Annotated in this window: 50 protein-coding genes; 33 read left to right on the top strand and 17 right to left on the bottom strand. The window is 65.7% G+C overall.

Annotated features, from left to right (window positions below):
* The first annotated feature begins 14 nt into the window (after positions 1-14).
* The 4 genes from HG262_RS24185 (at position 15) to clsB (ending at position 4,857) form a co-directional block, all read left to right on the top strand.
* A complete protein-coding gene (locus tag HG262_RS24185) occupies positions 15-686 on the top strand; it encodes a DUF502 domain-containing protein (RefSeq protein WP_211187750.1) in 672 nt (223 codons plus the stop codon).
* Between the two features lie 40 nt (positions 687-726).
* Complete coding sequence (aspS, locus tag HG262_RS24180) at positions 727-2,514, top strand: aspartate--tRNA ligase (protein ID WP_169273434.1); 1,788 nt, start codon at positions 727-729, stop codon at positions 2,512-2,514.
* 268 nt (positions 2,515-2,782) lie between these two features.
* Positions 2,783-3,649 carry an endonuclease/exonuclease/phosphatase family protein gene (locus HG262_RS24175; RefSeq protein ID WP_169273433.1) on the top strand — a complete coding sequence of 289 codons (867 nt, stop codon included), beginning with the start codon at positions 2,783-2,785 and terminating at the stop codon, positions 3,647-3,649.
* Positions 3,646-4,857: a cardiolipin synthase ClsB gene (clsB, locus tag HG262_RS24170; protein WP_169273432.1), complete on the top strand. Its 1,212-nt coding sequence runs from the start codon at positions 3,646-3,648 to the stop codon at positions 4,855-4,857. Before HG262_RS24175 ends, clsB begins: the two co-directional genes overlap by 4 nt.
* 22 nt (positions 4,858-4,879) lie before the next feature.
* On the opposite strand, the gene HG262_RS24165 is transcribed toward clsB, so the two are convergent.
* From HG262_RS24165 to HG262_RS24155, 3 genes are all read right to left on the bottom strand, one after another.
* Positions 4,880-5,749 (bottom strand): DMT family transporter, encoded by an 870-nt coding sequence (locus tag HG262_RS24165; RefSeq protein WP_169273431.1) that lies wholly within the window; start codon positions 5,747-5,749, stop codon positions 4,880-4,882.
* A gap of 68 nt (positions 5,750-5,817) precedes the next feature.
* A complete protein-coding gene (locus HG262_RS24160; protein ID WP_169273430.1) occupies positions 5,818-7,170 on the bottom strand; it encodes an MFS transporter in 1,353 nt (450 codons plus the stop codon).
* Positions 7,171-7,269: 99 nt separating this feature from the next.
* Entirely contained in the window at positions 7,270-7,839 is a 570-nt protein-coding gene (locus tag HG262_RS24155; RefSeq protein ID WP_169273429.1) for a carbon monoxide dehydrogenase subunit G, read from the bottom strand.
* Positions 7,840-8,304: 465 nt separating this feature from the next.
* Here HG262_RS24155 and HG262_RS24150 point away from each other — a divergent pair, with 465 nt between their 5' ends.
* The 10 genes from HG262_RS24150 to HG262_RS24105 all read left to right on the top strand — a co-directional run bounded on the left by HG262_RS24150 (position 8,305) and on the right by HG262_RS24105 (position 19,532).
* On the top strand, positions 8,305-9,552 hold the full coding sequence (locus tag HG262_RS24150; RefSeq protein WP_169273428.1) for a glycosyltransferase family 4 protein: 1,248 nt from the start codon (positions 8,305-8,307) through the stop codon (positions 9,550-9,552).
* Between the two features lie 2 nt (positions 9,553-9,554).
* Positions 9,555-10,415: an SDR family oxidoreductase gene (locus tag HG262_RS24145; protein ID WP_169273427.1), complete on the top strand. Its 861-nt coding sequence runs from the start codon at positions 9,555-9,557 to the stop codon at positions 10,413-10,415.
* Positions 10,416-10,436: 21 nt separating this feature from the next.
* The gene (locus HG262_RS24140; protein WP_169273426.1) at positions 10,437-11,447 is read left to right on the top strand and encodes a polysaccharide biosynthesis protein; all 1,011 of its coding nucleotides are present in this window, start codon (positions 10,437-10,439) and stop codon (positions 11,445-11,447) included.
* Positions 11,440-12,567, top strand: coding sequence for a UDP-N-acetylglucosamine 2-epimerase (non-hydrolyzing) (gene wecB / locus HG262_RS24135; protein ID WP_169273425.1), 1,128 nt, complete (start codon positions 11,440-11,442; stop codon positions 12,565-12,567). The genes HG262_RS24140 and wecB overlap by 8 nt, the downstream gene beginning before the upstream one ends.
* Before the next feature lie 52 nt (positions 12,568-12,619).
* Positions 12,620-13,495 (top strand): NAD-dependent epimerase/dehydratase family protein, encoded by an 876-nt coding sequence (locus HG262_RS24130; RefSeq protein WP_169273424.1) that lies wholly within the window; start codon positions 12,620-12,622, stop codon positions 13,493-13,495.
* 54 nt (positions 13,496-13,549) lie between these two features.
* Positions 13,550-14,575 carry a glycosyltransferase family 4 protein gene (locus HG262_RS24125; RefSeq protein WP_169273423.1) on the top strand — a complete coding sequence of 342 codons (1,026 nt, stop codon included), beginning with the start codon at positions 13,550-13,552 and terminating at the stop codon, positions 14,573-14,575.
* A 63-nt stretch (positions 14,576-14,638) separates the two neighbouring features.
* Positions 14,639-15,223: a NeuD/PglB/VioB family sugar acetyltransferase gene (locus HG262_RS24120; RefSeq protein ID WP_169273422.1), complete on the top strand. Its 585-nt coding sequence runs from the start codon at positions 14,639-14,641 to the stop codon at positions 15,221-15,223.
* A gap of 17 nt (positions 15,224-15,240) precedes the next feature.
* Positions 15,241-17,076: a nucleoside-diphosphate sugar epimerase/dehydratase gene (locus HG262_RS24115; protein ID WP_169273421.1), complete on the top strand. Its 1,836-nt coding sequence runs from the start codon at positions 15,241-15,243 to the stop codon at positions 17,074-17,076.
* A 115-nt stretch (positions 17,077-17,191) separates the two neighbouring features.
* A complete protein-coding gene (waaC, locus tag HG262_RS24110; RefSeq protein WP_169273420.1) occupies positions 17,192-18,229 on the top strand; it encodes a lipopolysaccharide heptosyltransferase I in 1,038 nt (345 codons plus the stop codon).
* Between the two features lies 1 nt (position 18,230).
* Positions 18,231-19,532, top strand: coding sequence for a 3-deoxy-D-manno-octulosonic acid transferase (locus tag HG262_RS24105; RefSeq protein WP_169273419.1), 1,302 nt, complete (start codon positions 18,231-18,233; stop codon positions 19,530-19,532).
* 39 nt (positions 19,533-19,571) lie between these two features.
* On the opposite strand, the gene HG262_RS24100 is transcribed toward HG262_RS24105, so the two are convergent.
* Genes HG262_RS24100 through HG262_RS24090 form a run of 3 tightly spaced genes read right to left on the bottom strand, consistent with a single transcriptional unit; the run spans position 19,572 to position 21,403 of the window.
* A complete protein-coding gene (locus HG262_RS24100; protein WP_169273418.1) occupies positions 19,572-19,736 on the bottom strand; it encodes a hypothetical protein in 165 nt (54 codons plus the stop codon).
* A 12-nt stretch (positions 19,737-19,748) separates the two neighbouring features.
* The gene (locus tag HG262_RS24095) at positions 19,749-20,555 is read right to left on the bottom strand and encodes a type III pantothenate kinase (RefSeq protein ID WP_169273417.1); all 807 of its coding nucleotides are present in this window, start codon (positions 20,553-20,555) and stop codon (positions 19,749-19,751) included.
* Entirely contained in the window at positions 20,552-21,403 is an 852-nt protein-coding gene (locus tag HG262_RS24090) for a biotin--[acetyl-CoA-carboxylase] ligase (protein ID WP_169273416.1), read from the bottom strand. The genes HG262_RS24095 and HG262_RS24090 overlap by 4 nt, the downstream gene beginning before the upstream one ends.
* Before the next feature lie 95 nt (positions 21,404-21,498).
* On the opposite strand from HG262_RS24090, the gene HG262_RS24085 reads away from it, so the two are divergent.
* The 10 genes from HG262_RS24085 to HG262_RS24040 all read left to right on the top strand — a co-directional run bounded on the left by HG262_RS24085 (position 21,499) and on the right by HG262_RS24040 (position 29,885).
* On the top strand, positions 21,499-22,629 hold the full coding sequence (locus tag HG262_RS24085) for an ABC transporter permease (protein ID WP_169273440.1): 1,131 nt from the start codon (positions 21,499-21,501) through the stop codon (positions 22,627-22,629).
* Positions 22,629-23,468, top strand: a complete 840-nt coding sequence (locus tag HG262_RS24080; RefSeq protein ID WP_169273415.1) for an ATP-binding cassette domain-containing protein — start codon at positions 22,629-22,631, stop codon at positions 23,466-23,468. Before HG262_RS24085 ends, HG262_RS24080 begins: the two co-directional genes overlap by 1 nt.
* Positions 23,455-24,411 (top strand): MlaD family protein, encoded by a 957-nt coding sequence (locus HG262_RS24075; RefSeq protein ID WP_211187745.1) that lies wholly within the window; start codon positions 23,455-23,457, stop codon positions 24,409-24,411. Before HG262_RS24080 ends, HG262_RS24075 begins: the two co-directional genes overlap by 14 nt.
* Positions 24,408-25,028, top strand: coding sequence for an ABC-type transport auxiliary lipoprotein family protein (locus HG262_RS24070; protein WP_169273414.1), 621 nt, complete (start codon positions 24,408-24,410; stop codon positions 25,026-25,028). Before HG262_RS24075 ends, HG262_RS24070 begins: the two co-directional genes overlap by 4 nt.
* 33 nt (positions 25,029-25,061) lie before the next feature.
* A complete protein-coding gene (locus HG262_RS24065) occupies positions 25,062-25,715 on the top strand; it encodes an alpha/beta hydrolase (protein ID WP_169273413.1) in 654 nt (217 codons plus the stop codon).
* Between the two features lie 152 nt (positions 25,716-25,867).
* A complete protein-coding gene (locus HG262_RS24060) occupies positions 25,868-27,130 on the top strand; it encodes a D-alanyl-D-alanine carboxypeptidase family protein (protein WP_169273412.1) in 1,263 nt (420 codons plus the stop codon).
* 137 nt (positions 27,131-27,267) lie between these two features.
* A complete protein-coding gene (locus HG262_RS24055; protein ID WP_169273411.1) occupies positions 27,268-28,134 on the top strand; it encodes a D-amino acid aminotransferase in 867 nt (288 codons plus the stop codon).
* 112 nt (positions 28,135-28,246) lie between these two features.
* A complete protein-coding gene (locus HG262_RS24050) occupies positions 28,247-28,519 on the top strand; it encodes a YbeD family protein (protein WP_105555796.1) in 273 nt (90 codons plus the stop codon).
* Between the two features lie 11 nt (positions 28,520-28,530).
* Entirely contained in the window at positions 28,531-29,169 is a 639-nt protein-coding gene (gene lipB, locus HG262_RS24045) for a lipoyl(octanoyl) transferase LipB (protein WP_169273410.1), read from the top strand.
* Entirely contained in the window at positions 29,166-29,885 is a 720-nt protein-coding gene (locus tag HG262_RS24040; protein WP_169273409.1) for a tetratricopeptide repeat protein, read from the top strand. The genes lipB and HG262_RS24040 overlap by 4 nt, the downstream gene beginning before the upstream one ends.
* 90 nt (positions 29,886-29,975) lie before the next feature.
* Here the strand turns inward: HG262_RS24040 and HG262_RS24035 are convergent, their stop codons facing one another.
* The gene (locus tag HG262_RS24035; RefSeq protein ID WP_169273408.1) at positions 29,976-30,788 is read right to left on the bottom strand and encodes a substrate-binding domain-containing protein; all 813 of its coding nucleotides are present in this window, start codon (positions 30,786-30,788) and stop codon (positions 29,976-29,978) included.
* 159 nt (positions 30,789-30,947) lie between these two features.
* Between HG262_RS24035 and lipA the strand changes: the two genes are divergently transcribed.
* Entirely contained in the window at positions 30,948-31,952 is a 1,005-nt protein-coding gene (gene lipA / locus HG262_RS24030; protein ID WP_169273407.1) for a lipoyl synthase, read from the top strand.
* A 1-nt stretch (position 31,953) separates the two neighbouring features.
* On the opposite strand, the gene rfbC is transcribed toward lipA, so the two are convergent.
* The 5 genes from rfbC to HG262_RS24005 are packed head-to-tail and all read right to left on the bottom strand — an operon-like array spanning position 31,954 to position 35,936.
* Positions 31,954-32,496 (bottom strand): dTDP-4-dehydrorhamnose 3,5-epimerase, encoded by a 543-nt coding sequence (rfbC, locus tag HG262_RS24025; protein ID WP_169273406.1) that lies wholly within the window; start codon positions 32,494-32,496, stop codon positions 31,954-31,956.
* The gene (gene rfbA / locus HG262_RS24020) at positions 32,496-33,377 is read right to left on the bottom strand and encodes a glucose-1-phosphate thymidylyltransferase RfbA (protein WP_169273405.1); all 882 of its coding nucleotides are present in this window, start codon (positions 33,375-33,377) and stop codon (positions 32,496-32,498) included. The genes rfbC and rfbA overlap by 1 nt, the downstream gene beginning before the upstream one ends.
* Positions 33,374-34,270: a dTDP-4-dehydrorhamnose reductase gene (gene rfbD, locus HG262_RS24015; protein WP_169273404.1), complete on the bottom strand. Its 897-nt coding sequence runs from the start codon at positions 34,268-34,270 to the stop codon at positions 33,374-33,376. Before rfbD ends, rfbA begins: the two co-directional genes overlap by 4 nt.
* Before the next feature lie 10 nt (positions 34,271-34,280).
* Positions 34,281-35,330 (bottom strand): dTDP-glucose 4,6-dehydratase, encoded by a 1,050-nt coding sequence (gene rfbB / locus HG262_RS24010; RefSeq protein WP_169273403.1) that lies wholly within the window; start codon positions 35,328-35,330, stop codon positions 34,281-34,283.
* Between the two features lie 51 nt (positions 35,331-35,381).
* Positions 35,382-35,936, bottom strand: a complete 555-nt coding sequence (locus HG262_RS24005) for a cob(I)yrinic acid a,c-diamide adenosyltransferase (protein WP_169273402.1) — start codon at positions 35,934-35,936, stop codon at positions 35,382-35,384.
* Between the two features lie 216 nt (positions 35,937-36,152).
* Between HG262_RS24005 and HG262_RS24000 the strand changes: the two genes are divergently transcribed.
* The 3 genes from HG262_RS24000 (at position 36,153) to HG262_RS23990 (ending at position 37,459) form a co-directional block, all read left to right on the top strand.
* A complete protein-coding gene (locus tag HG262_RS24000; protein WP_169273401.1) occupies positions 36,153-36,461 on the top strand; it encodes a copper-binding protein in 309 nt (102 codons plus the stop codon).
* A gap of 132 nt (positions 36,462-36,593) precedes the next feature.
* A complete protein-coding gene (locus tag HG262_RS23995) occupies positions 36,594-37,004 on the top strand; it encodes a hypothetical protein (protein WP_169273400.1) in 411 nt (136 codons plus the stop codon).
* The gene (locus tag HG262_RS23990; protein ID WP_348984422.1) at positions 37,001-37,459 is read left to right on the top strand and encodes a DUF2846 domain-containing protein; all 459 of its coding nucleotides are present in this window, start codon (positions 37,001-37,003) and stop codon (positions 37,457-37,459) included. Before HG262_RS23995 ends, HG262_RS23990 begins: the two co-directional genes overlap by 4 nt.
* Positions 37,460-37,520: 61 nt before the next feature.
* Here the strand turns inward: HG262_RS23990 and hslU are convergent, their stop codons facing one another.
* The 5 genes from hslU to HG262_RS23965 all read right to left on the bottom strand — a co-directional run bounded on the left by hslU (position 37,521) and on the right by HG262_RS23965 (position 42,161).
* Positions 37,521-38,855: an ATP-dependent protease ATPase subunit HslU gene (gene hslU / locus HG262_RS23985; protein WP_169273399.1), complete on the bottom strand. Its 1,335-nt coding sequence runs from the start codon at positions 38,853-38,855 to the stop codon at positions 37,521-37,523.
* Between the two features lie 73 nt (positions 38,856-38,928).
* Positions 38,929-39,468: an ATP-dependent protease subunit HslV gene (hslV, locus tag HG262_RS23980; RefSeq protein WP_006216412.1), complete on the bottom strand. Its 540-nt coding sequence runs from the start codon at positions 39,466-39,468 to the stop codon at positions 38,929-38,931.
* 154 nt (positions 39,469-39,622) lie between these two features.
* Positions 39,623-40,087, bottom strand: a complete 465-nt coding sequence (gene dksA / locus HG262_RS23975) for an RNA polymerase-binding protein DksA (RefSeq protein WP_006216410.1) — start codon at positions 40,085-40,087, stop codon at positions 39,623-39,625.
* Positions 40,088-40,213: 126 nt separating this feature from the next.
* On the bottom strand, positions 40,214-41,335 hold the full coding sequence (locus HG262_RS23970) for a GTP-binding protein (RefSeq protein WP_169273398.1): 1,122 nt from the start codon (positions 41,333-41,335) through the stop codon (positions 40,214-40,216).
* Positions 41,336-41,657: 322 nt separating this feature from the next.
* Positions 41,658-42,161, bottom strand: a complete 504-nt coding sequence (locus HG262_RS23965; RefSeq protein ID WP_006224833.1) for a Fur family transcriptional regulator — start codon at positions 42,159-42,161, stop codon at positions 41,658-41,660.
* 340 nt (positions 42,162-42,501) lie between these two features.
* Here HG262_RS23965 and HG262_RS23960 point away from each other — a divergent pair, with 340 nt between their 5' ends.
* The 5 genes from HG262_RS23960 to HG262_RS23940 all read left to right on the top strand — a co-directional run.
* On the top strand, positions 42,502-43,224 hold the full coding sequence (locus HG262_RS23960) for an ABC transporter ATP-binding protein (RefSeq protein ID WP_169273438.1): 723 nt from the start codon (positions 42,502-42,504) through the stop codon (positions 43,222-43,224).
* On the top strand, positions 43,221-44,087 hold the full coding sequence (locus HG262_RS23955) for a metal ABC transporter permease (protein ID WP_169273397.1): 867 nt from the start codon (positions 43,221-43,223) through the stop codon (positions 44,085-44,087). The genes HG262_RS23960 and HG262_RS23955 overlap by 4 nt, the downstream gene beginning before the upstream one ends.
* 19 nt (positions 44,088-44,106) lie before the next feature.
* Positions 44,107-45,099, top strand: a complete 993-nt coding sequence (locus HG262_RS23950) for a metal ABC transporter substrate-binding protein (RefSeq protein WP_211187744.1) — start codon at positions 44,107-44,109, stop codon at positions 45,097-45,099.
* Between the two features lie 50 nt (positions 45,100-45,149).
* On the top strand, positions 45,150-45,743 hold the full coding sequence (locus HG262_RS23945) for a DUF1007 family protein (protein WP_248293481.1): 594 nt from the start codon (positions 45,150-45,152) through the stop codon (positions 45,741-45,743).
* 32 nt (positions 45,744-45,775) lie between these two features.
* Positions 45,776-46,730, top strand: a 955-nt coding sequence (locus HG262_RS23940; RefSeq protein ID WP_248293480.1) for a nickel/cobalt transporter, incomplete at its 3' end; no start/stop codon positions are given.

Here is a 46,730-nt window from a genome sequence, read left to right as displayed (position 1 = left end):
CTAGCGCACACGCCATGCGGATGCGCCTCATCAAAAAGTACTTCATCACCGGCCTGTTGATCTGGGTTCCCCTGGTCATCACGGTGTGGGTGCTGGGTCTGCTGGTCGCCACCCTCGAAGGGTTCGTGCCTGGCTTCCTGTCGTCTGAATCGCTATTCGGCATCGACATCCCCGGCTTCCGCTTCGTCCTGGTCATCGTGGTGGTGCTGATGACGGGCGTGTTTGCGGCAAACCTGATCGGCCGTACCATGGTGGACCAGTGGGAAAACCTGCTGGGCCGCATTCCGCTGGTGCGCTCGATCTACAACTCGGTCAAGCAGGTCAGCGATACGGTGCTTGCCCCGAACGGCCAGGCGTTCCGCCGCGCGGTGCTCGTGCAATATCCGCGGGCGGGCTCCTGGACCATTGCGTTTGTCACCGGCACGCCCAGCGGTGAAGTGGCCAGCCTGTTGCCCGGCGACCACATCAGCGTGTATGTGCCGACGACGCCGAACCCCACGTCCGGCTTCTTCCTGATGGTGCCTCGCGCTGACGCGATCGACCTTCAGATGAGTGTGGACGCGGCATTGAAGTACATCGTTTCCATGGGCGTTGTCGCCCCGGCCCAGGCGTCCGCGCCCGGGGACCGGCCGGCCCCGCTCTCTCCGGTGCATGGCGTGCAAGACGCGCCTCGCGCCGATTCGTAACCCTTACGCTCAAACTAAGCACACAACGGAGTCATCCCGCATGCGTACCTGCTACACCGGCCAGGTTTGCCGTGACCATCTCGGCCAGACTGTCACCCTGTACGGCTGGGTGAACCGCCGCCGCGACCACGGCGGGGTCATCTTCATCGACTTGCGCGACCGCGCGGGCCTGGCCCAGATCGTGTTCGATCCGGACAACGCCGCCTTCGCCACCGCCGAGCGCCTGCGCAACGAATTCTGCGTCCGCGTCACCGGCCTGGTGCGCGAGCGTCCGGCCGGCACCGCCAACAGCGAGCTGGCTTCGGGCGAAATCGAAGTGCTCTGCAAGGAAGTCGAGATCCTGAACGCGTCGGTCACGCCACCGTTCCAGCTGGACGACGACAACCTGTCGGAAACGACCCGCCTGACGCACCGCGTGCTGGACCTGCGCCGGCCGCAGATGCAGCGCAACCTGATGCTGCGCTACCGCGTGTCGATCGAAACGCGCAAGTTCCTGGACCAGTTGGGCTTCATCGACATCGAAACCCCGATGCTGGCCAAGAGCACGCCCGAAGGCGCGCGCGACTACCTGGTGCCCTCGCGCGTGAACGCCGGCCACTTCTTCGCGCTGCCGCAGTCGCCGCAGCTGTTCAAGCAGATGCTGATGGTGTCGGGCTTCGACCGCTACTACCAGATCACCAAGTGCTTCCGCGATGAAGACCTGCGCGCCGACCGCCAGCCGGAATTCACCCAGATCGACTGCGAAACCTCGTTCCTGAACGAGTTCGAGATCCGTGAAATCTTCGAAAACCTGATCCGCCACGTGTTCAAGGTGGTGCAGGGCGTCGACCTGGCCCAGCCGTTCCCGATCATGCCGTGGACGGAAGCGATGCGCCGCTACGGTTCGGACAAGCCGGACCTGCGCGTGAAGCTCGAATTCACCGACATCACCGACGTGATGCGCGATGTGGACTTCAAGGTGTTCGCCGCCGCCGCCACGGCGCCCGGCAGCCGCGTGGTCGCCCTGCGCGTGCCCGGTGGCGCGGAAATGTCGCGTAGCGAAATCGACGGCTATACGCAGTTCGTCGGCATCTACGGCGCCAAGGGCCTGGCCTACATCAAGGTCAACGAAGTGGCCAAGGGCCGCGACGGCCTGCAATCGCCCATCGTCAAGAACCTGCACGACGCCGCGCTGGCCGAACTGGTCAAGCGCACCGGCGCGCAAGACGGCGACATCATTTTCTTCGGCGCGGATCGCGAGAAGGTCGTCAACGACGCCATCGGCGCGCTGCGCGTGAAGATCGGCCACAGCGAATTCGGCAAGAAGACCGGCCTGTTCGAAGCCGGTTGGCAGCCGCTGTGGGTGGTCGACTTCCCGATGTTCGAATACGACGAGGAAGACGGCCGCTACACCGCCGCCCACCACCCGTTCACCAGCCCGAAGGATGGTCACGAAGACTTCCTGGAAACCGATCCCAGCAAGGCATTCGCCAAGGCCTACGACATGGTGCTGAACGGTTGGGAAATCGGCGGCGGCTCGGTCCGTATCCACCGCGAAGAAGTGCAGAGCAAGGTGTTCCGCGCGCTGAAGATCGGCGCCGAGGAAGCCCGTGAGAAGTTCGGCTACCTGCTGGACGCGCTGCAGTACGGCGCGCCTCCGCATGGCGGCATCGCCTTCGGCCTGGACCGCATCGTCACGATGATGACCGGCGCCGAATCGATCCGCGACGTGATCGCCTTCCCGAAGACGCAGCGCGCGCAGGATCTGCTGACGCAAGCGCCGTCGGAAGTCGATGAAAAGCAACTGCGCGAATTGCACATCCGGTTGCGTAACGTCGAAACTAAGTGAGTCCCCCCCCCGAGGCGCCGGGGGCGCCTCCCCCCCAGGGGGGCGCCTCGCGGGACCGGCGGAGCCGGATCCTCGGCGGCCCGGCTCGGCAGGGTATTTGCTTGCGGGTGTTGAGTTCTTGAGTGCCAACCTTTGCGGTGGGTGTTTTGTTGCGGCAAGGGTTTGCTGAATTGGAGTAATCTGGCAAACGCCGCTTTCCGGCGGTGCTTGCCAGGGTTGTTTGGGCCTGGCTCGTGGTTCCTCTGCTTTCAAAGGCGCCATCGCTTTTATGTCGCTCATCCGTGTCGTCAGCTACAACATTCACAAGGGCCGTTCGGCGTTAGGCCGGCGCGATTCCCTGAATGAACTGCGCTTAGGGCTCTACGGCCTGCGCCCCGACCTGGTCTTCCTGCAGGAAGTCCAAGGCCGCAACGAGCAGAAATCCCTGCTCGACGCCCAACACGAATCCCTTGCTGCCGCCTTGCGGCTGGATGTGGCCTATGGCCGCAACGCCATCCGTCATGCGACGGACCACGGCAACGCGCTGCTGTCGCGCTATCCCATTCTTGACCACGAAAACCTGGACATCTCCGACCATCGGCTGGAGCAACGCGGCCTGCTGCATGCGCGCGTCGAACTCGACGGCCGGGCGGTGCATTGCTTCGTGGTGCACTTGGGCCTGTTCGCCGGCAGCCGCACCCGCCAGGTCCTGGCGTTGACCGAACGTATCCGGCGCATGGTGCCGGATGGCGAGCCTATCCTGATCGCGGGCGACTTCAACGACTGGAACGACCGCCTGGCGCCGCTGTTCGTGCAGCAGTTGGGGCTGTATGAAGTGTTCTCGCATGCGCCGCGCAGCCATGGCGGCGAACTGCCGCGCCTGCGCGACTCGGTCAAACGGCTGAGCAATGCGCTCAGGGGGCTGCCCAACAGCGGCCTGTCCGTCATGGAGCGCAACAATCAACTGGGCATGGAAGGCAGCTCACGCCTGCTGCTGCCGCCGCCCCGGACCTTTCCGGCCGTGTTCCCCTGGTTCCGCCTGGACCGCATTTACCAGCGCGGCTTTGCCGTGCGCAGCGCACGCGTGCTGCGCGGCCGCGAATGGGCGCGGCTATCCGATCACTCTCCGTTGCTGGCCGAACTGGAACTTCCGTGAAGGTCGAGCAGGTCAAGCTGGAATGGACCGACGGCAACAGCATTCGCCTGTTGCAGAACGGCGCCGACTTTTTTCCCGCGCTATGCGCGGCCATCGATGCCGCCCAGTTCAGCGTGCATCTGGAAACCTATATCTTCATGCTGGACCGCACCGGGCTGCGGGTGCTGGAATGCCTGGCCGCGGCGGCCCGGCGTGGGGTAAAGGTGCGTGTCGTGCTGGATGGTTTCGGCAGCGCGATGCACGTCGACGCGGTACGCGCAAGGCTGCTTGAAGCCGGCGCGCAATGCCGCATATTCCGGCCCGAGCCGCGCTGGTTTGCGCGCTTTATCCCCTCGCGCAGCCGCTTGCGGCGGCTGCACCGCAAGGTGACGGTGGTGGATGGGCGCGTTGCGTTCATCGGCGGCATCAACGTCATCGACGACTACGACGACCTGGACCCCACGGACGGCATTTCGGCGCCGCGCTTCGATTTTGCCGTGCAGGTGGAAGGCCCGCTGGTCACCGATGCGGCCTATGCGCAGGACCTGTTGTGGGTGCGCCTGAACTGGGCGCGCCTGCGACGCCATCCGCGCGACTGGAGCCGCATGCGGCTGACCAAGCCGCACCATGCGCCGGTGGCCCCGTGCGGCACGCTGCGCGCGGCGCTGGTGCTGCGCGACAACGTGCGCTACCGGCAGACGTTTGAACGCGCCTACCTGTACGGCATCACGCAGGCGCGCCGCGACATCCTCATCGCCAACGCGTACTTCTTTCCGGGTCGCCAGTTCCGCCGCGCGCTGGCAAAAGCCGCCGCGCGCGGCGTGCGGGTACGGCTGCTGCTGCAAGGCAAGGTCGAATACCGCATGCAGTACCACGCCACCCGGTCGCTGTACGACCAGTTGCTGCGCGACGGCATCGAGATCTATGAGTACATGCCCAGCTACCTGCACGCCAAGGTCGCGGTGATCGACAACGTGGCCACGGTGGGCTCGTCCAACCTGGATCCCTTCAGTCTGCTGCTGGCGCGCGAGGCCAATGTGGTCGTGGACGACCAGCCGTTCGCGTGGGACTTGCAGGAGCGCCTGGAAACGGCCATCCGCGAGGGCGGCCGCTTCATCCGTCCGCTGGAATACCAGCGCCGGGGATGGGTACGGCGCTGGGTGGACGCGGCGTCCTATACGTTGCTGCGCATCGGTGTGGCGCTGACGGGCACGTCGGATAAGTACTAAGCGCGCGGCTCTGGCGCGACGTTCACACGCGCCGCTTGATCAGCCCCAGCGCTAGCGCGGTGCCCACCAGAATGATGGCGGCGCCCACCGCGATGGACGGCGTGATGCGCTCGTCCAGGAACCACGCACCCCACACCACGCCGAAGATAGGCACCAGGAAGGTTACGCTGACGGCGCCGGTAGGGCCGACGTTGGCGATCAGGCGGAAGAAGATGATGTAGGCCGCGCCAGTGCACACGACGGCCAGCAGGATGGTGGAGATCCACGCCGCCATCGAGGCGGGTGTTTCCGGCCAGGCGGAGATCGCCAGGGGCAGCAGCACGAGCGACGCGGCGATCATGCTGCCGGTGGCGCTGGCCAGGGCGTCCACGCCGGTGAGAAAGCGTTTGGTCCAGTTTGCGGCGATGCCGTAGAAGATGGGGGCCGACACGGCGGCCAGCACCGCCGGCCCCGTGCCGCCGGCCTGGAAGTTCAGCTTGTCCCACACCAGCACGATGATGCCCAGGAACCCGATCATCAGGCCCAGCGAACGCATCCATGGCAGCCTGTCCTTCAGCCACAGCCACCCGACGACCGCGCCCCATACGGGAGTGACCGCGTTGGCCACCGAAAGGAAGCCGGCGCCCAGGGATTGGGCCGCGTAGGCATACAGCAGGAAGGGGATGGCGGCGTTCAGGGTGCCGACCACCAGCAGCGCCTTCCAGTGCCGGGCGATCACCGGCAGCTTGCCGCGCCACAGGGCGGCCGGCAGCAGGAACAGCGCGGCCAGGCCGACGCGAAGCTCGATCAGTGCGATCGGGCCGAAATCGCCGACCGCGACACGCATGAACAGGAAGGAGCCGCCCCAGACCGCCGCAAGCAGCAGCAGGTCCAGCAGATTGCGTTGACGCATGGTTTGTCTCGGGTTCGCCTTGGGGGGCGCTCTTGGGTGATGCCTGGGGTATGACCCTGGGGTGAAGCCTATTTCCGGGCGGTGACCAGATTCTTCATCTTGACCCGATACGCCAGTAGCGCACAGGCCAGCGACAGCACAATACACAGGACCAGACCGGCCCGCACTCCGTTTAGTACCGTGCTGTGTGAAATGATGATGCCAACCACCGCCGTGCCCAGCGCGCTGCCGATGGCGCGCGTGGTCTGCACCAGCGCCGAGGCCACGCCGACGTCTCGGCGCTCGCTCAGCATCTGCATGAAAAGCGTCAGGTTGGGCAGCAGGAAGCCCAGCGCGCAGCCGTTGACGAAGAACGCGGCAAGAATCCACCAGGCCGATGTGCCCGGGGAAATCAGCAGCACCATCAGCGTGCCGGCCGCCAGCAGCAGGGCGCCGAACACCATCAGGCGCTGCGGTTCGGTCTGCTTGGGGAACAGCCGTCCGTTGACGATGCTGCCGACCGAGATCGCCGCGACCAGCGGGGTCAGCAGCAGGCCGGCCTCGCTGGGCGTGTAGCCCAGCACCTGCTGCAGCAGCAGCGGGCTGTAGAAGATCAGCACGAACATCACCGCGCCGACCATCATGGCGGCCAGGTTCAGCAGGCGGGAATCGAGGCCTGCCAGGACGCGTAGCGGAAAGATGGGCGATTTCACGCGGCGTTCGGTGGGGATCAAGATGGCGATGGCGGCCACGCCGACGAGCGCCAACATGCCCCCCAGGAGCGGACGCGCGTGCTCGCCGCTGGCAAAGGCCAGTTCCAGCGCCGCCAGCGGCGCGCCCACGGCCAGCACCAGGAGGATGGCGCCCACCCAGTCAATCTTGCGGCTGCCGTCATGGATGGGGCGGATACGCGGGAAATAGCGCGCCAGCAGGAAAAAGGCGCCGGCCGCCGCGATGGGCGAGATGAAGAACGCCGCGCGCCAGCCGAGTGCCTGCGTGGCCGCGCCGCCCAGGACGGGGCCGATGCCGCTGGCCATGGCGAAGGCGGCGGACACCAGCGCCATCCATCGCACGCGCTGCTTGGCGTCGGGGAACAAGTCGGCGGGCGCCGCGAAGGCGGTCGCGATCATCATGCCGCCGCCCACCCCCTGCAGGGTGCGGAACACGATCAGCTGCGTCATGGACTGCGCCAGGCCACAGGCGATGGACCCCAGCGCGATGATCAGGACCGAGACCAGCATCAGGGGCTTGCGCCCGAACATGTCGCCCAGCCGGCCAAAGATCAGGATGGAGGCCGCGGTGGCCAGCAGGTAGCCGGTACCGACCCAGGCGTAGAGGGCCATGCCGTTCAGCGCTTCGGCCACGCGGGGCAGCGTGGTGCTGATGATGGTGGAATCCAGCGCCGCCAGCACCACCGTCGCCGATACGCCTGCCATCGCCATCAGGAGGTCCCTGCGGGAGCGGGCGGGGTCGGCGGCTGGCGGGGTCGGTGATGGCGGCGGATTCATGCCGCCTAGGATATCACCGGCCCACTAGGGTTTTCACTTGTAGAACGAGTGGTATCCCCAGAACACCGCGACCACCAGCAGCACCAGTACCCATGACCAGCGCGAATTGGACAGTCCGCGGGGTTCGGGTTCGGGAGGCGGGGGCGGCGGCGCCAGGCGGGGTTGCTTGGCCATGTGGTCGATAAAGGCCGCGAAGAACTTCTGGATGATCTTGTCGCCCGCTTTCAACAGCAGGCCTTCGCCGCATTCGGCCAACTTGCCCCCCGCCATGCCGGCCACGGTGTAGGCCACGCGGGTGCCCTGGTCTTTGGTGCTGAGGTTGACCTGGGCGGTGCCGATGGCCAGGCAGGCAGCGCGGCCCTTGCCTTCGAACACCAGGGTGCAGCTATCGGGGGCGTTGACATCGGAGAGCAGGATCTCGCCTTCGTAGTCGGTGTCGATCCCGGCGATGTTGGCCCGCAACGTGACGGCATACTCGGTGGGGCTGCGCATCGCGACTTCCACGCAGCCCGGTATGCATTTTTGCAACACTCTCGGGTCGGTCAACGCATCCCAGGTCTGGTGCTGCGTCGAAGGAATCCATTGGGCATCGGCAATGCGCATGGCAGTCTCCTTGTGGGTCTTTGGCCTATTGTGGACCTAAGCGGCCCCAAGGGAAAGCCTGGCGCCCAGGCGCCAGGGCGGGCGCGCCGCCGGACTGGCCGTGACCGGTGTGACGGGCAGTCGCCGGAGTTATCTATTTGGAACAGCGCGGACGCGGATTGCCCAGTGGAATCAGTATATTGAATCGCATTTACTTTCACGGATTCTTGTAGCGTGGATCAGAGGACTGGGGGATAATATGCGCCGACCGAAGAAAGGCTGCCCCGCATTTGATTATTGCGTTTCGCGCAACGGAACTTTTTATTATCTTTCCCTACTTTTTGGCACGTATGGAAAATGATCGTGAAAATATAAATGGTGCATGGCGGGTTGGGCATGTCGCCGTATTCTCCGCAACGGAATTCCAGGCGGCCAGGTTGCTGGTGGAGGGTATCGCCGTTCCATGAATAAATTATAGGGTTATTGATGAAAATTCTCGTGGTCACGCAATATTTTTGGCCCGAATCTTTTGTTGTTGTTAATGACCTGATCCATGAATTGGCAGAGCAAGGCCACGAAGTCCATGTATTGACGGGTAAGCCGAATTATCCCGACGGGAAAATATTCCCGGGGTATTCGTCCGGTGGCTATCAGCGCGAAATGTACGGCGACAAGATTACCGTCAGCCGGGTGCCGCTGCGGGCGCGCGGCAGTGGCGGCGGAAAGAACATGGTCTTGAATTATCTGTCGTTTCTTTTCAATGCCATCTGGCATTCCGGAAAGGTGGTCAAAGGCGAGAAATACGATGTGATTTTCGCGGTGGCATTGTCGCCCATCACCGCGGTGATCCCGGCGGTTTTCCTGAAGCGGCGGTTGAAAGCGCCCCTGGTGGTGTGGGTCCAGGACTTGTGGCCCGAAAGCCTGAGCGCGACCGGATTCATCAAGAACAAGCATGTGCTTGGCGCGGTCGGCGCGATGGTCCGATGGATTTATTCATCGTGCGACCGTATTCTGGTGCAATCGAGAGGGTTTTTTGCGCCGATATCGCGTTTCGCTGATCCCGCGAAGCTTGAATATTATCCAAATTCATACCGGGAACCAGAAGCTGCGCCAGAGGATGAATCCCGCATTCCTCCGGAAATACTGCGCATGATGGATAGCAATTTCTGTGTTTTGTTCGCCGGCAATATCGGCACGGCGCAAGCCGTCGAGACGATTGTGGAAGCCGCCCGGAAACTGGTACACCTTCCTGACTGCAAGCTGGTGATGGTGGGCAGCGGAAGCATGCTCGGCTGGGTCGAGAATCAGAAGAAATTGCACAATCTCGACAATCTTGTTCTGGCCGGACGCTACCCCGCCAGCGAGATGCCGAATTTCTTCCGCAGGGCCCAGGCCTTGCTGGTCTCGTTGAAGCGTGAAGAGATTTTCGGGTACACGGTTCCGAGTAAAATTCAGGCCTATTTCGCCGCCGGCCGCCCGATCATCGCCGCCTTGGACGGCGAGGGGGCCCAGGTGGTCCGCGAAGCGGGGGCGGGACTCGTGTGCGACGCGGAAGACGTGCCCGGGCTTTGCGGATGCATCGAGCAGTTGTATCGCATGGATGCGGGTGCCCGACAGGAGCTGGCCGTTGCGGGGCGCCGCTATTACCTGGAGCACTTCGAAATGCGGAAACAGGCTACGGAACTGTCGCGCCTTTTGGCGGCGGCGACTGAAATTTATAATGCGAGGCACTGAGTATGAAAGTTCTGATCCTGGGCGCCAGCGGCATGCTGGGCAGCGCGACCTTCCGCGAGTTCTCCTCCGACGCCCGCTACGAGGCCTGGGGGACGTTGCGCAGCGGCGCGTTGCGCGAGCGGTTTTCGCCTGAATCCCGCGCGCGCCTGATCACCGGCGTCGACGCGACCGACCAGGACGCCCTGGTGTCGCTGCTTGCGCGCGTCCGCCCCGACGCGGTCATCAACTGCGTGGGCGTGATCAAACAAGCATCCACGGCGAAAGATCCGCTGGTAACCTTGCCGCTCAATTCGCTGCTGCCGCATCGGTTGGCGCACTTGTGCGGCCTCGTGGGCGCCCGTCTGGTGCATATCAGCACCGACTGCGTGTTTTCCGGCAAGAAGGGCATGTACGTCGAGTCCGACGTGTCGGATGCGGAAGACCTGTACGGCAAATCGAAGTACATGGGGGAACTGCACGATTTCCCGCATGCGATCACCTTGCGCACGTCGATCATCGGCCACGAATTGGGCACGAATCTGGCCCTGGTGGATTGGTTCCTGTCGCAGACGGGACCGGTCAAGGGCTTTACCAAGGCTATTTTTTCCGGGCTGCCGACCGTTGAGCTGGCTCGCGTGATCAAGGACCTGGTGCTGCCCAAGCCGGAGCCCAGCGGCCTTTACCATGTGTCGGTGGACCCCATCGACAAGTTCCGCCTGCTGTCCCTGGTGGCCAAGGTCTACGGCAAACAGATCGATATCGAGCCGGACGACAAGCTGCATATCGACCGCTCTCTCGATTCCTCCCGTTTCCGTGCGGCCTTCAATTATCAACCGCCGTCTTGGGATCGTTTGATCGCCACGATGTACGAAACGCGCGCGTAACCCTGACTACTGTGGTGAATTATGTTTGAAAATAAAGTCCTGATGATTACCGGTGGTACGGGTTCCTTCGGCCACACGGTGTTGAAACGTTTCCTGGATACGGATGTCCGAGAAATCCGGGTATTCAGCCGCGACGAGAAAAAGCAAGAAGACATGCGCATCGAACTTGCCAACGACAAGGTCAAGTTCTATATCGGCGATGTGCGCGATTACAGCAGCGTGTCGCAAGCCATGATCGGCGTTGATTATGTGTTCCATGCGGCGGCATTGAAGCAAGTGCCGTCCTGCGAGTTCTATCCGATGGAGGCGGTTAAAACCAACGTCCTCGGAACGGAAAACGTGCTGAACGCCGCCATCGCGAACCACGTCAAGCGCGTGATCGTGCTGAGCACGGACAAGGCGGTTTATCCGATCAACGCCATGGGCATTTCGAAAGCCATGGCAGAAAAGCTGGTGGTCGCGAAATCCCGCGCCATTCCCGAAGGCGGCCCGGTGGTCTGTTCGACCCGTTACGGCAACGTGATGGCGTCGCGCGGCTCGGTGATTCCGCTGTTCGTCCAGCAGATCAAGGCCGGCGAGTCGCTCACCATCACCGACCCGAGCATGACGCGCTTTCTCATGTCGCTCGAAGACTCCGTTGACCTGGTCCTGCACGCGTTCGAACATGCCGAGCAGGGCGACATCTTTGTGCAGAAGGCGCCTGCCTCGACGGTCGGCGACCTGGCGGAAGCCTTGAAGAATATTTTCAAGAGCGCCGCGCCGGTCAAGGTGATCGGCACGCGCCACGGTGAAAAGCTGTACGAATCCCTGATTTCCCGCGAGGAAATGGCGAAGGCCGTGGACATGGGGCGGTATTACCGGATCCCGATGGACAACCGCGACCTGAACTACAAGAAGTATTTCGTCGAGGGCGAAAAGGAAGTGTCCGAACTGGACGACTACACGTCGCACAACACGACGCGGCTGGACGTTCCTGGCGTTGAGAAGATTTTGCTCGGCCTTGCGTATCTGCAGGAGCAATTGAATGACTAAAGTCATGACGCTGGTCGGCACTCGCCCTGAGCTCATCAAGATGAGCCGGGTGATTGCGGAACTGGACAAGCAGGTCGATCACGTCCTGGTGCATTCCGGCCAGAACTACGACTACGAGCTGAACCAGGTCTTTTTCGACGAGCTGGGCATCCGCAAGCCCGACCATTTCCTGGGCGTGGCGGCCGATACGCCCGCCAAGACAATCGCTGAGGTCATCGCCAAGTCCGACGAGATTTTCGCGCAGGAAAAGCCCGACGCGCTGTTGCTGTACGGGGACACGAATACCTGCCTGGCGGTGATTTCCGCCAAGCGCCGGAAGATCCCCGTTTTCCATATGGAAGCGGGCAACCGGTGTTTCGACCAGCGGGTGCCGGAAGAGCTGAACCGCAAGGTCCTGGACCATCTGAGCGACATCAACCTGGTGCTGACCGAGCATGCGCGCCGGTACTTGATCGCCGAAGGCGTGCGGCCCGAGACCATCATCAAGACCGGCTCGCACATGGAAGAGGTGATTGCGCACTACAAGCCGCAGATCGACGCCTCGACGGTGCTGGAGCGCGAAGGCCTGACCCCGCGTGAGTACTTCCTGGTGAGCATCCACCGTGAAGAAAACGTGGATTCGGTCCAGAACCTGCACGATCTGCTGGATACGCTGTTCGCCGTCGCGGAGTCGTATTCCATGCCGGTCGTCGTCTCCACGCATCCGCGCACGCGCGCCAGGCTGGAGGCCTTGGGCCGTTCCATTGAGCATCCGCTGGTGCGTTTCGTGAAGCCGTTCGGGTTCCTGGACTACATGAAGCTCCAGATGGGCGCCAAGTGTGTCCTGTCCGACAGCGGTACGATCACCGAGGAAGCATCCCTGCTGAATCTCTCCGCAGTGACCGTGCGCACGGCGCACGAACGTCCGGAAGGCATGGACGAAGGCACCTTGATCATGAGCGGGTTGAAGGCGGAGGGGGTGCTTGAGGCCATCCGCGTCGTCACCGCCCAGAACGAGGAATCGGCCCGCGTGAAGACGGTGGATGACTACCGCGGCGGAGCGGTGTCGGTCAAGATCGTCCGGATCGTCTTGAGTTATGTGCCGTACGTGAACCGCACCGTCTGGTCGGTCACCCCGTAGAAAGCGCACCGGCCGCCACGCGCGACGTTGGCTGTGGTTGAGAAGACAGGCTATGAGTCATACAGACAGAGTAACGGTGGGCGTGCTGGGCGCAACCTCGCCAGTCGGGCGCCAGGTGCTGGCCCAGTTGGCGGGCGCCGGGCATTCCGTGGTGGCGTTTTCGCGGCGGCCGCAGCAAAGCGACGACGCGCGGGTGCGTTGGGCCACGCTGCCGGGCACCGTGGAAGACGGCGGCCAGCCGATCCCCCACTGGATCGCCCTGTGCGGCATCTGGAACCTGCCGGAGCATTTCGACCTGATGCTCAGGCATGGCGTGCGCCGCGTGGTCTGCCTGTCTTCCACCAGCCGCTTTACGAAAACGACGTCTTCGAATCCACAGGAGGAGGAGATCGTCCGCCGCCTCGTGGAAGGCGAGCGCCAGATCGCTGAATGGGCGCAGGCGCATGGCGTGGAATGGACGATCCTGCGGCCGACGTTGATTTATGGCCGGGGTACCGACCGCAATCTTGCCGAGATCGTCAAATTGATCCGCAAGCTGGGGCGGTTCCCCCTGTTCGGCCGCTCGGAAGGCCTGCGGCAACCCGTCTATGTGGACGATGTTGCCAAGGCGGCGGTTCTGTCAGTATTTTCCGCTGATGCCGGGTGCAAGAGCTACAACATTTCGGGCGCCGAAGTGCTGACCTACCGCGAAATGGTTTCGCGGATTTTCAAGGCGATGGGACGCGAGCCCCGATTCCTGAGCGTGCCGATCTGGTTGTTCAATGTTGCCTTGTTCTTTCTGCGCCTTATCCCGCGCTACCGCAAATGGAACGCGGACATGGTCCAGCGGATGAACCGCGACATGGTGTTCGACCATGACGACGCCCGTCGCGATTTTGCGTATGACCCGCAGCGGTTCGTGCTGCGCGAGATCGACGTCAGTGCCTGATCCGGCAGCGCGCTGTCCGATCTTTTCGATAAACCGTATTTTTTGATGCACCCAATGATTGCACCGTGGTGGCTGTTCGGCCTTGTCCTTGCGCTTGCGTGGCTCCTGACTGGCGCATTGCGCCGGTACGCGTTGGCGCGCAATGTGATTGATGTGCCCAATGCGCGCAGTTCGCACAAGACGCCCACGCCGCGAGGCGGCGGGATCTCTTTCGTCGTGGCCTTCGTGGCGGGCATGCTCGTGATGGGGGCGGGCGGCTTTGTCGCCTGGCCCGTCGTATGCGGGGTGGCCGTGGCGGGCGCGTGGATCGCCCTGATCGGGTTTTTGGACGATCACGGTCATATCCAGGCGCGTTGGCGGTTGCTGGCGCATTTCATCGGCGCCGCGTGGGGCCTGTACTGGATGGGCGGAGCGCCGGCGCTGTCGATAGCCGGCCTGCCGCTGGCGGCGGGATGGCTGCTGAATATTGCCGCGGCCTTTTATCTGGTGTGGCTGCTGAACCTGTACAACTTCATGGATGGCATCGACGGCCTTGCCAGCGTCGAGGCGATCTGCGTGACGGTCGGCGCAAGCGTGCTTTACGTCCTGACGGGCGCGGGCGACGCCAGCCTTGCGCCGATGCTGCTGGCGGCTGCCGTTTTCGGTTTCCTGATCTGGAATTTCCCCCCCGCGAAGATTTTCATGGGCGACGGGGGAAGCGGCTTCCTGGGGCTGACGCTCGGCATCCTGTCGCTGAAGGCGGGGTGGCAGGCTCCCGAACTGTTCTGGGCATGGACCATTCTGCTTGGCGTGTTCATCGTGGATGCGACCGTGACCTTGCTGCGGCGGTTGATCCGCGGCGAGAAGGTCTACGAGGCGCATCGTACGCATGCCTATCAATATGCATCGCGCCAATGGGGCAGCCACGTGCGCGTGACCTTGACCGTGCTGGCGATAAACGTGGTGTGGCTGTTCCCCATGGCCTGTCTGGTGGCGCTGGGCAAGATCGACGGCTCGGTGGGAACGGTGGTGGCGTATGCGCCGCTGGTTTTCGCGGCCCTGCGCTTGAAAGCGGGCGTTCGGGAGCCTGCAAGCGCCTGATGGTCGCTCAAGGGGGGAATCGGGAAATTTGACTGGGCCGGATCAATGGCTCTTCTGGATGTTATGGAAACTAAACGCAATCTTGTCATCGTGGGTGCAGGCGGGCACGGACGCGCCGTCGCGGAAGCTGCGGAGCTGGACGGTTCCTGGTCGGAAATCGTCTTTGTCGATGACAACTACCCCGGACAATCCACCTCAGGCCCCTGGAAGATCGTCGGCCATCCCAGTCAGCTGGGCTCGTTGGCGACGCCCGGCGACGCCGTCATCGTGGCGATCGGCAACCAGGCGGCGCGCGAGCGCCTGATGCTTGCGCAGGAAGCGCTGGGCCTGCCCTTTGCCACCGTCATCCACCCCAAGGCCTACGTGAGCCCGTACGCAACCGTTGGCGCAGGCTGTGCCATCATGGCCGGTGCCATTGTCGGCACGGCCGCGCGGTTGGGGCGTGGCGTCATCGTCAACGCCAACGCCACGGTGGACCATGATGCGGTGGTCGGGGATTTTTCCCATTTGGGCGTGGGAGTGCAACTTGCGGGAGGCGTCGTTGTCGCAGAGCGGGTGTGGCTGCAGGCGGGCACGTGCGCCGGGTATCGCGTGCGCGTTCCGCCAGACACGATTGTTGAGCCCGGGACGAGCCTGGTCGCAGACTAATTCACACCATTCGATCCATGATCATTCCAACTCGATTCCGCACCGTCCTGGTTTTCCTGTTCGACCTGGGGGCGATTATTGTCGCTTGGCTCGGCGCGTTCCTCCTGCGCTTCAATTTTGAATGGCCCGCCGGCTGGGAGCGCACGATCTGGATGGCGCTGCTGGTTTTGCTGCCCGTGCAGGCGGTCGCCTGTCGTGCTGCGGGCCTGTACCGGGGGATGTGGATTTTCGCCAGCATTTCAGACCTTAAGCGGGTGCTGAAGGTCGTGCTCGCCTCGGCGGTCGCGTTGCTGGTCTTCGCATTCCTGGTGCGCAATGAAGCCGCGCTGCCGCGCTCGATCCTGCTGCTGTACCCCCTGCTGTTGCTGCTGGCGATGGGGGGCGGGCGCGCCGCCTGGCGCATGTGGAAAGAATATCGCCTGTACGGCCGGGTCAGCGGTCACGGGACGCCGGTCGTCGTGGTGGGCGCCGGCACGGCGGGCGCGATGCTGGTGCGCGAACTGAGTCGAAGCACGGAATGGCATGTCGTCGCGCTGGTCGACGACAATCCCGCCAAATGGGGACTGGAGCTGTCGGGATGCCGGGTGGTGGGCGGCACCGACAGGCTGGGCGAAGTCCTGGCGGAATTCGACGCGTCACGGGTCATCCTGGCCATTCCGTCGGCGAAGGCGTCCTCGGTGCGGCGTGTCATGGAAATTGCCACCAACGCGGGCGCTGCGCTGTTCACGGTGCCGGGCCTGAGCGAACTGATGAGCGGCCGGGTGGCGATCAACATGATGCGTCCGGTGAACATCGAAGACCTGCTCGGCCGCGAAGCGGTGCGGATCAACAACCTGAATGTCCAGGAGATGATCGCGGGCAAGCCCATCCTGGTGACCGGGGCGGGCGGATCCATCGGCAGCGAGCTGTGCCGGCAACTGGCGCGCTTCGGACCCAGCTGTCTGATCCTCTTCGAGGCAAGCGAGTTTGCGCTGTACACCATCGAGCAGTGGTTTACCGAGCACCATCCTGGCGTCCGCATCATCCCGCTGGCGGGTGACGTGAAAGACGCCGCGCGCCTGGAAGAGATATTTGAAACGTGGAAGCCGGAGGTCGTGTTTCACGCGGCCGCCTATAAGCACGTGCCCCTGATGGAAGTCGGCAATGCCTGGCAAGCCGTGCGCAATAACGTGCTGGGCACGCTCAATGTCGCGGAATGCGCACGGCGTTTCGGCGCCAAGCGCTTCGTGCTGATTTCGACCGACAAGGCCGTCAACCCCACGAATGTGATGGGCGCGACCAAGCGCATGGCGGAAATGATCTGTGAAGTGCTGCATTGCCGCGGCGGCAAGACCTGTTTCCAGATGGTGCGGTTCGGGAACGTCCTGGGCAGCACTGGCAGCGTCATTCCGAAATTCCAGGCGCAGATCGCCCGCGGGGGGCCGATTACCGTGACCCACCCTGACATCACGCGCTATTTCATGTCGATCCCCGAGGCCGCGCAGCTGGTCCTTCAGGCGGCATCGATGGGGCAAGGCGGCGAAGTCTTTGTCCTGGACATGGGGGAACCCGTGCGCATCGCCGATCTTGCACGCAATATGATCCGCTTGTCGGGCTATACCGAGGACGAGATCCATATCGAATACTCGGGCCTGCGCCCCGGCGAAAAGCTGTACGAGGAACTGTTGGCCGATTCCGAGGAAACCCGCGAGACGCCCCACGAGAAGCTGAGAATCGCGCGCTCCCGCTCGGTGCCGGAAGGGTTCTATGAGGAAAGCCTGGCCTGGATGTCGAAAAAAGGGCCGGTTTCAGATGACGAAGTGCGTGCGCAGTTGAAGCACTGGATGCCGGAATACGTCCCTTCGCGCCTCTGAGCGGGACGGATCCGGAACTGGCGGCCCCGGTCTTTGCGCCGGGATGCCAGCTTGTATCGATCGCCTAGGGGGTTGTGTTGTACATTCCCTTCTCCAACGTACCCCCTTCGACTTGATGCCGACTCGCATTCTCATCGTCCGCACTTCTTCCCTAGGTGATCTGGTGCACATGTTGCCGGCTATATCCGACATCGCTCGCCATGTCCCGGACGCCGAAATCGACTGGATCGCCGAAGAAGCTTTCGCGGATATCCCTGCCTGGCATCCTGCTGTCAATCAGGTCATCAAAGTCGCCCATCGCCGCTGGCGCAAGGCGTGGTGGTCGTCGCAGGTCAGGGCGGAGCGCAAGGCGCTCAAGGAGCGGCTGCGTTCGGTGCAATACGACATCGTCCTGGACATGCAGGCCCTGCTGAAGTCCGCATGGCTGGTGCGCCAGGCGCGTGGCGTGCGGCACGGATTGGATTGGCGTTCGGCGCGCGAGCCGCTGGCCTCGCTGTTCTACAACGTGCGCCATCGCGTGGAATTCTGGCAGCCGGCAGTCATACGCCAGCGCAAGCTGGCGGGCCTGACCTTCGGCTACCAGCACGCGGGCTTGCCTGATTTCGGCCTGCAGTCCTTCGTGCGCCAAGCCGGCCAAGCGGCCACCCCGGTGCATGAAGTGGGCAGCGACGGCCTGAACACCGCCGAATTGCCGCGCCTGCATCACCTGGATACCGATCGCGGCTACGCCGTGATCATGCCGTCGGCCAGCCGCGACGACAAATTGTGGCCTGAAGAGGACTGGCGTGCGGTTTTCCGCCGTTTGCGCGAAGCCGGCTGCACCCTGAAACTGTTGGCGGGCAATGAGTCGGAAGCCCAGCGCGCCGGCCTGCTGGTGGCCGGCATGGACGGGGCCGAGGTGATGCCCCGCATGGATCTGACCTCGGTCGCGCGCTTGCTGGCGGGTTCGCGCCTGATGGTGGGCCTGGACAGCGGCTTGACCCATTTGTCCGCCGCCCTGGGCCGCCCGACGATCGGCATCTACCGCGCCTCCACGCCAGTGCGCACGCCGCTGGTCGGTTCGAACTACACCGCCAGCCTGGGCGACCGGGGCGCATCGCCGTCGCGCGAGGCCGTGATGGCGGCGGTGGAGCAGGCATTGGCCGCCCAGTGACATGAACCGCGGCGTCTACTCTCTGGCGCTACGGGCATTGTCACCGCTGGTCTGGCTGTGGATGGCCCATCGCGCCAGGCGCGCGGGCGGCCAGTGGGAAATCTTCTCCCGGGAACGGTTCGGCGGCGCCGCGGCGCCGTCTCCCGCGCCCTCCCCGTCTTTCCCGTCCTGGACGCGGCCCGTCTGGGTGCATGCCGTCAGCTTGGGCGAGACCCGCGCCGCGCAACCGCTGCTGCGGGCGTTGCTGGACCGCGGCCTGCCCGTCTTGCTGACCCATATGACGGCGACCGGCCGCGCCGAGGGCCAGCGCCTGTTCCCGGAGGCCATCGGCCGCGGGCAATTGCGCCAAGCCTGGCTGCCCTACGACTTTCCTGGCGCGACGCGCCGTTTCATGAATCGCCACCAGCCCCGTTGCGGCCTGTTGATTGAACGCGAGATCTGGCCCAACCTGTTGGCCGCCGCCCGGCGCGCGCGGGTGCCCATGGCGCTGGTCAGCGCCCGGTATTCGGCGTCGTCGCTGCGCCAGGCCGGCAGGATGGGCAGCGTGATGCGCGAAGCGCTGGCCGGTCTGGACCGGGTGCTGGCGCAAACCTCCGAAGATGCGGCCAGGCTGGTGCAGGCGGGGGCGCCTCAGCCGATCGTGACGGGTAATCTGAAATTCGATCTGGTCTTGCCGGCGCCGCAGGTGCAGGCGGGGCGGGCCTGGCGGGCGCAGCGGGGCAGGCCGGTGGTGGCCGTGGCCAGTACCCGCGAAGGGGAAGATAGCGGTTTCATCGCTGCCATCAAGCGGCATGCCGCCGCGCGCCAAGGGTCGGACGCGCCGCTGTTTCTGTTGATCCCCCGACATCCCCAGCGTTTTGACGAGGCGGCCCGCCAACTGGCCGAGGCCGGGCTGTCGTTCGTGCGGCGCGCCGAAGGCGTCGAGCCGGGGCCGGATACAACGGTGGTGCTGGGCGATACGCTGGGCGAGATGGCGTTCTATTACGCGGCATCGGACGTGGCCGTCGTGGCCGGCAGCTTCGCGCCCCTGGGCGGCCAGAACCTGATCGAGGCCTGCGCGGCCGGCGTGCCCGTCATCGTCGGGCCGCACACGTTCAATTTCAAGCAAGCGGCTGAAGACGCGATCGCAGCAGGCGCGGCCTGGCGCGTGGCGGATGCGGGGCAGGCCGTGGACAGCGCGATGGCATTGCTTGCCGACGCGCCGCGCCGGCAAGCCGCCAGCCAGGCGGCGCGGGCCTGGTTCGACACGCATGCGGGGGCGACGCGGCGGACCCTGGACGCGCTGGCGCCCTGGCTGGATTGAGCGGGCGGCACGCCGAACGGGCGTGGCGCGGGGGTGCGGCTAAGGCGTTTTCCGGGGAACCAGCGTTACCGCGCCCGGGTTCAATTCCTGGCTGAACCGGCGGGTATCGCGGCCCTCGTCTTCGGGCCGCACGCCGATCCAGCCCTGGCCCAGCGCCAGTATCCACAGATTGGCCAACAAGATCAGGATGAAGAGCACTCGCATGGCGGGCCTCGTTCAGGCGTTGGCGTCCAGGGTGGCGCGCGCCACTGCGGCCAAGCCGTCCAGGACAGGGTGATCCAGGTAGACCGGCACCGGCGCGACGCCGAAGGCGCCGCCGGCATCCGCCAGCAGCCGCTCGATCTCTTGGTGAACTTCGGGCCAGCCGCCGCCCGCCGCGTAGATCTGCGGGGTCTGGCCATAGCGCTGGCGGCCGGCCAGCCATTGGCGCACCACGGCGCCGGCCTGGGCCGCGGCGATGCCCGAGGCGATGGCTTCGTGCGTATCCACGGGGTAGGGCACGACCTGGCCATTGGCGATGGGCAGGTTGGCGGTGCCGTGCGCCAACGATGTGCGCATCATGGCCGGGCCGGGCAGGATCAGGCCGCCAGCGAAGACGTTGTCGGGGCCGACGGTGTCGATCGTCGTGGCGGTGCCGAAGCTGGCCAGCACGAAGGGTGGGTGCGCGCCGGGCAGGCGCGACAGCACGCCCAGCAGCGAAGCCCAGCGGTCCGCGCCCAACTGCGTCGGCACGCGGTAGCTGTTGACGAGCCCCAGCGTGCTGGCTTGCGAGGGCGACCAGGCGACCGCGCAGCCGTGCTTTTGCAGGATGGCGGCAATGGCCGCGCCGCGGGCGTCGCCCGCCACGTTCACGCCCAAGGCGCGCAGCGGTCGGCGCGGCAGGGTGGCCAGCCACCGGTCCAGCGCATCCAGATCCAGGCCGTCGAACGCGACCGCCGCCGGTTCGCGCGGCATGTCGGGGTTGCTGGCGTCCAGCCAACCCACTTTGAGACGGCTGTTGCCGGAGTCGATGAGAATGATCATGCTTGGCGTCGAATCGAAATTTCGCCGACCGAAATCGGTGTGGCGCCCTCGGGCGTGCGCACTAGCAGGCGGCCTTGCTCGTCCACGCCGCAGGCGGCGCCGCTAAGCAGGATATCGCCTTTCTCCAGCACGTTGACCATGCGGCCCGCCAGGGCGTCCACCTGGTCGAAACGTTGCTTGAACGCCGCGAAACCCCCGCGCTCCAGCGCCTGGACGGCCTCGTGCCAGGCCGTGGCGCTGGCGCAGACCAGATCGGCGGCGGTCGCCAGGCGGCGCGACCGGGCCTGCACCTGGGTCCAGTCGGCGACCTCGCGGCCCAGCGCCAGGGACAGTTCCGCCGCGTCGATCAGGTTCACGCCCATGCCGATGACGACGGTGTAGCCGGCCTCGCGGCCGCCGGGGTTGCGGGTGGTTTCCACCAGCACGCCGGCCAGCTTGGCGTCATGCCATTGAACGTCGTTGGGCCATTTCATGCACAGGCTGCGGGCGTCAGGGCCCGCGACGGCGCGCAGGGCCTCGCAGGCGGCCACGCCGGCCAGCGGCGACAGCGCGGGCAGTTGCGCGGCCGGCAGGTGGACGTCGAACGCACACGAGAACATCAGCGTGGAACCCGAACGGTTCTGCCAGGGGCGCCCCGCGCGGCCGCGGCCGGTTTCCTGCAGGTGGGTGCCCAGCAGCCAGGGCTTGCCGGCGCCGGCGCCCGAGCGGGCGCGGGCCAGCAGGTCGGCGTTGGTCGACCCGGTGCTGCCTGTCCAGGCTATGTCTTGGAATACGGGCAGGCGCGTGCCTAGCTCCCGGGCCAGGGCTTCCGGCGCGGGCAGGTCGATAGGGCGGACGTGATCGGACATGGCGGCGATTGTAGGGCACGTGGCCCGCCCTCGCGGCCTTTCGGCCTTGTAGCGTTTATGATTGGCGATACATTTTGCATCCGTCCCCCGCCTACATGCCGCAAACCGCTTCATCCGCGTCGACTGCCGCGCCGTTCCGCCAGGACGGGAACGCCTGCCACGTGGCGGGCGACTGGAGCGTCCTGGCCTTGGCCGAGGCGGGCGAAGTCGACCGCCGGCGCTCGGCGTTGGCCCGCGCGGTCCAGGACGGCGTGCGCTGGGATTTGCACGGCATCAGCCGGCTGGACACCATCGGCGCCTTGCTCATCTGGCAGGCCTGGGGCGAAAAACTGCCCGAACGGGTGCGCTGGTCGGCCGGCCAGCAAGACGTTTTCAACGCGCTGGCCATGAACAAGGGCGGGGCCCGCGCGCCAGAGCCCAAAGCCGAATCCTGGGGCTGGGTGCGCGCGCTGGGCGGCGCGATCTTCCAGGGCGCCGAAAACGGCCGGGCGCTGCTGGTCATGCTGGGCCAGTTGGTGCTGGATTTCGGCGGCATGCTGCGCCGCCCGCGGCTGGGCCCCTGGCGCGAGATCTCGGCGCAGGTGTACCGCACGGGCGCGCAGGCGCTGGGCATCACGGCGCTGGTCGGTTTCCTGATCGGGGTGGTGCTCTCGTACCTGTCGGCGCAGCAGCTCCAGATGATCGGGGCCGACCGCTTCATCGTGCGTCTGCTGGGCGTGTCCATCGTGCGCGAGCTCGGGCCCGTCCTGGCGGCCATCCTGGTGGCGGGCCGATCCGGATCGGCCATCACGGCGCAGATTGGCGTCATGCGGGTCACGCAGGAACTGGACGCGATGCTGGTCATGGGTATTTCTCACGGACAGCGGTTGATCCTGCCGCGCGTGATCGCGCTGGCCGTGACGATGCCGCTGCTGGTGCTGTGGACAGACGCCATGGCGATCCTGGGCGGCATGCTGGCCGCGCAGATGCAGCTTGGCGTATCGGCGCAGTGGTTCCTGACGTCGCTGCCTGACGCCATCTCCTTGACCAATTACTGGATCGGGATCCTGAAGGGCGTGACCTTCGGCATCCTGATTGCACTGATCGCGTGCCATTTCGGCCTGCGCATCCAGCCCAACACGGAAAGCCTGGGCCGCGGCACCACGACGTCGGTCGTGACGTCGATCACGGGCGTGATCCTGCTGGACGCGCTGTACGCCATCATCTTCAGTTCGGTGGGTATCTGATGCACGGCGGCGCCCAGCACCGGTTGTTCACCGATGACAGCGTCACGGTCGAACCCGTCATCTCGGTGCGCGGGTTGCGCACCGCTTTCGGCGACCACGTGGTCCACGACAACCTGGACCTGACCGTCTTCCCGGGTGAAATCCTGGTGCTGGTGGGCGGGTCGGGCACGGGCAAGACGGTGCTGCTGCGCCAGATCATCGGCCTGGACCAGCCCGCCGCCGGCATCGTGAAAGTGCTGGGGCATTCGCTGTTCGAACTGTCGCCCGGAGAACGCAGGCGCTTGTCCTACCGCTGGGGCATGCTGTTCCAGGCGGGGGCGCTGTTCTCGGCGCTGTCGGTGTTCGACAACGTGGCTTTGCCGCTGCGCGAGCTGCGCACGGTGCCGGAAGACCTGGTGCGCGATGTCGTCATGTGCCGGCTGGCGATGGTGGGCCTGTCGGCGCAGGACGCCGGCAAGCGGCCATCGGACTTGTCCGGCGGGATGGTCAAGCGCGTGGCGCTGGCGCGCGCGCTGTCGCTGGACCCCGAACTGGTGTTCCTGGACGAGCCCACGGCCGGCCTGGATCCGTTGCGGTCGGACGAATTCGTGGACCTGGTGCGCAGCCTGCACCGACAGTTGGGTTTTACCGTCGTCATGGTGACGCACGATCTGGACACGCTGCTGGCGTTGGCCACGCGTGTCGCCGTGCTGGCGGACAAGCGGGTGATCGTGTGCGACACGGTGCCGGAAGTCCTGAAGGTCGATCACCCGTTCATTCACACATTCTTCCTGGGCGAGCGCGGTCTGCGCGCGCTTGGGGATCTGGCGCCGAAGGGATTGCATCATGGAAAACCGTAGTCATGCGCTCATGGCCGGTATCTTTACGCTGGTCTTGCTGGCCGCCGCCGCGTTGGTGGCCGTCTGGATCGGCCGCGACCGGACCAAGCTGCAAACATATGAAATCGTGTCGGCCACGGCGGTCAGCGGGCTGAATCCGCAGTCGGCCGTGCGCTACCAGGGGGTGCCGGTCGGCAAGGTGCAGTCGCTGGCGCTGAATCCGAACAAGCCGGGCCAGGTGCGCATCCGCATCGGCGTGGCGCCGAATACGCCGATCACCGAATCGACGTGGGCCGAACTGGGCGTGCAGGGCGTGACGGGCATGGCCAACGTGGAACTGCGCGACGATGGCACGTCGCTCAAGCGCCTGGCGTCGTCGGCCGAGCATCCCGCGGCCATCCCGTTGCGTCCGGGCTTCCTTGACCGCATCGAGCAGCGCGGCGGCAAGTTGATTTCCAACGTGGAAGAAGCCACCGAGCAGTTGCGCCGCGTCCTGAGCGAACAGAACGTGCAGGCGTTGACCGCCAGCCTGCAGAACGCGACCGACATCACGCATTCGCTGAAGGAGGCCAGCCGCGAGCTGGCGCCCACGATGGCCAAGCTGGGCCCGCTGATGGATTCGCTGGGCAATACCTCGCGCCAGGCGGACCGCGCCGCGCGCGAGATCGCCGATCTGGCGCAGCAGTCGCGACAGGCGCTGGCACGGTTGAATGCGCCTGACGGCCCCTTGTCGGTGGCCACGCGCAGCCTGAACGACATCGCCCTGGCTGCGGCACGGCTGGACGGCGAGACCTTGCCCGCCGTGACCAACATGGCCGCCAACGTCAGCGCGGCCGCGCGTGGCGCGGCCATTACCCTGCGCCGTGTGGACAGCACGCCGCAATCGTTCTTGTTCGGTCCGGCGCCTGTTGCGCCCGGACCCGGCGAGGCCGGATTCGCCGGCTTCGGGAGACAGCCCAAATGAAGATGCGTCGCGCCGTTTTGATCCTGACATTGACCGTCGCCACGACCCTGGCGGGTTGCGGCATCGGCCGCGTGGGGGCGCCGCCCTCGGTGTTCGACCTGGGCCTGGACACGAAGCCGGTGCCGACCTTGCCGGCGCGCGCCCCGATCGCGTTGAGCTTGCAGGCCGTGCCGGTGCTGTCGGACACCAGCGTGATCTGGCGGGTGGGAGACAGCGCCGCGCCCAAGGCCTACGCAACGTACCGCTGGGCCTCGTCGCCGTCGGAACTGGTGCGCCAGCGCATCACGGATCGCCTGTCGCGCCAAGGGCCGGTGCTGGCTGATCGGGTCAATCTCCAGATGCCGCAGCTGCAACTGTCATTGATGCAGTTCGAGCAGGTGTACGCCGAAGACGGGCAGTCCAGCGAGGGCCGCGTCCTGTTGCAGGCGGTGCTGCTCAATGGCCGCGCCGTGGTGGACCAGCAGCGCATCCAGGTGCGGATGCCTGCGGCCACGCAGGATGCCGCAGGCGGTGTCGCGGCCTTGCGGCAAGCCACCGACCAGGCCGCCGACCAGTTGGCGCAATGGCTGGCCCGCGCCGCATCCGCGCCGGCCGCCACGCCCCGGCCGGGCGGTTAACATCAATCCCTTTTCCGCACGCTGAGTCCTGCCATGTCCGCACGTACTGATACCCACGCCTTTGCCGGGGCCGCCGGCCGCATCGATTGCGCCGTCGACTGGCCTGCCGGCACGCCGCGAGGCTGGGCCCTTGTCCTGCATCCGCACCCGTTGCAAGGTGGCGCGCGCGAGAACAAGGTGGTCACGACCCTGTCGCGCGCCTGCGTGCAGCATGGGCTGGTGGCGGTGCGCCCCAACTTCCGCGGCGTGGGCCTGTCGGAAGGCGCATTCGACAAATCGGTCGGTGAAACGCAGGACATGCTGGCGGTCGTGGCGCAGATGCGCGAACTGCACCCTGAATTGGCCGAGGCGCCCTGGGTGCTGGCCGGGTTTTCTTTCGGCACTGCGGTGGCCGCGCAGACCTATGCGGCGCTGGCCGAGGCCGGCGACGCGGTGTTGCCGGCGGCGCTGATGCTGATGGGGCCGGCCGTGAACCGCTTCCAGTCGCATGAAGTGCAGGTTCCCGACGATACGCTGATGGTGCACGGCGAAGAAGACGAAGTCGTGCCGCTGTCCGAAGCCATGGACTGGGCGCGCCCGCGTTCGATTCCCGTGGTGGTGGTGCCAGGGGCGTCGCACTTTTTCCACGGCAAGCTGCTGGTGCTGCGCCAGCTGGTGCAGGCTCGCCTGAAGGTCGCGCTGGACTGAGCGGCCGTGGCGGCGGGGCCGCAGGTTGCATCAAGTTGCATGATTTAAATGCCCGCGGAACCCGTGCGGGGCGGACCGGTCCAATGGGCTGCCTATAATTGTCAGCCATTAGCCCCGCGCCGGCGGGCGTCTTTCCTGGACCCACGTTGCCGATGAAGAATTTGCCTTACTCCGCTCAATCCCCCGTTGTCTTGACCCGCCGCCTGCTGTCCGGCGCGGTACTGTCGGCGATGCTCGCGGCCTCGATGCCGGTCTGGGCGCAACAGGCTCCCGCCGCCGCGCCCGCTGCCGCAGGCGCCACGGCGCCGGCCCCGACGGCGTCGGGCGCGGTGCCGGTGGGTGACGTGTCGGCCGTGCCGGCGCCCACCATCGCGGCCAAGGCGTGGATCGTGATCGACGTGAACAGCGGCCAGACGCTGGCCGCCTCCAACCCCGACATGAAGGTCGAGCCGGCGTCGCTGACCAAGATCATGACGGCTTACGTCGTGTTCAACGCGCTGGATGAAAAGCGCCTGACGCTTGAGCAGACCGTGCCCGTGTCCGAGCACGCCTGGCGCACGGGCGGCTCGCGCATGTTCATCGAGCCGCGCAAGCCCGTCACGGTCGACGAACTGAACCAGGGCATGATCGTGCAATCGGGCAATGACGCTTCCGTGGCGTTGGCCGAGGCCGTGGGCGGCAGCGAAGCCGCCTTCGCGTCGCTGATGAACCAGGAAGCGGAACGCCTGGGCATGAAGAGCACGCACTTCATGAACGCGACCGGCCTGCCCGACCCGCAGCACACGACCTCCACGCGCGACCTGGCCACGCTGTCGTCGCACCTGATCACTGATCACCCGGACTTCTTCCACTACTACAAGCAGAAGAGCTACACCTACAACAAGATCACCCAGCCCAACCGCAATCGGCTGCTGTGGGCCGATCCGTCGGTGGACGGCATGAAGACCGGCCACACCGATTCGGCCGGCTACTGCCTGGTGTCGACCGCGGTGCGCGGCGACCGCCGCATCCTGGTGGTCGTAGTGGGCACGGACAGCGAAGCCACGCGCGCCGAAGAAAGCCTGAAGCTGCTGAACTGGAGCTTCCAGAACTTCGACACCGTGAAGCTGTTCGACAAGAGCCAGCCGGGCATCGATGCGCGCGTCTGGGAAGGCACCGCTGAAAACGTCAAGCTGGGTCCGCCGAATCCGGTGTCGATCGCGGTGCCGCGCGGCAAGGCCGGCGATCTGAAGCCGGTGGCGCAGCGCACGGATCCCCTGATCGCGCCGTTGGCCAAGGGCCAGCAGGTCGGGACGCTGCAGTTCACGCTGGACGGCAAGGTGCTGCGCACCGAACCGCTGGTGGTGCAGGACGCCGTCGAACGCGCCGGCTTCTTCGGCCGCATGGTCGACACCGTCAAGCGCTGGTTCCAGTAAGCGGACAAGCCGGCGCGCCACGGGCGCGGCCGCGGGTGTAAGCTAGCAACGGGCGTTTCGTGCGTGAAACGCCCGTTTTCCATGTTGGGACGGACCGGGCGGTTCGTCCTTTACTTTTGAAAATTCAGGAGTGCCTCATGATTCCGGGCGTGCCGGGCGAAAGCCAGGTGTATCTCAATGGTGAGTTCCTGCGGGTGGACGAGGCCAAGGTCTCCGTTCTGGATCGCGGCTTTATTTTTGGCGACGGCATCTACGAAGTCGTCCCCGTGTACCAAGGCAAAGCGTTCCGCATGACGGAGCACTTGAACCGCCTGGACCGAAGCCTGGCCGCCCTGCGGATCGCGCAGCCGTTCGACCGCGAAGGCTGGACCAATCTGGTCGAGCAGTTGCTGGCGCGCACGAACCTCGACACGTGCATCGTGTACCTGCAGGTGACGCGCGGCGTCGCGCGTCGCGACCACCAGTTCCCGGCCACGCCGGTCACGCCCACTGTGTTCGGCATGATTTCGGCGTGGGCGCCGCCGCCGGCCGCGCAGCGCGCCCAGGGCCTGACGGCCATCAGCATCCCTGACGAACGCTGGCTGCACTGCGAGATCAAGTCCGTGTCGCTGCTGGGCAACGTGCTGGCCAAGCAGCAGGCCGTCGATGCCAACGCCGACGAGGTCGTGCAGTTCCGCGACGGCTACCTGACCGAGGGTTCGTCGACCAACATCTGGGTGGTCTCGGGCGGCAAGCTGCTGGCGCCGCCGAAGAACAACCTCATCCTGGAAGGCATCCGCTACGGCCTGATGGGCGAACTGGCGGCCCAGGCGGGCATCCCCTTCGAGGCGCGCCGCATCACGCAGGAAGAGGTGCAATCCGCTGATGAATTGATGCTGTCGTCAGCCACGAAGGAAGTGCTGGCGATCGTCTCGCTGGACGGCAAACCGGTCGGATCCGGCAAGCCCGGCCCCGTTTTCGAGCAATTGCGCGCGGGTTATGATGCCCGCATCGCCGCGCTGTAAACCGTTATTCCGGGCGGCCCCCAGGGCCACCCGGCAGCCGGCGGACACTTGCCAACGCCCCGTTTGCCCCCATATAAGAACATTCAGGGGCAACCATTACTCCAGGCAAATCATGCATATTCCGCCCGAAGACTCGCTTATCGAATACCCCAGTGACTTTCCCATCAAGGTCATGGGCAAGCACCACCCCGAATTCGCGCAGACGCTCACCGAAGTCGTGTTGAAGTTCGACCCGGGCTTTGACGCCGCGACGGTCGAGATGCGCCCCAGCAAGGGCGGCAACTACATGGGCCTGACCTTCACCGTGCGCGCGACCTCGCGCGAACAGCTGGACAGCCTCTACCAGGCGCTGCACGGCCACCCGATGGTGTCCATCGTTCTGTAAGCAGGATTGCCGTGATCAAGTGGCTCGCGGGGCCGGCGGAGTATCTGCCGGTCTGGCAGGAAATGCAGGCGTACACCAACCAGCGCGGCGCCGATACGCCTGACGAGATCTGGTTGTGCGAGCACGCGCCGGTCTATACCCTGGGGCAGGCCGGCCTGCCCCAGCACGTGCTGAATCCCGGCAATATCCCCATCGTCCATTGCGACCGCGGCGGCCAGGTGACTTATCACGGGCCTGGCCAGGTGATGGCGTACGCGCTGTTCGACCTGCGCCGCGTGGACATGTACGTGAAGGAATACGTCAACTTGCTTGAGGGCGCGGTCATCGACACGCTGACTCAGCATGGCGTCGGCGGCGCTTGCCGCAAGCCCGGCGCGCCGGGCGTGTATGTGCCGGACCCCGATGGCGGTGAGCTGGCCAAGATCGCCGCGCTGGGCATCAAGATCCGCAACGGGCGGGCCTATCACGGGGTTTCGTTGAACGTGGCGATGGACCTGGCGCCGTTCCTGGGTATCAACCCCTGTGGCTACGAAGGGCTGCGCACCGTCGACATGGCGGCCTGTGGCGTGCGGCGCACACCCGCCGACGTGGGCGACGCGCTGGCGCAGAATCTGGCGGCCGCCTGGCGCCGCGCAAGGATCCCCGCATGAAGACTTACAGTGCGGCCGACGTCGCCGCGACGTCCCCCGAACAGCTGGCGCGCCTGCGCGAAGGGCCGGCCGAAGCGTATGCCGCCTGGATCCGGGCGGCCGCCGAACTCGGGCTCGTCGAAGCGCAGACCATCTATGGGCAGATGCTGCTGGATGGCGTGGGTGTCGACAGCCAGCCTGAAGAGGGCCTGGCGTGGTTCAAGCGCGCCGCCAACGCCGACCACCCGATGGCGATCAACATGGTGGGCCGCTGCTACGAAAACGGCTGGGGCGTGCCCCGCGACGATACGGTGGCGGCCTACTGGTTCCGGCTGGCCGCCGACCGTGGCCTGGACTGGGGCATGTACAACTACGCCCACATGCTGCGCAGCGGCCGGGGCGGCGTCACGCAGAACAAGGCCGCGGCGCTGGCCCTGTATCAGCAGGCCGCACAGACTGGCCACGTGAAATCGATCGGCGTGGTCGGACGCTTCTACGAAGCGGGCGATGTGGTCGGGCAAGACATGGAACGCGCGTTCGACTGCTACCAGCGCTGCGCCGAAGGCGGTGATTTCCGGGGCATGTTCCACCTGGGCCGCCTGCTGTTGCTGCGTGGCAAGAAGGAAGAAGCGGTGCAGTGGCTGGTCCGCGTCCCCGAGACTTCCACGCCCGCGTTTCTGAAAGAAGCCAACGCCATGCTGCAGGACTGCGGCTTCCCGGCGCTGTACGAGGTGTGACGTAGCCCGCCCCTGCGGCAGGATCGTCGGATGGGTGTCGCGCGAGCTTTCTTGCGCAAGAAAGCAGGTGCTCAGCGCGCGAGCCCCATCCTACGTGCTCAGGCGGGTCTCGAATACCGCTTCCAGGGTATCGCCTTGACCGGTGCCGCGGGCGCCGTCCAGGCGGTCCAGCAGCAATTGCGCCGCGCGCCTGCCCAGATCGGCGGCGTCCACGCCTAGCGTCGTCAGCCCTTGTGCCCATTGGGCCGCGCTGCCATCGTCCGTGAAACCCAGCACCGCCAGGTCTTGCGGTACGTGCAGGTCGCGGTTGTGCGCTTCGGACACCGCGGCCGCGGCCAGCAGGTCCGACGTGCAGAACACCGCGTCGAAGATCGTGTTGGTGGCCAACAGCCGTAGAAAGGCCATGCGGCCGTCATTCATCTGCTGCACCTCGGGCTGCACGATGTCGGCGACCCGGTCCAAGCCCAATGCGGCTGCGGCGCTGAGGAAACCGTCGCGCCGCGCGCGCTCCCAGGGGTTGTCCGCACTGATGCAGGCGACCAGCGCATGGCGTTTTTCGGCCAGATGGCGGGCGGCGGCGCGGCCGGCTTCTTCATTGTCGATCACGACGGCGCTGTCCAGCGGCCGGACCGAGGCGCTCCAGGTTTCCACCACCGGTATTTCCAGGGCGGCCACGCCGGCCCGCAGGGCGGGCTCGTCCAGGGGGCCGATGACCAGCGCGGCGGCCGGGCGCAGGACCGCCAATTGGGGCAGCATGGCGGCGTCGTGCCAGGGGCCGGCGGCCAGGTAGTAGCCGGCGGGCGCCAGGCGTTCGGCGCAGGCCTGGATGGCGCGGCCGGTGGGCCCCGCATCCAGGCGGGGCGCGATGAGCGCAACAGGGCGCAGCATAGGCAGGGAAGACATGGGGGATTTCAGGGGATTCGTCAGGCGTGACGATAACCCAGCCGGGCGGGCGGCGCCTGGGGCAGGCGGGCCGTTCGCGGCGGATCCGCGCGCGGGGGGGTAAAATGCCTCTTTTGTCTCAGACCGGGCCGTCTTGCGCACCGGTTTCGAAGGTGCCCAATGTCTACGCTCGCCGAGTCTCCTGTTCCCTCGAACGAATCCGCCGCCGCGCCCGCGGACTCGGCCTACGATCCGACGCAAAAGCAGAAATCGCAGGCCAAGACGGCACGCATCCCCATCAAGATCGTTCCGGCAGAGCGCCTGAAGAAGCCCGAGTGGATCCGCGTGAAGGCCGCCGCGCCCGGCTCGCGCTTCTACGACATCAAGCGCATCCTGCGCGAACACAATCTGCACACCGTGTGCGAAGAAGCCTCCTGCCCGAACATCGGCGAGTGCTTCGGCAAGGGCACGGCCACGTTCATGATCATGGGCGACAAGTGCACGCGCCGCTGCCCGTTCTGTGACGTGGGCCACGGGCGCCCCGATCCGCTGGACACGAAGGAACCCGAGAACCTGGCGCGCACCATCGCCGCGTTGAAGCTGTCTTACGTCGTGATCACGTCGGTCGACCGCGACGACCTGCGCGACGGCGGCGCTGCCCACTTCGTGGATTGCATCACCCACATCCGCGAACTGTCGCCCACCACCCGCATCGAGGTGCTGGTGCCCGACTTCCGTGGCCGCCTGGACCGCGCGCTGGCTATCCTGAACGCCGGCCCGCCGGACGTCATGAACCACAACCTGGAAACCGTGCCGCGCCTGTACAAGCAGGCCCGCCCGGGTTCGGACTACATGCACTCCTTGAAGCTGCTGGCCGAATTCAAGAAGCTGCATCCGGAAGTGGCCACCAAGTCCGGCCTGATGCTGGGCCTGGGCGAGACGGACGAAGAAATCCTGCAAGTGATGCGCGACATGCGCGAACACAATGTGGACATGCTGACGATCGGGCAGTACCTGCAGCCGTCGGAGCACCACCTGCCCGTGCTGCGCTACGTGCACCCGGATACGTTCGCCATGTTCGAACGCGAAGCCTACGCCATGGGTTTCTCGCATGCGGCGGTGGGCGCGATGGTGCGCTCGTCCTACCATGCGGACGAACAGGCGCATGCTGCGGGCGTGAACTGAGTCAGCCGGTTTCGGCGGCGTCCAGGAACACGCCGTTGCGGTCCTTCGCGGACAGCTTCGGCGTCCTGCCGACTGGCCAGGCAATGGCCAGCGTCGGATCGTCCCAGCGAATGCAGCGTTCGTGTTGCGGCGCGTAATAGTCCGTGGCCTTGTACAGGACTTCGGCTGACTCCGACAGCGTCAGGAAACCGTGGGCGAACCCTTCGGGTATCCACATCTGGCGCTTGTTTTCGGCGGACAGCACCACGCCGACCCATTGCCCGAAGGTCGGCGACGCGCGCCGCACGTCGACCGCCACATCGAAGATCTCTCCCGCGCAGACGCGCACCAGCTTGCCTTGCGGCTGCGCCACCTGATAGTGCAGGCCGCGCAGGACGCCTTGGGCGGAGCGGGAATGGTTGTCCTGCACGAAGCGGCGCGCCAGGCCGGTCGCGGCGTCGAAGGCCGCCTGATTGAAGCTTTCGAAAAAGAAGCCGCGGTCGTCGTCGAAGACGCGCGGCTCCAGGACCAGGACGCCGGGGATCGCTTGGGCAAACACTTTCATCAGAACACCTTGTCCACCAGGACGCGCATCAGGTATTGGCCGTAGCCGCTTTTTGACAAGGGCGCGGCCAGTTTCTCCAGGGCCTCGGCGGTGATCCATCGCTGGCGGAAGGCGATCTCTTCGGGGCATGCCACCTTCAGGCCCTGGCGGTGTTCCAGCGTGGCGATGAACTGGCTGGCTTCCAGCAGCGATTCGTGGGTGCCGGTGTCCAGCCAGGCGTAGCCTCGGCCCATGATCTCCACGGCCAGCTTGCCTGCTTGCAGATAGTGTCGGTTGACGTCGGTGATCTCAAGCTCGCCGCGCGCCGACGGCCGGATGCCGCGGGCGATGTCGATCACGTCGTTGTCGTAGAAATACAGGCCGGTGACGGCATAGCTGGACCGGGGGCGGGCGGGCTTTTCCTCGATGGAGAGCACCTTGCCGCCCTGGTCGAATTCGGCCACGCCATAGCGTTCCGGGTCCTGCACGTGGTAGGTGAACACCGTAGCGCCGTCCACGCGCCTGCTCGCGCTTTGCAGCAGCCGCGGCAGTTCGTGGCCGTAGAAGATATTGTCGCCCAGCACCAGCGCGCACGGGTCCTGGCCGATGAAAGACGCACCGATCAGGAACGCCTGCGCCAGCCCCTCGGGCGAGGGCTGCACCGCGTAGCTGAGGTTCAGGCCCCACTGCGAGCCGTCGCCTAGCAACTGCTGGAACCGCGGCGTGTCCTGCGGCGTCGAGATGACGAGGATGTCGCGGATGCCCGCCAGCATCAAGGTCGTGAGCGGGTAGTAGACCATCGGCTTGTCGAAGACCGGCAGCAACTGCTTGCTGACGGCAAGCGTCGCCGGATGCAGCCGTTCGCCGGCGCCGCCGGCCAGTACGATGCCCTTGCGCATCATGTGAATTCCCCGTGCGCGGAAAGTTGATCCAGGAAGCGGTCCGCCTCTTCCGTCCAGGCAGGCAGGCGCAGCCCCAGCGCGGCCGATAGCCGCGTCGTGTCCAGTCTTGAATTGTGCGGGCGTTTGGCTGCGGCCGGGTAGTCTTTCGACGCGATAGCGCGGATCCGCTCGGGCGCGAGCGCCAGGGCGGCGCCTCGCGCCGCGGCACCGGCCACCAGATATTGCGCGAAGGCATGCCAGGTGGTGGCGCCGTCGGCGGCCAGATGGTAGATGCCGCCTTGCAGCGGCTGCTGGCGGTGGCGGGCGATGGCTTGGACGGTGACGCGGGCGATAAGCGCGGCGGAGGTCGGCGCGCCGGTCTGGTCCGCCACCACGTCCAGGCGGTCCCGGGTTCGCGCCAGGCGGAGGATCGATGTGGGGAAATTCCGGCCGTGGGGCGCGTAGACCCAGCTGCAACGGAACACCAGCGCGTCGCAGCCGTTCGCCAGCACGGCGGATTCACCCGCGAGCTTGGTCGCGCCGTAGGCGTTCAGCGGGTGGGGCGCATCGGTTTCTACATAGGGCCGGGCGCTGTCGCCGTCGAATACATAGTCGGTGGAGTAGTGCACAAGCAGGGCGCGTGCGTCCCGGGCGTATTGCGCCAGCGTGGCGACGGCCTGCGCGTTCACTTGCGTGGCCGTGTCCCGGTCGGTTTCGGCCTGGTCGACGGCCGTGTAGGCCGCCGCATTCACGATTACGTCGGGACAGTGCGCGGCCAAGGCGCGCCGCAACGCGTCCTGATCGCGCAGATCGGCGTCGTCCCGGCCCAGCGAGGCGAGCTCGCCCAATGTGGGCAAGGCGTGCCGCAATGCCTGGCCGATCTGACCCGCTTTGCCCAGCAGTAGGATCTTCACGCGGCTCCCGCTACGCTTTGTGTGGGTGGCGATAGGCGCCGCTGGCGACGTTCGCCACCCACTGCGCTTCGTCCAGGTACCACTGCACGGTCTTGCGGATGCCGGACTCGAAGGTCTCGCCAGGCATCCACCCCAGGTCGCGCTGCAGCCGCGTCGCGTCCACGGCGTAGCGGCGGTCATGGCCGGCGCGGTCCGGCACGTGGACGATCTGCGACGCGTAGGACTGGCCGTCGGCCCGCGGCCGGCGCTCGTCCAACAGCGCGCATAGGCCGCGCACCAGGTCCAGGTTGGTCTTTTCGTTCCAGCCGCCCACGTTGTAGGTCGCGCCCGGCGCGCCGGCGTCCAACATCCTGCGGATGGCATCGCAATGGTCGGCCACATACAGCCAATCTCGCCGTTGCAGGCCGTCTCCGTAGATCGGCAGTGGCTTACCGGCGAACGCGTTGTGAATCACAAGCGGGATCAGCTTTTCCGGGAATTGGCGCGGGCCGTAGTTGTTCGAGCAGTTCGACGTCAGCACCGGCAGGCCATAGGTCTGGTGATAGGCGCGCACCAGATGGTCGCTGGCCGCCTTACTGGCGGCATAGGGGCTGTTCGGCGCGTAGCAGGTCAGTTCGGTGAACGGCGGACCGTCTTCGTCCAGCGATCCATAGACTTCATCGGTGGAGACGTGCACGAAGCGGAAGGCGGACTTGCCGCCGGCGTCCAGCGCCGACCAGTAGGTGCGCGCGGCCTCCAGCAAGTGGAAGGTGCCCATCACATTGGCCTGCAGGAACGCGCCGGGATCGGCGATGGAGCGGTCGACGTGGGTCTCGGCTGCGAAATGGATCACGGCGCGCGGGCGGTGCGCGTGCAGCAAGGCCAGCATCGCCGCCTGGTCGGCGATGTCGCCGTGGACGAACGTGTGCCGGGCGTCCTGTGCCAGCGGCGCAAGATTGTCCAGGTTGCCCGCGTAGGTCAGCTTGTCCAGTGTGACGACCGGCTCGTCGCTGCGGGCAAGCCAGTCCAGCACGAAGTTGGACCCGATGAAGCCGGCGCCGCCGGTGACGATGATGCTCATGTGCTTGGAAACCTCAGGACCCGAGGGCGTCCGGCGTGTCCCGGCCGCGCCTTATCGGCGCGCCTGGGCGCCTGCCCAGAACGTGTCTTTCTGCCCCGCATGCTGGTTTATACAACGCGCCAGCACGAACATCAGGTCGGACAGGCGGTTCAGATATTGCCGGACGGCCGCGTTCACCGTGTCGGCCCTGGCCAGCGCGACCACCGCCCGTTCCGCCCGCCGGCACACGGTGCGCACCACGTGCGCCTGCGCCGCCGCCCGGGTGCCGCCCGGCAAAATGAACTCGCGCAAGGGGGCCAGCGTCGCGTTGTAGTGCGCCAGCCGCGCGTCCAGACGGGCGACCTGCGCGTCTGTGATGGCGGCGTGGCCGGGAATGCAGAGTTCCGCGCCCATGTCGAAAAGGTCGTGCTGGATCGCCATCAGGTCCAACGACACCTCGGGCGGCAGGGGGTCGGTCAGCAGCAGGCCGATGGCGCTGTTCAGCTCGTCGACGTCGCCCAGCGCCGCGATGCGCGGGGCGTCCTTGGGGCTGCGTGATCCGTCCCCCAGCCCTGTGGTGCCGTCGTCTCCGGTGCGGGTGGCAATGACGGATAAGCGGTTGGCCATGGGGAAACGTCCTGAATCGGGAAAAAAAGGGAGGGGCGGTTTGCGTCCGGGGGTAAGCGCCCGCCCGGGCGGGCCGCCGCTACGCAATCAACTGTAAGGATTGTTGCGTCGAGTCAGCCGGAATTGTTTCATAACGGCGGTATCCTAGCATTGTGGAAAGCAGGAAGGGCGCGGGTCTCGGCCCCTCGGCTTCCGCTGTCAATGGAGGACGCCTGTATGGCTTTTGACCGCAAATATGCAATGCCCATGGCTATCGCCACTGCGATGGCCGTCGTTACCCTGGCTACGCCCTTGGCGTTCGCCCAAACGGCCGACGCCAGCGGCGAAGTGCGCCGGGTGGATCCCGCCGCGGGCAAGGTCACGATCAAGCACGACGAGATCAAGGCCCTGGACTTGCCGGCCATGACGCTGGTCTACGAGGCGGATCCGCCGACCCTGCTGGCCAAGATCAAGGCGGGCGACAAAGTCCGCTTCACCGCCACCCGCAAGGATGGCAAGTATGTCGTGACGGCGATCACGAACTAAAACTCCCCTCATATTCTTTCGTCTTGCGCCCGCCTGCCGCGGCCCTTCGGGCCACTGGCAGGCGGGCGCTTGCATATTGTGCGCACGTATCTACAATGCGTTATCTTTCAACGCATTTTTATACGTTTTGTCATGCGCACCGAATTCATTCAAGGATGCCGGGCTGCGGCTGCGGCGCTGCTGTTTACAGGGATTATGGGGTGCGCGGCCAGCGTGAAGCAATCCGCCGTCGCTGCGCCGGTCGTGGTCAGCGCCGCAGAGGCCAAACCGAATCAGGCCGTACAGGAAACGGTCGTCGTGAAGTTGTCGACCGGGTATCAGCGCGAAATTCGCAAGGGATCTGTCTGGCGTTCCGCCGGCAGCATCCCGCAAGGCGAGGTCCTTCGTCCGGTGGGCACGGTCTTCACGATCGAAGGCCGGCAGGTGCATGAGGCCTGGCTGGTGCTTTCCGATCAAAAGCTTGTCGGTTTTTACCTCCCCGGAGACCAGGCCTATTCCGCGCTGCGGTCTCCTCTATCCTTGATTGTTGGAGACGTGCAGTGAAGCGTGCATCGAAGATTTCAGCGGCGGTACTGGCAACGGTCGTGATGGCCGGGTGCGCCTCGGGCGTGAAGCATTCGCAGATGGCGTCCACCATCCCCGTCGTGCAGCAAGGCGAAGGACGCATTTACTTCATGCGTTCGGCGTCGATGTTCGGCGCGGCCGTGCAGTCCGACATCCGCCTGAATGGCGAAGTGGTCGGTCGTTCGCAGCCCGGCGGGTTTTTCTATGTCGATCGGCCCCAAGGCACGTACAAAGCATCGACGTCGACCGAGACCGAGAAGACTTTGAGTTTCGTGCTGGACGCAGGGGAAACAAAGTACGTGCGTAGTTCGCCGTCGCTCGGCCTGATGGTGGGCCGCATCGTGCTGGAACTGGATACGCCGGAAAAGGCAGAAAAGGAACTGGGCGGCCTGAGCTATACCGGCAAGCCCGTCGCGCCCGTCGCGCAGAAGTAATACCAAGTTGGGCGGCAAAACGGGGGCGTATGCCCCCGTTGCCATTTCAAGCGTGCCCGACTTACAGCACGTAGCGCGCCAGGTCCTGGCTGCTGGCGGCTTCCGCCAATTGCGAGTTGACGTAGGCGGCGTCGATCTTCACGTGCTTGTCCTGGCTGGACGTGGCGTCGAACGACAGTTCGTCCAGCAGTTTTTCCATCACCGTGTACAGGCGGCGGGCACCGATGTTCTCGGTAGTCTCGTTCACGTCGTAGGCCAGTTCGGCCAGGCGGCGCACGCCCTCGTCCGTGAATTCCAGCTGCACGTCTTCGGTGGCCATCAGCGCGGTGTACTGCTTGGTCAGCGAGGCGTCCGTGTCGGACAGGATGCGCACAAAGTCCTCGGCGGTCAGCGATTCCAGTTCCACACGGATCGGGAAACGGCCTTGCAGCTCGGGGATCAGGTCCGACGGGCGGGCCAGGTGGAACGCGCCCGACGCGATGAACAGGATGTGGTCGGTGCGGACCATGCCGTAGCGCGTGTTGACGGTCGTGCCTTCCACCAGCGGTAGCAGGTCGCGCTGCACGCCCTGGCGCGACACGTCGGCGCCGCCGGATTCCTGGCGGGCGGCGATCTTGTCGATTTCGTCCAGGAAGACGATGCCGTTCTGCTCGACGTTGTTGATGGCCACGGTGCGCAGGTCTTCTTCATTGACGCGCTTGGCGGCTTCTTCGTCGACGATCAGCTTGAAGGCTTCGCGCACCTTCATCTTCTTGGCCTTTTTCTTGTCGCGGGCCATGCCGGCGAACATGCCGCGCAGCTGTTCGGCCATTTCTTCCATGCCGGGGGGCGTCATGACGTCCATCTGCGGCGCGGCCTGGGCCACTTCGATCTCGATTTCGAGATCGTCGATCTTGCCTTCGCGCAGGCGCTTCCTGAAGGTCTGGCGGGCGCTGTTGTCTTCGCCGCGTTCCGGTTCGCCGGACGCGCCGCGGGCAGGCGGCACCAGGGCGTCCAGGATGCGGTCTTCGGCGGCATCTTCGGCCTGGGTGCGCACGCGGCGCATTTCCAGTTCACGCGTCTGTTTGATCGAGTATTCCGTCAGGTCGCGGATGATGGTGTCGACGTCGCGGCCCACATAGCCCACTTCGGTGAACTTGGTGGCTTCGATCTTGATGAAGGGCGCGTTGGCCAGCTTGGCCAGGCGGCGCGCGATTTCGGTCTTGCCCACGCCGGTGGGGCCGATCATCAGAATGTTCTTCGGGTGGATCTCGTGGCGCAGGGGTTCGGCCACCTGCTGGCGGCGCCAGCGGTTGCGCAGGGCGACGGCGACCGCGCGCTTGGCGCGGTTCTGGCCGACGATGTATTTGTCGAGTTCGGAGACGATTTCTCCGGGCGTCATGTTGGATGCGGACATGAGGGCGAATCCTTGGAGCTTGAGCGGGCTGGGGAAGCGGCCGCGGCGCAAACGGGGCGCCGCGCGGCGGGCGTCAGTCGCCCAGCGTTTCGATGACGTGGTTCTGGTTGGTGTAGATGCAGAGGTCGCCGGCGATTTCCAGCGATTGCTTGACGACGGCCTCGGGCGACAGCTCGGTGTTGCGCAGCAACGCCAGCGCCGCCGATTGTGCATAGGCGCCGCCGGAGCCGATGGCGGCCAGGCCGTGTTCGGGCTCCAGGACGTCGCCATTGCCGGTCAGCACCAGCGTGTGCTCGGTGTCGGCCACGATCAGCATGGCTTCCAGCCGGCGCAGGACGCGGTCGGTGCGCCAGTCGCGGGTCAGTTCGACCGCGGCGCGCATCAGGTTGCCCTGGTGCTTTTCCAGCTTGGCTTCGAAACGTTCCTGCAACGTGAATGCGTCGGCGGTGGCGCCGGCGAAACCGGCCAGGATCTTGTCGTGGTACAGGCGGCGGATCTTGCGGGCCGTGCCCTTGACGACGATGTTGCCCAGGGTGACCTGGCCATCGCCGCCGAGCGCGACGCGGTTGCCGCGGCGCACACACACGATGGTGGTGGCGTGAAATTGTTCCATGCGTTCCTTCCTTTGAAAGGACTAGCTGGGGGCGGTTGACCGGAAATCAAGGCTGGTGGGGGGGCATCCTTTCGGCTAGTGAAAAGAGCAATAAAAAAGGCTATGCCGGAAACCAGCATAGCCTTTCAGGGCATGGCGTGAATGTCGGGACGGATCAGTCGCCGTACAGCTTTTGGCGCATTTCACGGCGTTCCTGCGCTTCCAGCGACAGGGTGGCCGTGGGGCGGGCCAACAGGCGGGGTACGCCGATCGGTTCGCCCGTTTCTTCACACCAGCCGTATTCGCCGCTGTCGATGCGGGCGATGGACTGTTGCACCTTTTTCAGCAGCTTGCGCTCGCGGTCGCGGGTGCGCAGCTCCAGGGCGTGTTCTTCCTCGATGGTGGCGCGGTCGGCGGGATCGGGCACGAACTGCGTTTCGCGCAGGTGCTCAGTGGTCTCGCCGGCGTTGGCCAGGATGTCCTGTTCGAGTTGTTTGAGCCGTTCCTTGAAGAAAGCCAGCTGGCGTTCGTTCATATAGTCGGACTCGGGCATGGCCAGCAATTCCTTCTCGCTGGGCAGATCAATCGCCGTATCGCTCGTCGACTTGCTTGATTTTTTGGTTGCTGCCTTGGTAGCCATGAAAACACTCCACTATGAATCGATCCTGGCGCGGGCGTCCTTTCCCGGTCCGTGTTGCTTGCTGCTTACGCTATTCGTACCTCACAGTACTGCCTTCGTCGCATCGCGTCACGTCAGGAAGGGGGATTACCCCGCCAGGCACTGCTCCAAGCCCCGGGTGAAAATCTCCTGGGGCAGCTTACGTCCGATGAACACCATCTTGGTGGACGGTTTTTCGGCCGCGGTCCACGGCTTGCCGGGTTCGGCGCCCATCATCATGTGCACACCCTGGAACAACATGCGGCGGTTGATGCCCTTCATGTACAGGATGCCCTTGTAGCGCATCAGGTCGGGACCATAGACCTGCACTACGCCGCCCAGGAATTCCTCAAGGCGCGCGGGATCGAACGGCTTGTTGGAACGGAACACGAACGCGCCGATTTCGTCGTCGTGCTGGTGGTGGTGATGGTGGGCATGATTGCAATGCGCCCCGCAATCGCCTTCGTGGTCATGATCGTGGTCATGGCCGTGATCGTGCCCGTGGTCATGCCCATGGTCGTGGGCGTGGTCGTGGGCGGCGTCGGGGTGCTCATCGGCCAGGAATTCCGGGTCGATGTCCAGAATGGAATTCAGGTTGAAGCCGCTGATATCGATGATGGACTTCAGGTCGACTTCGCCGAAGTTGACCGGCGTGATCGGCGCGCGCGGGTTCATGTGAACCAGGCGGTGGCGCAGCGCTTCGTAGTCGACTTCGTTGACCAGGTCGCGCTTCGAGATCAGGATGCGGTCGGCGAAACCGACCTGCTTCTGGGCTTCGGGTTGCGCGTCGAGCGTGGCCATGCCGTGCTTGGCGTCGACCACCGTCACCACCGCGTCCAGGCGGTAGTACTCGGCGATGTCGTCATCCATGAAGAACGTCTGGCAAACGGGGCCGGGGTTGGCCATGCCGGTCGTTTCGAGGATGACGCGTTCAAAAGTCAGTTCGCCGGCTTCGCGCTTGGCGCGCAGCTCGGACAAGGTGCGCATCAGGTCGCCACGGACCGTGCAGCAGACGCAGCCGTTGGACAGTTCGATGATTTCTTCATCGCTGTCTTGCACGAGCAGGTCGTTGTCGATGCTTTCCGGTCCGAATTCGTTTTCGATGACCGCGACGCGGCGGCCGTGGAATTCGGTCAGGATGCGTTTGAGCAGGGTGGTCTTGCCCGCACCGAGAAAGCCGGTGAGGATGGTGACGGGAACCATTTTGTCCAAACTGCGCGGGGTGTTCATGGCGAAGCTGCTAGCGTGAGGTCAAGGCTGAAGTCTAGGCATTCAACACACGGCCTGGCAGGGGGATTTTCCCGTGCAGGATGAGGTTTGCCACAGGCTGCGAAGGCCGCCAACAGCGGCCGGACGCAGGATTACAGCACAGTCGGGGGCAGGGGGCAAACCCCGGGTCAACCCAGGGGCCGAAGCCAGCCGAATCGCGGCTGTACGCCGTCAAGTATCGGGCGATATCACTATTTTGGGGCGGTTTGCCGGATTTCAAGGGCGGGGCCGCCCAGGCGAGGGAAGGGCGGCCGGCCTGGCCGGTGGTGCCGGGCTGAGAGGCCTAGTGGTGATGGTGGTGATGGCCGGCGTCGGCGGGCTGCTTCTGCTGGCATTGGGGACACAACGCCCGGATTTCGGTCTCGTGGGTGGCCAGCGCGTAGCCCGTTTGGGCGACGCGTTCGGCCAATTGCCGGCTCATGGCCGGATCGGACACTTCGGCCACGGCGCCGCAACCCGTGCAGACCACCAGCAGGTCGTGGGGCGCACCGCCTGCGTCATGACAGGCGCTCCAGGCGTTGACGGCGTCCAGACGGTGGATCAGGCCTTCGTCCATCAGGAAATCCAGCGCCCGGTACACCGTGGGGGGCGCGGCGCCGGGATGCACTTCGCGCATGGCGTCCAGCAATTCGTAGGCCTTCAGGCTGCGGCCGTGACGCAGCAACAGTTCCAGCACCTTGCGGCGGATGGGCGTGAGGCGGCGACCGCGCTGCTCGCACAGCGTCTCGGCGACGCTGAGCTGCGCGCCGACGGTGTCGCTGCGGGGGGATCTGGGCGGAGCGGGCATGGCGGGCTTTACCTGAATGAGGAACGCGCGCGACGCGCGCGAGATGCCTGGAAGGTAGCAGAAAACATCGATATGCGGGCGAGCCGGGCGGATTCAAGCCCTTTTTGGTTATGATATAACATAATAAAACCCCGCTGCGCCGCACCTACCGCCTTTCGACTATCTGCTTTCCCATGTCTCATTTTTCGCTTCTGCCTCCGCGGCCCGGCGCCGCCTGCCGGCAAGGCGCCATCCCCCGTTCCGCTTTCCTGGTTTCGGCCTGGCGCCGCATGGCGGTGGCGCTGGCCGCTGCCGCGGCGCTATGGGCCCTGACCGGCTGGGCGCTGGACTGGTGGCCGCGATGAGCGCGGCGCCCGTGACCATCGATCTGGATGACGTCTCGTTCGGCTGGCATGGCCACCCCGCGCTGAAATCGGTGTCGGGCCGGTTTGCCGCCGGCGGCATGACGGCCGTGGTGGGGCCCAACGGGGCGGGAAAGTCGACGTTGATCAAGGGGATCATGGGTGTGTTGCGCCCCATGGCTGGCGACGTGCATATCAGCGGCGCGGGACGGTCCGAGCTGGCGTGGCTGCCGCAGGCGGCCGAGTTGGACCGTTCGTTCCCCGTGACGGTGCTGGACTTGGTGGCGATGGGGGCGTGGCGCCGCGTCGGTGGATGGCGCCGGTATCGCGGCGAAGAGTTGGACCGATGCATGGACGCCCTGGAGAGGGTGGGCCTGGCCGACGCTGCCGGGCGCGGAATGGACACGTTGTCGGGCGGGCAGATGCAGCGCACGCTGTTTGCGCGGATGCTGGTGCAGGACACGCCGGTGCTGCTGCTGGACGAACCGTTTGCCGCGGTGGACAGCCACACGACCGACGATCTGATGGCGCTCTTGTGCGGACTGCACGGGCAAGGGCGGACCGTGATCGCCGTCCTGCATGACCTGGACCTGGTACGTGACCACTTCCCCGACTGCCTGCTGCTGTGCGGATCGGTCGTGGCGTGGGGCGCCACCGAAGACACCTTGAACGATGCGCATCTGAAGATGGCGCGGCAATGGCATGCAGGGACGTACCTATGAGCCTGGCGCAATGGGTGGTGTCGCCTTTCCTGGATTACGGATTCATGCGGCGCGCGTTGGCCGGTGCCAGTGCGCTGTCGCTGGGCGCAGCGCCCTTGGGGGTGTTCCTGGTGCTGCGGCGCATGAGCCTGATGGGCGACGCCATGTCGCACGCCATCCTGCCGGGGGTGGCGGCCGGCTTCCTGCTGTCGGGCCTGTCGCTGGGCGCGATGATGCTGGGCGGCATCGCCACCGGCCTGGCCGTGGCATTGCTGGCGGGGTTGGTCGCGCGGCTGACGCCGCTGCGCGAGGACGCCAGTTTCGCGGCGTTCTATCTGATATCGCTGGGGCTGGGCGTGCTGCTGGTGTCGTTGCGCGGCTCCAATATGGATCTGCTGCATGTGCTGTTCGGCACGGTGCTGGGCCTGGACGATGCGGCGCTGTTGCTGGTGACCATCACGGCCAGCGTGACCTTGCTGGTACTGGCGGCGATCTACCGCCTGCTGGTGGCCGAATGCCTGGACCCGGGTTTCCTGCGCGCCAGCGGCGGCGGGGGCGGTTGGGTGCACATGGGTTTCCTGGTGCTGGTCGTCGTCAATCTGGTGGCGGGCTTCCAGGTGCTGGGCACCCTGATGGTGGTCGGGATCATGATGCTGCCGGCCGCCGCCGCCCGTTTCTGGGCGCGTTCGGCGGCCCGGCAGATCCCGCTGGCCGCGGCGTTCGGCGTGCTGGCGTCCGTTAGCGGCCTGCTGGTGTCCTACCACTACGACGTGCCCGCCTCGCCCTCGATCATCCTGGCGGCGGGCGCCTGTTATCTGTTTTCCATCGTCGGCGGCCCCCATGGCGGGCTGCTACGGGCGCCGCGCCGCTTGCGCCGGGCCTGATTACATTAGGAGATTCGCTATGCGTTCCATTCTGCCGGCGCGCCGCCGCGCCCTGTTGGCCGCGACCGGGTTGTGCCTGTCGGCCGTTTTCGGCGCGACGCATGCCGCCGAACCGTTGAAGGCCGTGGCCAGCTTTTCCATCCTAGGCGATATCGTGCGCGAAGTGGGCGGCAACGACATCAGCCTGACGACGCTGGTGGGGCCTGACGGCGACGCGCATGAATACGAGCCCACCCCGGGCGACGCGAAGAAGCTGTCCGCCGCGCGGGTGCTGTTCGTCAACGGCCTGGATTTCGAGACCTGGCTGCCCAAGCTGACGAAGGCCTCGGGCTTTGCGGGACAGACCGTGGTGGCCTCGACGGGCGTGACGCCGCGCAAGTTCGCCGGGCATGGCGGCGCCGGCAAGCAAGACGGCCACGGCCACGATCACGACCATGACCACGATCATGACCACGACCACAAGGACGGCCACCATCATCACGGCGACGCCGACCCGCATGCCTGGCAGAACCTGGCCAATGGCGTGACCTACGCGCGCAACGTGGTCGAGGGCCTGGCCGCCGCCGACCCGGCCCATGCCGCCAACTACCGCCAGCGCGCCACCGCGTACATCGCCAAGCTGCAAGCGCTGGACGCCCGGGCGAAGACGGCGTTCGCGGCCATTCCCGCTGAGCGCCGCAAAGTCGTGACCTCGCATGACGCTTTCGGCTATTTCGGAGACGCCTACGGCGTGGCGTTCATTTCGGCGATGGGCGTGTCGACGGATGCCGAGCCGTCGGCCGGCGAAATCGCCGCCATCGTCGAGCAGGTCAAGCGCGAACGGGTGCCCGCCGTCTTCGTCGAGAACATCACCAGCCCCAAGCTGGTGCAGCAGATCGCGCGCGAGACCGGCGCCAAGGTGGGTGGTACGCTTTATTCCGATGCGTTATCCAAGCCTGGACAACCGGGCGCCACCTATCTGGAAATGTTTGAATGGAACGTACGTCAGCTTGCCGCGGCCTTGCAACCCTGAGCGCCGCGACGGCCTTGCTGGCGGCGGGCGCCGCCAGCGCACACCCGCACATGTGGATCGACGCACGCGCGGCAATCGATATCGACGCGCAGCACCGCATCACGGCGGTCCGCCAGGTCTGGCTGTTCGATGAGATGTTCGGCGCCTATGCCACGCAGGGCTTGAAGACGGGCAAGGACGGTTCGTTGCCCGCCGCCACGCTCAAGGGCATGGCCGATGACTGGATGAAGGCGCTGGGCGAACCGATTTCGCACTACTTCACCCGGGTCACCGTGGACGGCAAGACGGCGGCGTTCGCCGCCCCGCGCGATGCGCGCGTCGACTGGAATGCGAAGACCAAGCGATTGACGCTGTCCTTCACCTTGCCGCTGGCCTTGCCGACGGCGCCGGGAGCGGACGGCGCGCAGGTGGACATCTACGACCCGACGTATTTCGTCGCATACGCCTTTGACGAGAAGGGCGCGGTCGCGCTGGGCGGCCCGGACGCCGCGGCCTGCTCGTCCCACTACCGCAAGCCCAAGGAACTGGATTGGAAGACCATGCAGCAACTGGCCGCGATCCCGGCCGATCCGGACGCGTTGCCCGACGAACTGTTCGCCATCACCAAGGGGCTGACGCATCGCATCGAGGTGCGTTGCCCCTAGCGTTGCCCGTCGCGTTGTTCCGTCATTGCGCCTTGGCGCCTGCGCTGCTGCTCGCGGCTGCGTTGCTGCTGGGCGGCACGGGCGTGGCGGCGGCGCAGGGCGCGCATCCGTTTGGCGTGCCGGAAAGCGGCGCGGGGATGGGCGGGCCGGGATGGCTGGCCAGCTTCTTCGGCCAGGTGTCGGTCTGGCAAAGCCATTTCTATCGCCAGCTTACGGGAGCGGTGCGCGCCTGGCAGGCAGAAGGCGGCGCGGCCTGGGCCCTGATCGGCCTGTCTTTCGCCTATGGCGTGTTCCACGCGCTGGGCCCCGGCCACGGCAAGGCGGTGATTTCATCTTATGTGCTGGCCAACCGGCAGACCGCCCGCAACGGCGCGCTGCTGGCGCTGGCGTCGGCGTTGATCCAGGCGCTGGTGGCGATTGCGATGGTGGCGGTGCTGGCGGTCGTGTTCAATGCCACCGCGGCGACGATGAACCAGGCGACCCGCTGGCTGGAACTGGCGTCCTACGCGCTGGTAACGCTGCTGGGCGCCTGGCTGGTGTGGGTCAAGGCGATACGGCCGTTGCTGCGGCGCCGGCGCGACCGGGCGGTGGCCACGCCGGTGGACGTGGTCACCGCAGCACCCCGCTTGACGGGGGCGGCGGCGTTGCGCGCCATCGCCGTGCATGCGCAGGCGCCGAATGTTCCTTCACCGCATGCGCACGCGGATGTCCACCCGCATCATCACCATGACGAGGACTGCGGTTGTGGCCACGCGCATGTGCCGCCGCCAGACCAAGTGGCGGGCCAGATGAACTGGCGGCGCGCCGGATCGGCCATTCTGGCGGTCGGGCTGCGACCGTGTAGCGGCGCGTTGATCGTGCTGGTGTTCGCCTTGTCGCAGGGGTTCTTCGTGGCCGGCGTGGCGTCGGCCCTGGCGATGGGCCTGGGCACAGGGTTGACGGTGGCCGCGCTGGCCTGCCTGGCCGTGGCGGCCGGCAGCGCGGCGA

Origin of the sequence: Achromobacter sp. Bel, assembly GCF_012928505.1 — a bacterium.
Taxonomy (GTDB): domain Bacteria; phylum Pseudomonadota; class Gammaproteobacteria; order Burkholderiales; family Burkholderiaceae_B; genus Achromobacter.
This window is presented reverse-complemented; position numbering and strand designations above follow the sequence as displayed.

What these genes read in the sequence shown, in the direction of transcription:
- wecB (WP_169273425.1), top strand. Translation starts at nt 11,440, where the DNA reads ATGACTAAAGTCATGACGCTGGTCGGCACTCGCCCTGAGCTCATCAAG.
- hslV (WP_006216412.1), bottom strand. Translation starts at nt 39,468, where the DNA reads ATGGAACAATTTCACGCCACCACCATCGTGTGTGTGCGCCGCGGCAAC.
- hslU (WP_169273399.1), bottom strand. Translation starts at nt 38,855, where the DNA reads ATGTCCGCATCCAACATGACGCCCGGAGAAATCGTCTCCGAACTCGAC.
- HG262_RS23995 (WP_169273400.1), top strand. Translation starts at nt 36,594, where the DNA reads ATGCGCACCGAATTCATTCAAGGATGCCGGGCTGCGGCTGCGGCGCTG.
- HG262_RS24175 (WP_169273433.1), top strand. Translation starts at nt 2,783, where the DNA reads ATGTCGCTCATCCGTGTCGTCAGCTACAACATTCACAAGGGCCGTTCG.
- HG262_RS24095 (WP_169273417.1), bottom strand. Translation starts at nt 20,555, where the DNA reads ATGATCATTCTCATCGACTCCGGCAACAGCCGTCTCAAAGTGGGTTGG.
- HG262_RS24140 (WP_169273426.1), top strand. Translation starts at nt 10,437, where the DNA reads ATGTTTGAAAATAAAGTCCTGATGATTACCGGTGGTACGGGTTCCTTC.
- HG262_RS23945 (WP_248293481.1), top strand. Translation starts at nt 45,150, where the DNA reads ATGTGGATCGACGCACGCGCGGCAATCGATATCGACGCGCAGCACCGC.
- HG262_RS24070 (WP_169273414.1), top strand. Translation starts at nt 24,408, where the DNA reads ATGAAGATGCGTCGCGCCGTTTTGATCCTGACATTGACCGTCGCCACG.
- HG262_RS24005 (WP_169273402.1), bottom strand. Translation starts at nt 35,936, where the DNA reads ATGGCCAACCGCTTATCCGTCATTGCCACCCGCACCGGAGACGACGGC.
- HG262_RS24055 (WP_169273411.1), top strand. Translation starts at nt 27,268, where the DNA reads ATGATTCCGGGCGTGCCGGGCGAAAGCCAGGTGTATCTCAATGGTGAG.
- rfbC (WP_169273406.1), bottom strand. Translation starts at nt 32,496, where the DNA reads ATGAAAGTGTTTGCCCAAGCGATCCCCGGCGTCCTGGTCCTGGAGCCG.
- HG262_RS24080 (WP_169273415.1), top strand. Translation starts at nt 22,629, where the DNA reads ATGCACGGCGGCGCCCAGCACCGGTTGTTCACCGATGACAGCGTCACG.
- HG262_RS24125 (WP_169273423.1), top strand. Translation starts at nt 13,550, where the DNA reads ATGATTGCACCGTGGTGGCTGTTCGGCCTTGTCCTTGCGCTTGCGTGG.
- waaC (WP_169273420.1), top strand. Translation starts at nt 17,192, where the DNA reads ATGCCGACTCGCATTCTCATCGTCCGCACTTCTTCCCTAGGTGATCTG.
- HG262_RS23960 (WP_169273438.1), top strand. Translation starts at nt 42,502, where the DNA reads ATGAGCGCGGCGCCCGTGACCATCGATCTGGATGACGTCTCGTTCGGC.
- HG262_RS24060 (WP_169273412.1), top strand. Translation starts at nt 25,868, where the DNA reads ATGAAGAATTTGCCTTACTCCGCTCAATCCCCCGTTGTCTTGACCCGC.
- HG262_RS24000 (WP_169273401.1), top strand. Translation starts at nt 36,153, where the DNA reads ATGGCTTTTGACCGCAAATATGCAATGCCCATGGCTATCGCCACTGCG.
- HG262_RS23950 (WP_211187744.1), top strand. Translation starts at nt 44,107, where the DNA reads ATGCGTTCCATTCTGCCGGCGCGCCGCCGCGCCCTGTTGGCCGCGACC.
- rfbB (WP_169273403.1), bottom strand. Translation starts at nt 35,330, where the DNA reads ATGAGCATCATCGTCACCGGCGGCGCCGGCTTCATCGGGTCCAACTTC.
- HG262_RS24150 (WP_169273428.1), top strand. Translation starts at nt 8,305, where the DNA reads ATGAAAATTCTCGTGGTCACGCAATATTTTTGGCCCGAATCTTTTGTT.
- HG262_RS24065 (WP_169273413.1), top strand. Translation starts at nt 25,062, where the DNA reads ATGTCCGCACGTACTGATACCCACGCCTTTGCCGGGGCCGCCGGCCGC.
- HG262_RS24085 (WP_169273440.1), top strand. Translation starts at nt 21,499, where the DNA reads ATGCCGCAAACCGCTTCATCCGCGTCGACTGCCGCGCCGTTCCGCCAG.
- HG262_RS24165 (WP_169273431.1), bottom strand. Translation starts at nt 5,749, where the DNA reads ATGCGTCAACGCAATCTGCTGGACCTGCTGCTGCTTGCGGCGGTCTGG.
- HG262_RS24130 (WP_169273424.1), top strand. Translation starts at nt 12,620, where the DNA reads ATGAGTCATACAGACAGAGTAACGGTGGGCGTGCTGGGCGCAACCTCG.
- rfbA (WP_169273405.1), bottom strand. Translation starts at nt 33,377, where the DNA reads ATGATGCGCAAGGGCATCGTACTGGCCGGCGGCGCCGGCGAACGGCTG.
- HG262_RS24075 (WP_211187745.1), top strand. Translation starts at nt 23,455, where the DNA reads ATGGAAAACCGTAGTCATGCGCTCATGGCCGGTATCTTTACGCTGGTC.
- HG262_RS24160 (WP_169273430.1), bottom strand. Translation starts at nt 7,170, where the DNA reads ATGGCGATGGCAGGCGTATCGGCGACGGTGGTGCTGGCGGCGCTGGAT.
- HG262_RS24185 (WP_211187750.1), top strand. Translation starts at nt 15, where the DNA reads ATGCGGATGCGCCTCATCAAAAAGTACTTCATCACCGGCCTGTTGATC.
- HG262_RS24050 (WP_105555796.1), top strand. Translation starts at nt 28,247, where the DNA reads ATGCATATTCCGCCCGAAGACTCGCTTATCGAATACCCCAGTGACTTT.
- HG262_RS24120 (WP_169273422.1), top strand. Translation starts at nt 14,639, where the DNA reads ATGGAAACTAAACGCAATCTTGTCATCGTGGGTGCAGGCGGGCACGGA.
- aspS (WP_169273434.1), top strand. Translation starts at nt 727, where the DNA reads ATGCGTACCTGCTACACCGGCCAGGTTTGCCGTGACCATCTCGGCCAG.
- HG262_RS24090 (WP_169273416.1), bottom strand. Translation starts at nt 21,403, where the DNA reads ATGTCCGATCACGTCCGCCCTATCGACCTGCCCGCGCCGGAAGCCCTG.
- HG262_RS24105 (WP_169273419.1), top strand. Translation starts at nt 18,231, where the DNA reads ATGAACCGCGGCGTCTACTCTCTGGCGCTACGGGCATTGTCACCGCTG.
- dksA (WP_006216410.1), bottom strand. Translation starts at nt 40,087, where the DNA reads ATGGCTACCAAGGCAGCAACCAAAAAATCAAGCAAGTCGACGAGCGAT.
- HG262_RS23965 (WP_006224833.1), bottom strand. Translation starts at nt 42,161, where the DNA reads ATGCCCGCTCCGCCCAGATCCCCCCGCAGCGACACCGTCGGCGCGCAG.
- HG262_RS24035 (WP_169273408.1), bottom strand. Translation starts at nt 30,788, where the DNA reads ATGTCTTCCCTGCCTATGCTGCGCCCTGTTGCGCTCATCGCGCCCCGC.
- HG262_RS24115 (WP_169273421.1), top strand. Translation starts at nt 15,241, where the DNA reads ATGATCATTCCAACTCGATTCCGCACCGTCCTGGTTTTCCTGTTCGAC.
- HG262_RS24040 (WP_169273409.1), top strand. Translation starts at nt 29,166, where the DNA reads ATGAAGACTTACAGTGCGGCCGACGTCGCCGCGACGTCCCCCGAACAG.
- HG262_RS23955 (WP_169273397.1), top strand. Translation starts at nt 43,221, where the DNA reads ATGAGCCTGGCGCAATGGGTGGTGTCGCCTTTCCTGGATTACGGATTC.
- HG262_RS24145 (WP_169273427.1), top strand. Translation starts at nt 9,555, where the DNA reads ATGAAAGTTCTGATCCTGGGCGCCAGCGGCATGCTGGGCAGCGCGACC.
- lipA (WP_169273407.1), top strand. Translation starts at nt 30,948, where the DNA reads ATGTCTACGCTCGCCGAGTCTCCTGTTCCCTCGAACGAATCCGCCGCC.
- HG262_RS23970 (WP_169273398.1), bottom strand. Translation starts at nt 41,335, where the DNA reads ATGAACACCCCGCGCAGTTTGGACAAAATGGTTCCCGTCACCATCCTC.
- HG262_RS24100 (WP_169273418.1), bottom strand. Translation starts at nt 19,736, where the DNA reads ATGCGAGTGCTCTTCATCCTGATCTTGTTGGCCAATCTGTGGATACTG.
- HG262_RS24155 (WP_169273429.1), bottom strand. Translation starts at nt 7,839, where the DNA reads ATGCGCATTGCCGATGCCCAATGGATTCCTTCGACGCAGCACCAGACC.